Raw genomic sequence first — 57671 nt, 5'->3', positions numbered from 1 at the left:
TCACGGCGTGATCGAGGTCGATGACGTTCAGGACGCGCTCGAAGCGGCGCTCGCTGCCTCGGCGTACGATATCGACGGACGGCGCGTCGGTTTCATCAGCGTGTCGGGCGGCATGGGCAGCCTTGCCGCGGACCGCAGCGAGGCGGTTGGCCTGGAGATGGGCGCGTTTTCGGACGAAACCCGGCGCAAGCTCCGCGACGTGCTTCCCGACTTTGCGCCCGAGAACAACCCGCTGGACGTGACGGGTGCTGTTACGTCGAGCCCCGGAATGATGCAGGCGGCCCTCGAAATCGTCGCCGCGGATGAAGGGATCGACGTGATCGTCATGCTGATCACGGTCGTTTACGGGTCTGAACGGATCGCCGACGAGGTTGTCGCGGCGAGTGCAACCATTGGCAAGCCGATCATGGCCGTGGTTTGCGGCGGAGAATGCGTCGCGGAATCCGCCACGCGATTCCGCGCGGGCAATATCCCGGTCTTCGAACAGCTTCACGGCGCCTTGCAGGCGATTTCCCGTGTCGGCAGCGCCAGGGCGAGTGCGTCCGGCGAGACCGGACAGGCACCGGAACTCGATGCCGAGACACGGGAAGCGATCGACAGCGCGGTTCGCACGGGCAGCGCGTCGCTTCTCACCGAACACCAGTCCAAGGCCATTCTGCGCCTCGCCGGCGTACCTGTTTGCGACGAGGCGATCGTACAGACGGCCGAAGAGGCCGGCGCCAACGCACGGGCTTTCGGTTTTCCCGTCGTTCTCAAGGGCGTAACCACGCAGATCGCCCACAAGATGAAGGCCGGTCTGGTCAAGCTGAATGTCTGCGACGAGGCCGGCGCGGCGCGCGCCTTCGATGAAATCCATGCCGCTGCGAAGAAGGCAGGCGGTGAACTGGAAGGGGTCTCCGTCCAGCCGATGGTGGCGCCCGGCGTCGAATTGCTGATCGGCGGAATGCGCGATCCGCAAGCCGGGCCCTTGATCGCGTTCGGCCTTGGCGGTGTCTACACGGAGGCTCTGCGCCAGGTGACGTTCCGTCCGGCACCGGTCGGTCGCGCCGAAGCGATGGACATGATCGCCGAAATTCCGTCGGCGCGCGGATTGCTGGGCGAGGACAATGAGCGTCTCGCGCCGCTGGCCGATGCGATTGTCGGTGCGTCCCTGCTGATGGCCGGCGCCGACAACGTCGCGGAACTCGATATCAATCCGTTCATCTACTACCCGGGCGAGGGGCGCGGCATCGCCGTCGACGGCCTCATTCGCCGGGACGACGAATAGGTACCACCGGAGGGAGGGTCGCCATGGAAGACGCCATATTTTTCGAGGATATCGAGGAAGGCTCGGTATTCTACTCGCGAGGCCGTACGGTCACGGAAGCTGACAATGTGATTTTCACCGGCCTCTCCGGCAATTACCACAGCATCCATACGGACGAGGAGTTCGCGAAGAAAACCCAGTTCGGCCAGCGCGTCGTCCATGGTGTACTCGGCCTTTCGATCGCGACCGGCATGCAAAACCAGACGGCGCAGGGAACTTGGAAGAACGCGATCTTCATGGAACTGGTCAACTGGAAGTTCCTGAAGCCGATCTTCATCGGCGACACGATCAAGCTTGAAACGCGCATCGCCAGCAAGCGCCAGACCAGCAAGCCGCAATGGGGAATCGTCCAGACCGAGAGAACGCTGATCAACCAGCGCGACGAGCGGGTCCAGACAGGCTTCTCCAACGTGATGGTCTGGACCCGCAATGGCGGCGATCCGTCCTGACCTCAACCCGATAATACCCTTCATAGACAAGCAACGCCCGGAGTAACGCATCATGGCCGTCGATAAGGAAACCCTCGATCAACTGCTCGCCGTCGTCAGGCGGTTCGTGGACGAGCGCCTGATCCCCGCCGAACGCAAGGTCGAGGAACTCAACGACATTCCAGAAGACATCCTTTCGGAGATGAAGGAACTCGGCCTGTTCGGGCTGACGATCCCGGAGACCTATGGCGGCATGGGGCTCGGCATGGAAGACGAGGCGCGGGTGATCTATGAGATCGGGCGCGCGCATGGGTCCTATCGCTCGGCCTTCGCGACGACGATCGGCATCGGTTCGCAGGGCATCGTCATCGACGGCACCGACGCGCAGAAGGATCGTTACCTGCCGCTGATGGCGACTGGTGAGATGATCGGTTCGTTCGCGCTTACCGAGCCGGGCTCCGGGTCCGATGCGGCGGCCCTGCGTACCAACGCCGTCAAGGATGGCGATCACTATGTGCTCAACGGTTCCAAGCGCTTCATTACGAATGCGCCGCGCGCCGGCGTCTTTACCGTGATGGCGCGTACCGATCCGGACAACAAGGGCGCGGGCGGCATCACCGCTTTCGCTGTCGATGCGGATCTGGAAGGGCTGAGCGTCGGCAAGCCCGACAGCAAGCTCGGGCATCACGGAACGCTGACGGCGGATGTCAATTTCGACAATGTCAGGGTGCCGGCCGAAGCGATTATCGGTGGAGTGCCGGGCATGGGGTTCAAAACGGCCATGAAGGTGCTCGACCGCGGGCGCCTTCACATCGCGGCTGCCGCCTGCGGTGCGGCAGATCGCTTGATCGAGGAATGCCTTCGCTACGCGATGGAGCGCGAACAGTTCGGCAAGCCTATCGCAGAGTTCCAGCTTGTGCAGGCGATGCTCGCCGATTCGCGCACCGAGGCCTATGCCGCCTGGTGCATGGTGCTCGACGCGGCGAAGCGGCGTGATGCCGGCGAACGCGTGACCGTGGAATCCTCATGCGCGAAGTATTTCGCCACGGAAATGGTCGGGCGTGTGGCCGACCGCGCGGTGCAGATTTTCGGCGGCGCCGGCTATATCGTGGACTACCCGATCGAACGCTTCTATCGAGATGTCCGCCTGTACCGGATCTACGAGGGTACATCGCAGATCCAGCAGCTCATCATTGCCCGCGACATGATCAAGAACGCCAGCTGACGGCGCCAAGCTGCCTGATTGGAAAATCAATGCCCTTCGGTTCGGCCGGAGGGCATCGTCTTTCCACGGACTAATTGTCGCGATTCCATAGTCATGAAGTCCTACAGCTTGCCATAATGCTCTCCTGCGGCGAATGTGCTACGCTAAAAATATGACAATATAGACTGCGTACCGTAAAACCGCATGCCAAAACCCATATCGGAAGTCCGTAAGCCGGAGATCGTCGAGGCGGCTTTCAACGCGATCCTGAAAAACGGCCTGCCGCATATTTCCTACGATTTGATCGCGCAGGAAGCCGACATGTCGCGCCAGCTGATCCGGCATTACTTCCCGGATCCGATCGAGCTCATGGTCGCGGTTTGCGATCGGCTTGCGGCGGCTTATCGCGATTGCCTGATGCGCGGCATCCTGAACGCCCAGACGCCGCAACGGCTGAAGACCTTCCTCGATTTCTATTTCGACTTCCTGTCGGACCGCGATCTGGAGAAGCCGCGCGACGACAGTGTCTACGATGCGATGTTCTCGCTTGCCGCGGCTCACCCGAAGATCAGGGAGAACCTGCATGCGCAGTACAATCTGCTGCAATACACGATCGCGCACGAGGTTCAGGTCAGCTATCCGCAGCTCAACCAGAAGGCCTGCCTGGAACTCGGCTATCTGTTCGTCTCGCTGATGTACGGCCACTGGAAGATGGTTGCGACGCTCGGTTTCTCCACGTCGAACAACAAGGTCACCCGCGCGGCGGTCGATCGGCTCATCGAGTCCTACGTCGCCCGCTACGACGATCCCGATCTCGAGCCCGTCGATGAGAGCGAGATCGGCACGGACGACGCGGGGAAGTGATTTTCCTGCTGCCGTGATCGGACAACACATACACACCCGGTTCCCTACTTTGCGGGCATGGCGTTACGCATTGCCGTGCAATACCGACGACGGCCAAACGCGCTGATTGCCTTTCCTAAGCTCGCCTCTAGAGTTGGCGCGTGGAGGAGGGCCCATGAAAAGCATTCTGTCTGTTTTCGAAATCGTGACCGGATCCGTGGAAACCGTTCTCGAATTCGATGGTCACATCGAGGCTCCGAACTGGAGCCGGGACGGCAGCGCATTGATCGTGAATGGTTCAGGCCGGCTTTTCGAGGTGGATCTCGCCGCTCCGGCTCTTCGGGAAATCGATACGGGATTTGCCGTTCGCCTCAACAACGATCACGGGCTGTCGCCCGACGGAAGCACGCTTGCGATCAGCGATTCGTCCGAATTCGGTGAAAGCTGCATCTACACGGTGCCGGCTGGCGGCGGTGTGCTATTGCGGGTGACCGAGCGCGTACCGTCCTACTGGCACGGCTGGTCTCCCGACGGGGAGAGGCTCGCCTATGTCGCCCGGCGCGGTGAGACGTTCCAAGTCTATACCTGCCCGGTCGGTGGCGGTGAGGAATTCCAGGTGACGCGGGGTTTCGATCATTGCGACGGACCGGACTATGCGCCGGATGGCGAGTGGATTTGGTTCAATGGCGAAAGGGACGGTTCCGTTCAACTCTGGCGGGTCCGGCCCGACGGCAGCGATCCGCAGATGATGACGGATGACGAGCGGGTCAACTGGTTCCCGCACCCGTCACCCGACGGGAAAAGCATCGTCTATCTCGCCTATGAGGGCGGTACACGGGGCCACCCCGCCGGTCGCGATGTCCAGTTGCGGCTAATGCCTTCCGAGGGTGGTACACCCGCAATCCTGCTCGATCTCCATGGCGGGCAGGGAACCATCAATGTCCCGTCCTGGGCGCCGGATTCACGCCGCTTCGCCTTCATGCGCTACGTGCCCTGAGCCCCCGGCGCGCCATTTTCGGAAAGGGCGATACCCTTGGTGCGCAATATTTTATATTTGAAACTTTTAGGATTGAAATTAAACTTCCCTTGGTTATTCTGATGGTGCGCAACCGGTTTGGACCGGACGCGAAAAAGGGAGGCGCGGACGTGAGGATCGTTTGTCTTGGAGGCGGACCTGCGGGTCTGTATTTCGCGATCTCTATGAAGCTGCGCGATCCGTCGCACGAAGTGACGGTGGTGGAGCGCAACAAGGCGGACGACACCTTTGGCTGGGGCGTCGTGCTTTCCGACGACGCTCTGGATAACCTCGCCGAAAACGATCCGGACAGTGCCGCGAAAATCCGCGCCAACTTCGCCTATTGGGATGACATAGCGGTCATCCATCGTGGCACGCGTACGGTTTCCGGCGGCCATGGCTTTGCCGGAATCGGTCGGATGAAGCTGCTGTTGATCCTGCAGGCGCGGGCGCGCGAACTTGGCGTCGATCTGCAATTCCAGAGCGAATTCAAAACAGCGGAAGACTACCGCCGCGAGTATGACCTCGTGGTCGCGGCGGACGGGATCAATTCACTCGTGCGCCGCGAATATGCGGAGATCTTCCGGCCAGACATCGATATCCGGTTGTGCAAGTTCATCTGGCTCGGAACGCACCAGAAATTCGACGACGCATTCACCTTCATCTTCGAGGAAACCGAGCATGGCTGGATGTGGATCCATGCCTATCAGTTCGACGCCGACACGGCGACGGTGATCGTCGAGTGCACGCAGCAAACCTGGGACAAATGGGGCTTCGAGCACATGTCGAAGGAGGAGGCGGTCGCCACGTGCGAGCGCATCTTCGAGAAGCATCTGGGCGGACACCGCCTCATGTCCAACGCCAGCCATCTGCGCGGCTCGGCGGTATGGATGAATTTCCCGCGGGTGATCTGCGAGAAATGGCACCACGAAAATGTGGTGCTGATGGGCGACGCCGCGGCCACCGGGCATTTCTCGATCGGCTCGGGTTCGCGGCTCGCTTTCGATAGCGCCATCGCCCTGGCGGAATATCTTCATTCCGAGGCGACGATGGAAAAGGCGTTCGAGCGGTACCAGGAGGAGCGACGTACGGAAGTGCTCCGGCTCCAGTCCGCGGCGCGGAACAGCCTTGAATGGTTCGAGGAAGTTGAGCGTTATCTCGACCTCGATCCGGTCCAGTTCAATTACTCCCTTTTGACGCGTTCCCAGCGGATCAGCCACGAGAATCTGCGGCTGCGCGATGCGAACTGGCTCGAAAGCGCGGAGCGTTGGTTCCAGGTCCAGGCGGGCATGCCGGAGGACGCGCCGGTCCGGCGGCCGATGTTCGCGCCGTTCGCGCTGCGGTCCCTCGAACTGAAGAACCGCGTCGTGGTCTCGCCGATGGCTCAGTACAAGGCCGTCGACGGATGTCCTACGGATTGGCATCTCGTACACTATGGCGAGCGTGCGAAGGGCGGAGCCGGGCTGGTGGTGACGGAAATGACCTGCGTGTCACCGGAAGGACGCATCACGCCGGGGTGCACGGGCCTGTACGCGCCGGAGCATGAAGACGCCTGGAAGCGGATCGTCGATTTCGTCCATCGCGAAACCGAGGCGAAGATCTGCGTGCAACTCGGCCATTCGGGGGCGAAGGGATCGACCCAGCTTGGCTGGCAGGACGCCGATGCGCCCCTCGAGACCGGGAACTGGCCGGTCATGGCCGCGTCGGATGTCTCGTGGTCGCCGCATAATGCGGTGCCGCGGCCGATGAGCCGCGCTGACATGGACATGGTGCGCACGCAATTTGTCGCTTCCGCCGAGATGGCCGAGCGTGCCGGCTTCGACATGCTCGAACTGCATATGGCGCATGGCTATCTTCTGTCGTCCTTCATCACGCCGCTGACCAATCTGCGAACCGACGAATATGGAGGTTCACTGGAGAACCGGATGCGGTTTCCGCTGGAAATCTTCCATGCGGTGCGGGCGGCTTGGCCGTCGGAGAAACCGGTCTCGGTCCGGATTTCGGCCAATGACTGGGTTGGCGACGAGGGTGTCACGCCCGCCGAAGCGGTGGCCATTGCAGCCATGCTCAAGGAGGCCGGCGTCGACATTTGCGACGTGTCGGCCGGGCAGACATCCGTCCGTGCCAGGCCGGTTTATGGCCGCATGTTCCAGACGCCGTTCTCGGACCAGATCCGCAACGAGGCGGATATGGCAACGATGGCGGTCGGCAACATCTACGAGCCGGACCATGTCAATTCGATCCTGATGGCAGGCCGGGCGGACCTCGTCTGCCTCGCGCGGCCGCATCTCGCCGATCCATACTGGACACTGCATGCCGCCAGCGCGCTTGGCGATCGCGAGGAACGCTGGCCCGATCCTTATCTGCCGGGCCGCGACCAGATGTGGCGGCTGGCCGAGCGGGCCGAAACGATGACGGGAAAGGTGTGAGCATGGAGGATTTGTTCGGCCGGCATGCAATCGTCACCGGCGCCGGCAGCGGCGTGGGCGAGGCGATCGCGCTCGAACTGGCCGCAAAGGGTGCCCGCGTCACCGTCATGGGTAGGCGTCTCGAACCACTGGAGGCCGTTGCCGCGAAGAGCGATCGTATCGTCGCCGTATCGGCGGATGTGACGGACGGCGATGGCATGATGCGGTCCGTCGAAGCGGCATGCGCAAAGAATGGCGCGGTCGATATCGTGGTGGCCAATGCCGGGGTTGCCGAAAGCGCGCCGCTGAAGACGCTGACCGAGGACAAGTTCCGCGATATCATCGATGTCAATTTGACTGGTGTTTTCAATACCTTCCGCGCCGGATTTGAGTATTTGAATCAGGGTCCGAACGGTCGCCTGATTGCTATCGCGTCCATCGCGGGACTGCGCGGTTATCCCTATATCTCGGCCTACTGCGCTTCGAAGCACGGCGTCATCGGGCTGGTCAAATCGCTTGCCGTCGAACTCGCGACGACAGGCGTGACAGTGAATGCGATCTGTCCCGGCTACACCGATACGCCGATGCTGACGCGCACTATCGACACGATCATGGACAAGACCGGACGGAGCCGCGATCAGGCGGAAGAGTCCCTTCTCAAAATGAACCCGCAGCGCCGTTTTATCCAGCCGTCGGAAATCGCGGCGACGACGCTCTGGATGTGTGGACCGGGCGGCGCGTCCGTTACCGGGCAGGCCATCGCATTGTCAGGAGGCGAGACATGAACACGGTAAAACCGCTTGTCGGGCAGTCCGGAATGGACAGTGAAGCCGACGCCTCGAAGGATCGCCTGAGACTCTGGCTAAGAATCCTGAAGGTGTCGAAATTCATCGAGAGCGAGTTGCGCGAAAAGCTGCGGTCCGAGTTCGATACGACGCTGCCGCGGTTCGACGTGCTGGCGGCGTTGTACCGGAACGAGGAGGGGCTCAAGATGAGCGACCTTTCGACCGAATTGCGCGTTTCGAACGGCAATGTAACGGGTATCGTCGACCGCCTCGTGGCCGATGGCGAGGTCGTGCGGGTACCTGTCGACAATGACCGCCGCGCCATCACGGTGCGGCTGACACCGGTCGGGCGAACGCGTTTCGAGACCATGGCCGGCGATCACGAAGGCTGGATCGATGGAATGCTATCCGGCCTCAGCGGCGCGGATTCGCGCATGCTGACCGCGGCCCTCGATGGCATCGCGCCTTCGGGCAGAGCCGTGCGCCGACGTGGGGAGTGATCCGATGCAAGCTGCCACTCCCGAGCATTTCATGTTGACCATGGACAATGGCGTCGCGTCGGTTTCGCTGAATCGGCCGGAGCGCAAGAATCCACTGACATTCGAATCCTATGCCGAACTGCGTGACTGGTTTCTGGCGCTGCGCGGCGACGACACGGTCAAGGCGGTCATTTTCGGGCCGAATGGCGGGAATTTCTGCTCGGGCGGCGATGTTTTCGAGATCATCGGGCCGCTGCTCGATCGCGACATGAAAGGCCTGCTCGAGTTCACCCGCATGACCGGCGATCTCGTGCGCGCGATGGTCGAATGCGGAAAGCCGATTATCTCCGCGGTTGACGGTATCTGTGTCGGTGCAGGCGCGATCATCGCCATGGCGAGCGATCTGCGCCTTGCCACGCCGGACGCGAAAACGGCGTTCCTGTTCAACCGGGTCGGGCTAGCCGGGTGCGACATGGGCGCCTGCGCCGTGCTGCCGCGTATCGTCGGGCAGGGGCGCGCCGCTGAGTTGCTGTACACCGGACGCACCATGAGCGCAGAGGAGGGCGAGCGCTGGGGCTTCTATTCGCGGCTCGTCGAGGCCGGGTCCCTGATGGACGAGGCGAAGTCGCTCGCGGCGCGCATCGCAGACGGACCGAATTTCGCAAACATGATGACCAAGACGATGCTCGCCCAGGAATGGAACATGAGCATCGCCCAGGCCATCGAAGCCGAGGCGCAGGCGCAGGCGATATGCATGCAGACCGCCGATTTCCGACGCGCCTATGAGGCTTTCGCCGCGAAGCGGAAACCCGTTTTCGAGGGCGATTGATGAGCGACCGGAGCTATCTCGATTGGCCGTTTTTCGAGCCGCACCACCGCGACTTGGCTGTGCGCGTGGACGAATGGGCTTGCGAGATGCTCGCAGCGGCGGATGACGAGGACACCGACTGTACCTGCCGCGCGCTCGTCGGCGCGCTCGGCGGAGCCGGCTGGCTCAAACTCACGGCTGTCGCACCGGACGAGCATGATGCCGTTCTCGATGTGCGCAGTCTTTGCATCATGCGAGAGACATTGGCGCGTCATAGCGGACTGGCCGATTTCGCGTTCGCGATGCAGGGGCTCGGAACCGGTGCGATATCCCTGTTCGGCACGGAGGCCCAGAAGCACGAATGGCTTGCGCGCACGCGCGCAGGCAAGGCAATTGCCGCTTTTGCGCTGACCGAACCGAAATCCGGCTCCGATGTCGCCAATATTGAAGTGGCCGCGCGCCGGGACGGCGATTTCTATGTCCTGGATGGCGAGAAGACCTGGATATCCAATGGCGGGATCGCCGATGTCTACACAGTCTTCGCGCGGACCGGCGAAGCTCCAGGCGCAAAAGGGCTGTCGGCTTTCATCGTTCCGGCCGAAACGCCGGGGCTGGAAATCGCCGAAAGGCTTGAGACGGTCGCGCCGCATCCCCTGGCGCGGCTCGCCTTCGACGAATGCAGGGTTCCCGCTTCCGCGATGATCGGCAAGCCGGGCGAAGGTTTCAGGATCGCCATGTCCGTGCTGGACGTGTTCCGCCCGACAGTCGCCGCCGCTGCGCTTGGCTTCGCGCGTCGCGCATTGGACGAGACGGTTTCGCGCGTACAGGCGCGTCGATTGTTCGATGCGCCCTTGTTCGACCTCCAGATGGTTCAGGGCCATGTCGCCGACATGGCGCTCGATATCGATGCGGCCGCGCTTCTTGTCTATCGGGCGGCTTGGCTGAAGGACAGCGGCGCCGCGCGCATCAGCCGCGAGGCGGCAATGGCCAAGCTTTTTTCCACCGATCGCGCGCAGCAGGTCATCGACAAGGCCGTGCAATTGCATGGCGGCGATGGGGTTCGGCGCGGGCATGTCATGGAAAGCCTGTACAGGGAAATCCGTGCTTTGCGGATCTATGAAGGCGCGTCCGATGTCCAGAAGGTCATCATCGCGCGGCAGACGCTCGCAAACGCGGCGCAGGGAGGTTGAGATGCTTGGACCCAGCGGACATGCCGACAGCTTTACCCGGGACAACCTGCCTCCGCCGGATCAGTGGCCGGAGTTCCTGCTGGACGGGTTTGATTATCCGGAATGGATGAATGCCGGCTACGAACTCACGGACGGCATGGTGGCGCGCGGTTTCGGGGATCATACCGCGCTGATCGGGAATGGACGTCAGCGCACCTACAAGGAACTGACCGACTGGACCAACCGTATCGCTCATGTGCTGGTCGAGGATTATGGCATCCAGCCCGGCAACCGCATCCTGGTGCGGTCGGCCAACAATCCGGCCATGGTCGCCGCGTGGCTTGCCGCCACGAAGGCCGGTGCCGTGGTCGTCAACACGATGCCGATGCTGCGCGCGGGCGAACTCTCGAAAATCGTCGACAAGGCGCAAATATCGCTGGCGCTGTGCGACACGCGGCTGATGGACGAACTGGTCGCCTGTGCGAAGACCAGCGACTATCTAGACAAGGTGGTCGGCTTCGACGGCACGGCCAATCATGACGCGGAACTCGACCGTCTAGCGCTGCGGAAATCCGTTCTCTTCGAGAGCGTGAAGACCGGACGTGACGATGTCGCCCTGCTGGGCTTTACCTCGGGCACGACCGGCGAGCCCAAGGCGACGATGCATTTCCACCGTGATCTCCTGATTATCGCCGACGGATATGCCAGGGAGGTGCTTGGCGTCACGCCGGACGATGTATTCGTCGGCTCCCCGCCGCTCGCCTTCACATTCGGCCTTGGCGGGCTCGCGGTGTTTCCACTGCGTTTCGGGGCTGCGGCGACGCTCCTCGAAAGCGCCACGCCGCCCAACATGGTCGAAATCATCCAGACCTATGGCGCAACCGTGTGCTTCACCGCACCCACCGCATACCGTGCCATGCTGACGGCGATGGAGGAGGGGGCGGATCTTTCCTCCCTGCGCGCCGCCGTTTCGGCGGGCGAAACGCTACCGGGTCCGGTCTATGAGCAATGGATGGAGAAGACCGGCAAGCCGATGCTCGACGGCATCGGCGCGACCGAAATGCTGCATATCTTCATCTCGAACCGTTTCGGCGATTCCCGCCCTGCCTGTACGGGAAAGCCGGTGGGTGGATACGAGGCGAAGATCGTTGATGAAGCCATGAACGAAGCGCCGCGCGGCACAGTCGGAAAGCTCGCCGTGAAAGGCCCGACCGGGTGCCGGTATCTCGCCGATAAGCGTCAATCCGACTATGTCCGCGACGGCTGGAACCTGACGGGCGACTCGTTCTGGCAGGACGAGGAAGGGTATTTCCACTTCGCCGCGCGCAATGACGACATGATCGTCTCGGCCGGGTACAACATTGCCGGCCCCGAAGTCGAGGCCGCCTTGCTTGCCCATCCCGACGTCGTCGAATGCGCGGTTGTCGGTGTGCCGGACGAGGATCGCGGCCAGATTGTCGAAGCACATGTGGTGATCGTCGATGGCGTGGCGCGCGATGCGGCGACGGTGCTGCGGCTTCAGCAACACGTCAAGGATACGATCGCGCCTTATAAATATCCGCGATCGGTGGTGTTCACCGATGCCCTGCCGAAAACCCAGACTGGCAAGATCCAGCGTTTCCGCCTGCGCGCTGACGCCTGACCCTTATATTATCTGATTGGAAAGCGAACATGATCGAGACCGTCAATCCTCCCGAGTGGGTTCAGCCGAAGGGCTATGCCAATGGCATGCTCGTGGACGGATCGCGCCTTTATGTCGGTGGGCAGATCGGCTGGAATGGCGACCAGGTCTTCGAAACGCATGATTTCGTCGGGCAGACCGAGCAGGCTCTGGCCAATATCGCGGCGGTAGTGCGCCGGGCAGGCGGTGAGGTCGCCGACATCGTCCGTTTGACCTGGTACGTGACTGACAAGAAGGAATATGTCGCGCGCCAACGCGAAGTCGGCGAGGCGTACCGGCGCGTGATGGGACGGCATTTTCCGGCCATGACGTTGATCGTTGTGGCCGCTCTTCTGGAGGATGAGGCTTTGGTGGAAATCGAGGCAACGGCCGAAATCGGCAAATCCGGAGCGGCGTCATGACGGACTTCGCTGCGACGCGTGATTTCTTCGATCTGCCGGACGGTGTCATCTACCTCGACGGCAATTCGCTGGGGCCCTTGCCCCAAAACGCGGTCTCGCGCGCAAATCGCACGATGACCGATGAATGGGGCGGCATGCTGATTGGCGGCTGGAACAAGGCGCGCTGGATGGAAATGCCCATCCGGCTCGGTGATCGGATCGGCCGGCTGGTTGGTGCGCAACCGGGCAGCGTCGTTATCGGCGATACGCTGTCCATCAAGGTCTACCAGGCGCTCGCCGCAGCGCTCGAACTGCGGCCTGAACGGAAGGTCGTCCTTTCCGACAGCGGGAATTTCCCGACCGATCTCTATATGGCGGATGGCCTCCTGCGCTCTCTAGGCAAGGGGCATGAATTGCGGATCGTCGCGCCGGAAGAGGTTTCTGGCGCGATCGACGAGACGATCGCCGCGGTCATGCTGACCCATGTCGATTACGGGACCGGCCGCATGCATGACATGGCCGGCATCACGCGAATGACACATGAGGCGGGCGCGATTTCGATCTGGGATCTGGCCCATTCGGCGGGCGCCGTGCCGGTCGATCTTGCCGGTTGCGGCGTCGATATGGCGACCGGGTGCACCTACAAATATCTCAATGGCGGGCCCGGCGCGCCGGCGTTTATCTACGTGAATCCGGACCTGCAAGATATTGTAAGACCGGCTCTTTCAGGTTGGCTGGGTCATGATGCGCCATTTGCCTTCGATCTCGATTATCGCCCGGCGCCGGGCATTGCGCGCATGCGGGTCGGGACGCCGCCCGTGATCCAGATGGCGGTGCTCGATGCGGCGCTCGATGTCTGGGACGAGATAGACATGGACGATATTCGCGCGCGGTCGATCGAACTTAGCGAACTCTTCATAAGCCGGGTTGAATCCGGGACGACGCAGGTTTCACTCGCCAGTCCGCGCGACCCGGCGGAGCGCGGATCCCAGGTCTCTTTCCGATTTCGCGAAGGATACGCGGCGATGCAGGCTTTGATCGCGCGTGGCGTGATCGGGGATTTTCGGGCGCCGGACCGGATGCGTTTCGGCTTCTGTCCGCTCTACAACACCGAAGACGAGGTGCGACGCGCCGCGGCGACGTTGTGCGAGATCGTGGAGAGAGGCGAGTGGGACAGGCCGGAATTCCTGAAGCGGGAGGCGGTCACATGACGACCGGCAACGATTACGATCCGTCCCGCGAAGGCGCGACAATGCAGTTCGACGGGCGCATGTCCTATGGCGATTACCTTCATCTCGACGCTATTCTCGGCGCGCAAGAGCCCCTGAGCGACGCGCATGACGAGATGCTGTTCATCGTCCAGCACCAAACCTCCGAACTCTGGATGCGGCTGGCGATCCATGAACTCATTGCTGCTCGCAAAGCGATATCCGAGGACCGGTTGCAGCCGGCGATGAAGATGCTGGCGCGCGTTTCCCGGATCTTCGAGCAGTTGAACTCCGCCTGGGACGTGCTGCGCACGATGACGCCTAGCGACTATACGCGCTTTCGCGATGCGCTGGATAAGTCCTCGGGCTTCCAGTCGTGGCAGTACCGGCTGATCGAATATGTCCTGGGCAATCGCAATCACGCCATGCTGCGCCCGCATGCGCATCGCGCGGATATCGTGTCGCTGCTCGAGGAAGAACTGACGCGGCCGAGCCTCTATGACGAGGTCCTGCGGCTTGCCGCCCGCAAGGGCGTCGAGATACCGACCGGTGTATTGGACCGAGATGTCTCGCGGACTCACGCGGCCGACGATGGCGTCATGGATGCATGGCGGGTCGTCTACGAAGCGCCAGAGACGCATTGGGAGCTCTATGAGCTCGCCGAGAAGCTGGTGGATTTCGAGGACTATTTCCGACGCTGGCGTTTCAATCACGTGACCACGGTCGAACGGGTGATCGGCTTCAAGCGCGGTACCGGCGGAACCGGAGGCGTGAGCTATCTCAAGCGGATGCTGGAGGTCGAGCTGTTCCCCGAGCTCTGGCATGTGCGCACGGTGCTCTGACGACATTCACGCATGGAACGCGCCCTGCGCTTCGACGCGCATGCGGAATTCGCGCGGCGACATGCCGGTGGCCTGGCTGAAGACCCGGCTGAAATAGGCCGGATCGTTGTATCCGAGCGCATAGGCGATCTTCGAGACGGGCAGGTTGGTGTAGACCAGGTTGCGCCGCGCTTCGCGGATCATGCGTTCTTCGATCAATCTCGTGGCTGGCTGGCCAATCGCGGCGCGCGTCATGCGGCTCAGATGTGTCGGCGTGATCGAGAGAGCCTTCGCATAGTCGGTCACCGACCAATGGTCTATCAGGTGCTCTTCGAGAAGTGCCTCGAAGCGCCGGAAGATCGTGTTGTCCGTCGTTTTCGGTCTGGCGGGTTCGTCGGTGGAAAGTCTGCGGGCGACCTCGCCGAGCAGAACGCCGGACAACGAGCGCAGAATTTGCGCACGGGCAAAGCGCCGCCCGGCATGCTCGTCGAATATCTGCCGCATGATCACGGATGCCATGGGTCCCGCCGACAATACGGCCGGACGCGCGAGAACGGGGCGCAGTCCCTCCGATGGATCGAGAACTTCGTCGATGACTTCGGCAGCGAGCGTGACCACCCAGCCTTGTGTGTCCGGAACGAAGGTGAAGGCATGCACCGATCCCATCGGCACATTGATCAGCGTTTGCGGTGCGAGCGCCAATCCGTGACCTTCCATCGTGGCGCGCCCACCACCGCTCTCGATCAACAGGACTTGGTGCAATCTTGCGTGCCGGTGCGGTGTAAGCTCCCAGCCATGCAGCTTGGAGCGCACTTCAATCGTCTCGCAATGAACGACGTCGGGCAGGTCGCCGGCTTCGCCGAACAGGTTGCAGCTCAGGACGGGCAGGGCAGTCTGTGCGGTATCCATGTTCGATTTGTACAAGTATTCTGGACTGCCGTCCATTCCGGTCAATGTGTTCGGTGATATTTTCGTCCATGTGGAGGATTTTTCATGAAAACACAGGTTTGTATTATCGGTGGTGGCCCGTCGGGGTTGATGCTCTCGCAGCTTCTTCATCTTCGGGGAATCGATACGGTCGTGCTGGAAAAGCACAGCCGTGAATATGTGCTGAGCCGTATCCGTGCCGGTGTTCTGGAACATGGCTTTGCCGAGTTGATGCGTGAAGCGCAATGTGGCGAGCGCATGGACAACGAAGGCGAAACGCATGAAGGCTTCTACATCTCGCATGATGGCAAGCTGGACCGCGTCGACCTGCACAAATATTCCGGCGGTTCGTCGGTTGTCGTCTATGGCCAGACGGAACTGACGCGCGATCTTTACGATGCGCGCGACAAGATGGACGGAATCGTCATCCACAATGCGGAGGACGTGAAGCCGCACGACCTGAAGTCCGACACTCCCTATGTCACCTACCGCAAGGGAGACGAGATCGTTCGCATCGACTGCGATTTCGTCATTGGCGCGGATGGCTTCCACGGCGTCAGCCGCAAATCGATCCCGAGCGACGTTCTGACCGAGTATGAGAAGGTTTATCCGTTTGGCTGGCTCGGCGTGCTTTCGCGCACGACGCCCGTCTCCCCGGAACTGATCTATGCCCGGCACGAGCGTGGTTTTGCGCTGTGTTCCCTTCGGTCGCGGGTACTGAGCCGCTACTATATCCAGGTGCCGCTGTCTGACAGCGTGGAGGATTGGTCAGACGACGATTTCTGGGCCGAGTTGAAGCGGCGGCTGCCCGAGGATGTCGCCGGTCGCATGGAGACCGGACCTTCGATCGAAAAGTCCATCGCGCCGCTACGGTCGTTCGTTGCCGAGCCGATGCGATATGGAAACCTGTTCCTCGCGGGCGATGCGGCGCATATCGTGCCGCCGACCGGCGCGCGCGGGCTGAACAGCGCGGCTTCGGATATCTACTATCTCTATCACGCGATGGTCGATCACTATAAGAACGGCGACGATTCCGGGCTCGATGCCTATTCCGCAAAGGCCTTGGCTCGCGTCTGGAAAGCGCAGCGTTTTTCCTGGTGGATGACCACGCTTCTTCACACCTTCCCGGACAGTATTCCCTACGATCAGAAGCTGCAGCAGACGGATCTCGAGTATCTGTTCTCGTCCGAGGCGGCGCTTGGCTCGCTCGCCGAGAACTACGTAGGACTGCCTTTCTAAGTTACCCCGAGACAACGGAAAAGCCCGGACAACCAATGACGGTTGTCCGGGCTTTTTTTTGTCGCCGGTTCCTCACTTCATCAGGGATGGCAGGTAGAGCACGATCTGCGGCAGCGCGATCACGATCGCGACGACCAGCAGATCGACCAGCAGGAACGGAATCACGCCTTTGAATATCTGCACGACCGTGGCGTATTGGCTCGCCACGTTTCGTATGACGAAGACGTTGAGCCCGACCGGCGGCGTGATCATGCCGATCTCAAGCAGTTTCACACACAGGACGCCGAACCAGACCAGGTCTATGCCCTGTGTCTTGAAGATCGGCAGCAGGACCGGAAGCGTCACGAGCATCGCGCCGAACGGCTCCATGAACATGCCGAGCACGAGATAAAGCATGACCACGATGAACATCAGCTCGACATAACCGAGGTCGGCGCCGTTCACCGTCGCCGAGATGAATCCGGTCAGTCCGGTCAGCCCGAGGAAGCGCGTGAACATGGACGCGCCCACGCCGATGATGAACAGCGACGACGAGGTCATCAGCGTTTCGATCATCGAGGTCTTGAAGACGTCCCAGGTCAGCCGGCGGGTTGCCACCGAGATGAGGATCGAGCCGATGGCGCCGACCGCGCCTGCTTCGGTCGCGGTGAAGACGCCGGAGAACAGGCCGCCGAAGACGATTACCATGAGGAGCAGCACGGGCCAGATGTTCAGGATCGCGCTCTTGGTGTCGATCCCCTCGGCATCAAGCGGTTTCGGCGGGGCAATGTCCGGCCGCAACCAGCATGTCAGCAGAACGACGATCGAATAGGCGATCGCGGTCAGGAGTCCGATAGTGATGCCGCCGAGGAAAACCTGTGTCACCGACGTTTCGGCGAAGACGCCGTAGACGATCATCAGGATCGAAGGCGGGATCAGCGCCCCGATCGTTCCGCCCGCCGCGATCGAGCCTGCGGCGAAGCTCGGCGCATAGCCCGATTTCACCATTTCGGGGATCGCGATCCGCCCCATCGCGGCAGCTGTCGCCAGCGACGAGCCGCAGACGGCCGCAAAGCCGGAGCAGGCGAAAATCGATGATATGGCGAGGGCGCCCGGTATGCGGCGCAGAACGGCTTTCGCCGCGTCGAACAGGCCGCCGGTCAGGCCGGTGTGGAACGCGATGAAGCCCATCAGCAGGAACATCGGCACGGCCGACAACGTCCAGTTGGCCACGAAGGAAAACGGCGTCGACGACAGGATGCCGATCGCCGGCGCCCAGCCAATCAACCAGGCGATGCCGGCGACGGGGACGGCGATGAGCGCCAGCGCGACCGGGACACGCAGCGCCAACAGAACGAAAAGCAGGAATACACCCGCAAAGCCGGTGGCGACGCTCATTGCTCGACCTCACGTGTTGGCTGGAACATGCGGATCGCCGTTGTCAGGGCGGCGAGGAAGAAGCCGAGCGGCAGAAGGAAATAGGCCGGCCAGGTGGCGACCGGAATGTTCTGGGCCATCACGAAGACGCCGGTATCGAAATTCTTGAGTGCGGTGAGCCAGGTAAACCACGCCAGCGCCCCGTAGATCACTGTGGAAATCAGCGCCACGAGCCGGTCGGACCAGGAAAGCGCACGAGGTCCCAGAAAAGGTTCGATCACCTCGACCTGCACCATGCCGCCGCCGCGTTCCACCCAGGCGAGCGGGATGAAGGCGAGGGAGATCATGTAGTAATGGGTCACGATCTCATATGTTGCAGGAATAGGCGTGTTGGTCAGGTTGCGCATCGCGACATCCGTGACGACATGCAACATCAGCGCGATGACGGCGAGCGCGCCGATCAGCGCAAGCAGCGCCAAGAGACCGTCCTGCACGCGGGAAAGCAGGCGCATGGGTTTCCTCGAAAGAACCGGTTTCAGTGCAACTGTGCCGCCGGGAGCCTGAGCTCCCGGCGATCTGTCGTGCCTTACTGGCCGTAAGTGGCGTAATCGACCTTGGACCAGACCTCGTCATAGACGCGCTTGGACATGGCGACCGGGTCGTTGTTTTCCTCTTCCGCGATGGCCGTCCACTTCTCGACGAGCGCGAGGAACTGCTGGATCTGATCCGGCGCATCCTCGATGCCGAACTGCTCCTGCGAGTAGGTTCCGGCAGTCTCGATGTCATCCTGGATGAACTGCTCGATCTCTTCGACGAACTCGGGATCGGCCTCGATGAACTCGACGCCGGCTTCCCGCGATGCGGCTTCGGCCTCGCCAGGCATCGTGGATCCCCAGCGGTTGGTGAAGTCCGCATTGGCGCGGTTCGCCGCCCGCACCATGGCCGCGCGATCCTCTGTCGAAAGCTCGTCCCAGGTTGCCTTGGAGACGGTGAAGTTCGACGTCGAGAAGTAGAGGCCGAGCGGCGCGTAAGTGACATATTTGGCCACTTCGACGAGGCGGAAGGACAGCATGTCGGCGATGGATGCCATCGTGCCGTCGATCGTGCCGGAGTTCATCGCCTCGAACTGGTCAAAGACGGACATCTGAACCGGCGTCGCACCGAAATGCTCCGCGAAACGCGCCCAGGGCGCGCCGCCGGACCGAAGGCGAAGGCCTTTGAGATCATCGGCGTTGTGGATAGGCTTGGTGGTCAGGAATTCGTAGACGTCCGAAGCGCCCGAGCCGAGAAAGACGAAGTTCAGGCTCTTCATCTCTTCCTGGCAGGGGGTGCAGTTGACCACGAATTCGGTGAGGGCCGCGCCCATCGCCTGCGAGTTTGTGCCGGTCAGCGACAATTGGCCCGTGACCGACATCATCGGCAGGTCGGCCGGGAAGTAGAGCGGCAACAGGTTGCCGACTTCCGCGATCTGCGACTGCAGGGCGTCCTTCATCTGGCCAAGATTGACCACTTCCGGTCCGAGCATGGTCGCGGTGAGGCGGCCGTCGGATTCCTCCGGAAGGTATTTCGCGAAATTGGTGTACATGACACCGTTCGCCGGATGCGGCGGCGGAGCGGCCGGCGCGATACGCAGTTCGCGTGCGTCCGCCATACTGGTGCCGCCGAGCGCGATGGCCGAAGCGGCCAGGAATGCTGCGAGCAGTTTCTTCATCGATTCCTCCCTTGATGCGTGGAAACTCAGAGCGCGAGCAATCTCCTCGCGTTCTCTTTCAGAATCAGGGGACGCACCTCATCCCTGATCCCGATCTTCTCGAAATCGCTGAGCCAGCGATCTGGCGTGATAGCAGGCCAGTCCGAACCGAAGAGCATCTTCTTCTTCAGGATCGTATTGGCATAGTGAACGAAAATCGGCGGAAAGTATTTCGGCGACCAGCCGGACATGTCGAAATAGACATTCGGCTTATGCTGGGCGACGGCGAGCCCTTCCTCTGTCCATGGAAAGGACGGGTGAGCCAGAATGATCGGAGTGTCCGGGAAATCCACCGCGACGTCGTCGATATACATCGGGTTGGAGAATTTCAGCCGCATTCCCATGCCACCGCGCATGCCGGAACCGACACCTGTCTGGCCGGTGTGGAACAGCATGATCGCGCCTTCCTCGGCGATGGCCTCGTAAAGCGGATAGGCCCAGCGCTCATTGGGATAGAAGCCCTGCATGGTCGGATGGAATTTGAAGCCGCGCACGCCAAAGTCGCGCACGAGTCGCCGCGCTTCCCGCGCGCCGGCTTTTCCCTTGGCCGGATCGATCGATGCGAAGGGGATCATGATATCCGAATTCTCGGCGGCGATGCCCGCGACTTCCTCGTTCGAATAGCGGCGGAACCCGGTCTCGCGCTCGGCGTCCACGGGAAAGATCACGCAGCCAATATTGCGTTCGCGATAATATGCGGCGGTGTCCTGCACGCTCGGCAGCATGCCATCGCGGCCGGCCGGGTTCTTGAAGTAGGAGGCCATGCCGGACTGGAACTCATCGTAGCCATCGTCACGCGGGCCGCAGCACGGCTCCTCGGCATGTGTGTGGATGTCGAATGCCTTGAGTGCGTCGAAATTCACGCCGTTTCCTCCCCGTCGAAATCGACATATTTGCGTAGAAGCCGTTTGAGCGAGCGTAGTTCGTCCGGCGTCAGGGCTTTGTTCAGTCTCGTCTCGTGCCGGGCGAAGGACAAACGATGCTCTTCGACGAACTGACGGCCCGTCTGCGTCAGGGTCAACTCGACCGACCTGCGGTCGTGATCGGGTATTGTCCGGTCCACGAGCCCACGATCCTCGAGGGCGCGGATCAGCTTGGTCATGTGTGCCGGCTTGATCCGCAGCTTCTGGGCGACCATGCCCTGCCGGATGCCCGGATTGCGGCCGATCAGGAGGACTGTGGAATATTCTCCGGGCCGCAATCCGTGTGCGCCGAGGTCCTCGAAGAAGGTCTCGTATGTCTTGACCTGCGCGAGGCGGGTGAGGAAGCCGATCGAGTCACCAAGATCCTGCATGTCGACCTCGTCTTCGCTCATCTGCTGGTTCAAGGCCAAGGGCGCCATGTCACTGGCTTCCCGGGATATTCAGCCGCTTGGCGCGTTTCTCGAGGAAGGCACGCAACCGCTCCTCGGCTTCCGGACTGGTCGCCGTAAAGGATGCCATTAGCGACTCGACGAACAAGCCGTCCTCTTTGGCCATGTCCTGGATACGGGGCAGGGCGTGAATGACGGCGAAATTGGACAGCTCCGCGTTTCCGGCGGCCGAATGCGCCAGTTCGAGCGCCTTGGCTTTGGCGTCACCGCGCCCGACGCGATACTGGACAAGGTTCCAGCGTTCGGCCTCCTCTGCGCTTGCAACCCGGCCGGTCAGCATCATGTCGGTCATGCGGGCGGCGCCCATCAGGCGCGCGGCTCGAACCGAACCGCCGCCACCGACAAAGATGCCTCGCTGGCCTTCGGGAAGGGCGAAGAATGCGCTTTCGTCGGCGACGCGGATATGGGTCGATGAGGCGAGCTCCAGGCCGCCGCCGACCACAGCGCCATGCAGCGCCGCGACCCACGGAATGGCGCCATGCTCGATCATGCCGAAGACCGCGTGCCAGCGGCGTGAGCCGCGCACACCTTCCACCGGAGATTTCTTGACGTGTTCGGCGAGGTCCAGCCCGGCGCAGAAATGATCGCCATGGCCGTAAATGACGCCGGCTTTGGCTTCATCTTCTGCCCGCATGACGACATCGGCGATAGCTTCGACAAAGGAGTCGCTGATCGCATTGCGCTTGTTGGGCCTGTTCAGGCCGATAAGCGCGACATCGCCGTCGAGCTCGTAGGTGACGAAACCGTCTTGAACCGCCTTTTCCATTAGTCCTCCCGCCACGGCCATTCGGCCTTATTGGTTATATGTGCACTTGAAATTGTTTACTAGGATAATGTTTTGAAATATACGAACACCGACCATTGCGTCAATGGCCGTCCGCGGTCAAGCTGAATTCATGGGCATTTTGGGAGGAACTAATGTCCGCTGCTCCATTGCGAGAGATCGCTGTCTGGTCCCCGGAAATCGTTACCGAGAAACGCGACGATGGTACCTGGATCGTCAGCCGAAAGGATGAGCTCGGGCAATATCCGGATCGGGTAACGGAACGTCTTGTCTACTGGGCGGAGACCGCGCCTGACCGCGTCTGGATGGCCGAGCGCGACGGGGCCGGGGACTGGCGCAAGGTCACCTATGGCGAGGCGCTGAAAAAGGTGCGGGCGATTTCCGCATTCCTTCTCGAAAACAAGCTTTCCGCCGAAAAGCCGTTGCTGATCCTGTCTCACAACTCGATCGAGCACGCGCTGATGGCGCTTGGCGCGCAGCATGTGGGCATTCCCTCTGCTGCCGTCTCGACGGCCTACTCCCTCATCTCGGAAGACTGCGCCAAGCTGCGCGACATCGCCGGCCAGCTGACGCCGGGAATGGTCTTCGCGCAGGACGGATCGGCCTATCATCGCGCCATCGACATGGTGTTCGGGCCGGAAGTCGAGGCGGTCGTCGTAACCGAGCCGATCGGCGGACGCGACTGCTTCCTTTTCGATGATGTTCTGGAGACAGTGCCGGGACCGGAAGTGGATCAGGCCCACGCCACGGTCGGGCCGGATACGGTCGCGAAATTTCTCTTCACCTCAGGCACGACCGGTTCGCCCAAGGCGGTCATCACCACCCATCGTATGCTGTGCTCGAACATTGCGATGGTGACCGACTGCTACGCCTTTATGCAAGAAGAGCCGCCGGTGGTCGTCGACTGGGCGCCGTGGAGCCATGTCGCCAGCGGCAACAAGGTCTTCAACCTGATGATCTTCACTGGCGGGACGTTCTATATCGATCACGGCAAGCCCTCGCGCGAAGGCATGAAAATCACGATCCGCAATCTGCGGGAAGTCTCGCCGACGTGGTATTTCAATGTGCCGGCCGGATACGAACTGCTCGTCAATGCGATGGAGAAGGACGATGTCCTTCGCGAGAGTTTCTTCAAGAAGCTGCGCATGATGATGTATGCCGCTGCCGCGATGGGACAGCACACGTGGGATCGCCTGAACGATCTTGCGGCTCAGACGACCGGCCATCGCGTATTCCTGGGCACCGGACTCGGCGCGACGGAGACGGCGCCCTTTGCGCTGATGTGCATGGAAGAGCAGGAAATCGCCGGTAATGTCGGCGTTCCGTCGCAGGGTGTCGTCCTGAAACTGCTTCCGCATGACGACAAGCTCGAGGTTCGCATCAAGGGGCCGAATGTGACGCCCGGCTACTGGCGCAACCCGAAACTGACCGCCGAGGCTTTCGACGAAGAGGGCTTCTACCAGCTTGGAGATGCCCTGCGCTTCGCCGTCCCGGGCGATGCATCGAAGGGCTTCTACTTCGACGGCCGGATTACCGAGAATTTCAAACTGCGAACGGGCACGTGGGTTGCCGTTGGGGCCTTGCGCGCCAAGCTGGTGGACCAGTTCGGCGGGCTTGTTCGCGATGTCGTGCTTGTTGGTGAGAACCGTGACGAACTCGGCGCGATCCTGATTCCCTTCATGCCGAAACTTCGGGCCTTGGTGCCGGGTGGCGATGAAATGACCGACACCAGGGTCCTCGCGCACGAGAACGTGCATAAGCGCATGGAGGAACTGCTCGATGCGCACGCGGCAAAATCCACCGGTTCGGCGACGCGTGTCGTGCGCGCGATATTCCTCGAAGATGAACTGTCTTTCGACGCCGGCGAGGTGACCGACAAGGGATCGCTCAACCAGCGCGCGGTTCTGCGCAATCGCGACGACCTGGCCGAAGCGCTTTACAACAATCACGACAGGCGGGTCATGCTGATCCGTAAACTCAGGGAGGCGGTATGAAGCTGGAAGGTGCAGGGGCAATCGTAACGGGTGGGGCGTCCGGTCTGGGACGCGCCGTGGCAGGAATGCTCGCCGAGTCTGGCGCCAAGGTGGTGGTGTTCGACCGCAATGCCGACGCCGCTTCGAAAGCAGCCGCCGAAATTGGCGGTATTGCCGTCGCCGGTGACGTTACGAGCGAGCAGGACGCCGACAGGGCGGTCGATGCCGCCGTGGAGACCGCCGGCGATATTCGGATTCTCGTGAACTGTGCCGGGATCGGAACCGCCGGGCGTGTCGTCGGGCGCGAAGGGCCGCAACCGCTCGGCGAGTTCGAGAACGTCATCCGGGTCAACCTGATCGGCACGTTCAACATGCTTCGCGTCGCGGCTGCCCGCATGTCCGTGCAGGAGCCGCTGGACGACAATGAGCGTGGCATCATCGTCAACACCGCCTCTGTGGCGGCATTCGACGGCCAGATCGGGCAGGCGGCCTACTCGGCGTCGAAGGGTGGTATCGTTTCGATGGCGCTGCCCATCGCGCGCGAGCTTGCCCGCTTCGGGGTCCGCGTCAACACGATCGCGCCGGGTATCTTCCTGACACCGCTTCTGCAGGGCATGCCCGAAGAGATCCAGCAGAGCCTCGGCGCATCGATTCCCTATCCGTCGCGCCTCGGAAAGCCGGAGGAATTTGCCAGTCTCGTCCGGTTTGCAATCGAGAACCCTTATCTGAATGGCGAGGTTATTCGTCTCGACGGAGCGATCCGTATGGCCCCGAAATAGCGGCGCCAGAGGTAACAGCGAAATGGGACAGGTGCGGGTGGCGCGTCATCGCCGATTAGCTTAACACGTTCAGGAAAATGCACCGGCCGGTGCAGGTTCATGGATGGGAGGCATGGGCATTCGTTTCTTCTCCGACCGGGATCGCCCGGTCCATATGGGTCCGTATCCGCTTGAGCGCCTCGCCCGGACGGACCGGGGGCCCGATGCTGCTTCCATCCCCGCGATGACGCGGCTTTCCTTCGAGAGACCGGACAAGCCGGAAAGTCTCGTCAACGCCATGGGCGAATACCAGGCCATGATGGACGCCATTCGCGACGGTCTGGTCAACAAGGCGCGGGCGGAGATCCCGGCGGATCCCGTCGAGCGGGCCAATCATCTGAAAGGTTTCGGCTATTTCTCGGATGCGTCGATGATCGGCGCTTGCGCGCTGTCGCGTTCCGACCTGCTGGAAGAACCGATCCGCAATCCGGCCATAGACCGGCTGAAGCACGATCTGAGAACGCGGCAGACCAAGACGCTCGCCTCCGGCATCGACATGATCATGGCCGATCTGAAGGAATCGATGGAGGCGCCGCCCACGACGATCAACGGGCACAGCCATGCCATCGTATTCCTCTATGAATATCCGCGCGATCCGAAGCCGGACGAGCCGGGCGCGGACTGGATCATGGATGCGCAGGCGGAGCGCGCCTGCCTGAGGGCGTCGGAAACGGCGGTCGTTATCGCCAACTATATCCGTCTGCTAGGTTTCGACGCAAAGGCGCATACGGGCACATCCTCGGATGTCGATCTCAACAAGCTGGCCGTGGCGGCTGGGCTCGCAAGTGTCGAACACGGAGAACTGGCGAATCCTTATGTGGGCAGCCGCTTCGGCGTCGCTGCCATTACCACGGAAATGGAAATCGCCGCTGATCTGCCACTCGCGCCATTGGCCGAACAGCCCTGGTTTCGCACCAAGGGGCCGGCATGGTGGACGGGCAAGGGCTTCGCCAAGAACGCACTGAACCGCGAGCCATTCGCCGACCGGCGCTTCGTCGACGGTTTGCATCCCTTCGAGAAGCTGAAGCGGGTCGACGAACCGACGACCTATATCGACGAGGACCGCGTGGCGCGGGTGCCGAAACGCACCGACATGTTCGCGCGCGCCCAGTTCGGAGACATGGGCAAGGCCTGCCAGGACGGGGCGAAGGGCGGCCATTATGCGCGCAAGGCCGCGCCCTCGATGGGCCAGCGCCGGGTGCTGGGCGCATTCGTGCTGCTGCAGGACGGCGAGCCGGCGGCGGAGATCGCCGCATCGACGCATGACGCACGGCGCAATGCCGAGAACATCAAGGCGGCGACCTACTTCCTCGGCGTCGATGCGGTCGGCCTTTCGCGCTGCCCGGACTGGACCTGGTATTCGCATGACGCGACCGGCGCGGAACTGACACCGCCGCACGACCAGGCGGTCTCGATGATCATCGATCAGGGTTACGAGACCATGGAGGGCGCGTCGGGCGACGACTGGATCTCGGTGGCGCAGTCGATGCGCGCCTATCTGCGTTTCTCGCTGCTCGGCGGGGTGATCGCCAAGCAGATCCGCAATCTCGGTTATTCGGCCAAGGCGCATACCGTGATGGACGGCGAGGTGCTGCAACCGCCGCTGCTCCTGCTGTCTGGCCTTGGCGAAGTCAGCCGGATCGGCGAGGTGATCCTCAATCCCTATCTTGGGCCGCGGCTGAAGTCAGGCGTCGTCACCACGACCATGCCGGTAGCGCATGACAAGCCGATCGACTTCGGCCTGCAGACTTTTTGCGAGAGCTGCAACAAATGCGCCCGCGAATGCCCGTCCGGCGCGATCACGGCGGGGCCGAAGCTGATGTTCAACGGCTACGAGATCTGGAAGTCGGACAGCCAGAAATGCGCGACGTACCGTATCACGACCGAGGGCGGCGCGATGTGCGGGCGCTGCATGAAGACCTGCCCGTGGAACCTCGAAGGCCTGTTCGCCGAAGCGCCGTTCCGCTGGATGGCGTCGAATATTCCGTCAGCCGCGCCTTACTTGGCGAAGCTCGACGATGCGGTGGGCAATGGCGGGCTGAACGACGTCAAGAAATGGTGGTGGGACATCGAGCTGGAGGATGACGGTGCGTACCGACCGACGAGACACCCTATAAATCGCAGAGACTTGCAGCGCGATCTTGACCTGAAATACGAGGATCAGACGCTCGCCGTCTATCCCGCCGACCTCGCGCCGCATCCCTGGCCCTATCCGTTCCCGATGGATCGGGAAAAGGGCATCGAGGCCTATCAGGCGATGATCACCGCGGAGGAATATCGCGCGCGGTTGGCCAGAGGCGACGAAAGCCATGTCCATCGCTACACGGCGGCCGGAGAGAGCCCGGTGCTGCGGGTTGTCTTGTCCAAGGCCGAAAAGATGAGCGGCGACGTGACGAAGTACGAGTTCCGTTCGCTCGACGGCTCAGACTTGCCGGCATGGGAGGCGGGCGCGCATCTCGACATCGTCGTCGCGCCGGAATTCCTGCGGCAATATTCGATGTCGGGCGATCCGGCGGACCGGTCGAAATACCAGATCGGCGTGCTGCGCGAGGACGAGGGGCGCGGCGGCTCGAAACTAATGCACCGGATCTTCTCGGAGGGTCGCAAGATCTTCATCTCGCGACCGATCAACCATTTCCCGCTCGACGAGACGGCAAAGCGCACCTTCCTAATGGGGGGCGGTATCGGTATTACGCCGATGATAGCGATGGCGCACCGGCTGCACGCGATCGGCGCGGATTTCGCCATGCATTACTCGATCAAATCGCGCGAGCTGGCGGGCTATCTGGACGATCTGGCTCACGTGCCCTGGCACGACAAGGTCTATGTCCATGTGACCGCCGAGGGGACACGCGCCAATCTCGATCACGTGCTCGCGGGCTATGAGGACGGCTGGCATGTCTATACATGCGGGCCGGACCGCTACATGCAGGGCGTCGTCGAGGCGGCGGAGCGACAGGGCTTCCCGGAGGAGGCGCGGCATCTCGAGTATTTCTCGGTGCCGGAGCTGCCGGAATGGGAGAACCATCCCTTCACTCTGAAACTGGCGCAGTCAGGCCGCCAGTTTCTTGTGCCGGAAGACAAGACCGCGACGGACGTGCTGGCCGAGAACGGCATCCACATCGACGTGAAATGCTCCGACGGCATTTGCGGCGTCTGCAAATGCGGGCTCGTTGCCGGCGATGTGGAGCATCGCGACTTCGTCTTGTCGAAGAAACAGCGCGAGAGCGCCATCATCCTTTGCCAGTCGCGCGCGGCGGAAGACGGCGGTACAATCGAGATCGATCTTTAAGTAGCAGTTTCAAACCAGAGACGGGACATCATGCATATTGCCTTCATCGGATTCGGCGAGGCGGCACGGGCCTTCACGGCCAGCTTGAAGGAGTGCGGCGTCGAGACCTTTTCCGCCTATGACATCAAGCAGGGCACGCCGGCCGGTGCCGACGTGGAAACGGCAGCGGCAGATCTTGGCGTGACGCTTGCGGACGGACCGGTCGCGGCGATTGCCGGCGCGGACTGGATCATCGCCGCGGTGACGGCGGCGTCGAGCCTCGAGGCCGCGCAGTCTGTCGAGGGCGGGCTGACGGACGAGCAAATCTATCTCGACATCAACTCGGTCTCCGCGAAGCGCAAGCAGGATACGGCGGCGCTGGTGCGGGGCAAGGGCGCGCGCTACGTCGACATGGCGGTGATGGCGCCAGTGCATCCGCGCGGCCACAAGACGCCGGTTCTGATTGCCGGCGACCAGCAAGACGATATTACCCACGCGCTGACGGATTTTGCGTTCGCATGGCGCAGCGTCGGCGCGGAGGAGGGGGCGGCCACCTCGATCAAGATGATCCGCTCGCTTTTCGTGAAGGGGCTGGAAGCGATCACCGTGCAGGCGATCTCTGCAGCGAGAGAGGCGGGCTGTTACGACGAGGTCTACAAGTCGCTGTCGGGCTCCTACGACATGCTCGGCTGGCCGGATTTCGGAGAGTACGAGTTCGAGCGGATCATGCGGCACGGCGTACGGCGCGCGGCCGAGATGCGCGAGTCGGCCAATTCGATGCGCGAGCTGGGTTTCGCCAATGGCGGCGCGCTGGCCGATGCGATCGCGGCGCTGCATGACGAGATCGGCGAGCTCGGATGCATAGTGCCGGAGGGCGGTGGGCTGGCGGATATCGCCGACACGGTTCTCAAGGCCCGCAAGAAGGGCGCCTGACGGGCGGCGCGCAGTGACGCGGGATCGCGGTCTCTACGCAAAACTTATCGGGCGAGCCGTCGTCGAATTGGCCGGGATCGCGGGATCGCGCTAAGAGTTGAAGGCTGTTCGCAGAGCGAGCGGAGGAGCACGCGCGTCCCGACGCGGCGTGGCAGTGAAAACAGCGTCAGATATGATTGGCGGGACATGACCGAACCTTGTTACGACGTCGCCCATCTCGGGCATGTGGAAGTGTTCACGGACAAGTTCGAGGAGAGCCTCGATTTCTTCACACGCGTCTATGGTTTGAAGGAAAGCGGTCGCGATGGGACGTCTGCCTATCTGCGCGCCTGGGACGATTATGAATTCCATTCGATGAAGCTGACCAAGTCGGACACGACGGGTATCGGCCATGTCGCTTACCGCGTCTCGTCGCCGGAAGCGCTTGAACGCCGAATCGCGGCGATAGAGGCAAGCCCCTACAAGACGATTGGCTGGGTCGATGGCGATCTCGGCCATGGCGGCAAGGCCTACCGGTTCGAGGACCCGTTCGGCCATGTGTTCGAACTCTATTGGGACACGAAGAAATATGTCGCGCCACCGGAGGATGCCTCGGCTTTGAAGAACCTGTCGAGCCGCTTCCATGCGCAGGGCGTCAGCCCGCGCCGCATCGACCATGTGAACCTGCTTGGCGAGGATGCACGTGCATTCGCAGAGTTCATGAAGACCTGCCTCGGCAGCCGGATGACCGAATATATCCAGCTCGACAATGGCCGGCTCGGCGGTGTCTGGTTCTCCTGCAACAACAAGACCTACGACACCGTTTGCTCTGAAGAGCGCGGCGGCGGCACCGGGCGCCTGCACCATGTCACCTATGCGACCGACCAGCGCGAGGATATTTTGCGCGCTGCCGACATCTTCCTTGAAAACGGCGTGCATATCGAGACCGGTCCGCACAAACATGCGATCCAGGGGTCGTTCTTCCTCTATGTCTGGGAGCCGGCGGGCAACCGCATCGAACTGGCCAATGCCGGCGCGCGGCTTATCCTCGATCCCGAATGGGAACCGGTCTGCTGGACAGAGACCGACCGAAAGAAGGGTCAGGCCTGGGGCCTCAAGACCATCGAGACATTCCACACCCACGGAACGCCACCCGTTCCGGGCAAAACTTAAGAAACGGGAGCCCAAAATGGCAAACAAGACAGCATTGGTGATCAGCGCGCATTCCGCCGACTTCGTCTGGCGCTGCGGCGGCGCGATCGCACTCCACCAGAAACGCGGCTACGACGTCACCGTCGTCTGCCTGTCCTATGGCGAGCGCGGCGAAAGCGCCAAGCTCTGGAAAAAGGAAGGCATGACGCTCGAGACAGTCAAGACCGAGCGCCGCAAGGAAGCCGAGAATGCCGCCAAGGCGCTCGACGTCCACGACATCCAGTTCTTCGATGTCGGCGATTATCCGCTGGATCTCGGCCGCGAGACGCAGGACCGCATGGTCGATGTCATCCGCGCCGTGCAGCCGGCCTTCATGATGAGCCATTCCAAGTGGGATCCGTACAATACGGACCACATGTACACGACCGACTTCGCACTGACCTGCCGCATGATCGCGCAGGCCTGGGGCCACAATCCGGGCCAGAAGGTGCTTGGCGCGCCGCAGCTTTATCTGTTCGAGCCACACCAGACCGAGCAGATGGAATGGAAGCCCGACGTCTTCCTCGACATCACCGAGGTCTGGGACAAGAAGTGGGCCGCGATCCAGTGCATGCAGGGTCAGGAGCATCTGTGGCATTTCTACGAGAATGTCGCCGAGAACCGCGCCAACCATTTCAAGCGCAATTCCGGCGGGCAGGCCGGCGGACGCGACTGCAAATACGCCGAAGGCTTCCAGTCGATCTTCCCGCGCACCGTGGACGAACTCTGATGGCGGGCTCGACAGTTGGAGAGGGCGTCGTCGTCCAGAACATCGAACGCGCCGACCAGGCGGTGATCGACGGTCTCGGCGAATGTGGCGTGGCGACGGTCCACGAGGCGCAGGGGCGCAAGGGCCTGCTCGCCGCCTATATGCGGCCGATCTATTCCGGCGCGCGTCTCGCAGCCTCGGCGGTGACGATTTCCGCCCCGCCATGCGACAACTGGATGATCCATGTCGCCATCGAGCAGATCAAGGCGGGCGACATCCTCGTCCTCGCGCCGACATCGCCGTCGGATGCCGGATATTTCGGCGACCTGCTGGCGACTTCGGCGAAAGTGCGTGGCTGCAAGGGCCTGATCATCGATGCCGGCGTGCGTGACACGCGCGACCTGACCGAGATGGAATTCCCGGTCTGGTCGAAGGCGGTTTTCGCACAAGGCACGATCAAGGAGACGTTGGGCTCGGTCAACGTGCCGGTGGTCTGCGCGGGCGAACTGGTCAATCCGGGCGACGTGATCGTCGCCGACGATGACGGCGTCTGCGTGGTGCGCCGAGAGGAAGCCGCCGACGTCCTGAAGAAGGCGCAGGCGCGCGAGGCGAACGAGGCCGAGAAGCGTGCGCGTTTCGAGGCCGGAGAGCTGGGGCTCGACATCTACAAGATGCGCGAGCGCCTCAAGGAAAAAGGCCTGAAATATGTCTGACGGTGTGCGCTGCATGTGGATGCGGGGAGGAACCTCGAAGGGAGGATACTTCCTCGCCGAGAATCTGCCCGCCGACACGGCGGCGCGCGACGCCTTTCTGCTGCGGGTGATGGGTTCGCCCGATCCGCGGCAGATCGACGGCATGGGCGGGTCCGACCCGCTGACATCGAAGATCGCGGTGGTGAACAAGTCCGAGCGGGAAGGGGTAGATGTCGACTATCTGTTCCTGCAGGTCTTCGTCGACCAGCCGATCGTCACGGATTCGCAGAACTGCGGCAACATCCTCGCCGGTGTCGGCCCCTTCGCCATCGAGCGCGGTCTGGTCGAGGCCAAGGACGGCACGACCGATGTGCGCATCTTCATGGTCAACACCGACCAGCTTGCCATCGCCACGGTGTCGACGCCGGGCGGCAAGGTGAATTACGAGGGCGACGCCAGCATCGACGGCGTGCCCGGGACATCCGCGCCGCAGCCGATCATCTTCGAGGATACGGCGGGCTCGACCTGCGGCGCGCTGCTGCCGACGGGCAATGAGAGCGACACGGTCGAGGGTGTCGAGGTGACGATGATCGACAATGGCATGCCCTGCGTGGTTATGTCGGCGGAAGACATGGGCATCACCGGCGACGAGACGCCGGAAGAACTCGAGGCCAACGACGAATTGCGCGCCAAGCTCGAGGCGATCCGGCTGAAATGCGGCCCGCTGATGAATCTCGGCGACGTCAAGGAAAAGTCGGTGCCGAAGATGACGATGGTCAGCCGGGCCAAGAATGGCGGTTGCGTCTCGACGCGCACCTTCATCCCGCATCGCTGCCACAAGGCGATCGGCGTGCTCGGCGCCGTCAGCGTCGGGACGGCCTGCATGATGAAATCGGGGCCGGCGGCGAAGATCGCGAAGATTCCCGACGGCAATCCGAAGACGCTTTCGGTGGAACACCCGACCGGCGAGTTCTCGGTGGTCGCGACGCTGGACGACAAGGGCGAATTGGTTTCGGCGGGCGTGTTGCGCACGGCACGCAAATTGATGGACGGGGTCGTCTTTTAGCCGAGGCGGCCGGCTTCATCCGACACATATTTGCCTCTTGTCCCGACCGTCGAACCGGATAGTCTCCGGTTCGACAGATACGAGGTCGTGTGATGTGGTTTTCCCGTTTTCTCGCAGAGCTGCTCGAAACGCTCAATCCGGCGCTGGCCGCAATAATCGTCCTGGCGTGCGGCTATGGCGGATATCGATGGGCCGATGGAGTTGGTGAGAACCTGACCTTCGGCGCGGGCCTCGGTATCATTGTCGGCCTCGTTGTCGCGGCGCTGGTCTGCGGGCTGATCGCCAATCTTTCGCTGATCGAGCAGCATCTGGCATTGATCGCCGACGATATCGAGGAGATGCGGGCGAGGGATGCCGGGGAACTGGACGAAGAGAAATGAAAAAAGGCGACCCAAGGGCCGCCTTTTTCGAACTTCGATGAAAGTCCCGATCAGGTGAGCGGAACGATCTGGATTTCGACGCGGCGGTTCTGCGCGCGGCCGGTTTCCGAAGAGTTGTCTGCGACCGGCCGGCTTTCGCCGTAACCCGTTGCGATCATGCGCTGCTGGCTGACGCCGCGTGTGGCCAGGTAATTGGCGACCGAATTCGCACGACGCTGCGACAGTGCCTGGTTGTAGTCGTCCGATCCGGTGGAATCGGTGTGACCGAACACGTTGATCAGCGTCTGATTGTACTTCTTGAGGACAAGCGCGACCGAATCGAGCGTCGCGTAGAAAGCCGGAACCACCTGATCCTGGTCGGTCGCGAACGTGATGTTCGACGGCATGTTCAGGATGATGTTGTTGCCGACGCGCGTCACAGAGACGCCCGTGGAGGCGAGCTGCGCGCGCAGTTCGGCTTCCTGACGGTCCATGAAGTTGCCGACCGCGCCGCCCGCGAGCGCGCCGATACCGGCGCCGATCAGCGCGTTGCGGCGGTCGTCGCCGCCCGCGGCCAGGCCTGCGAGTGCGCCGACACCGGCACCGATCGCGGCTCCGCCCGCCGTGTTGGAAACTTTCTGCTGACCCGTGAACGGATCAACTGTCGTACAGGCCGTGGTGAAAGCGAGGATCCCCGCCAGTGCCGCCATCGCCGCCTTGTTCATCATGAATACCTTTCCATCGGAAAATCGTGTTTGTTTTGCCCCTCAGGCGTCCGGCGCGACCTTTGTGGCACAAATCAGGCCAAATTGGGTCGGCTTGCTCAGCTTTCGACCATAGCGTGCCGGGCGACGTAAAGCGACAGGACGGCCGCATTCGACACGTTGAGCGATTTGATCGCTCCCGGCATGTCGAGGCGGGCGAGGGCGTCTACCGTTTCGCGCGTCTTCTGGCGCAGCCCCTTTCCCTCTGCGCCGAGCACGAGGGCAATCTTTGCGCCGGATACGGTCTGTTCGAGAATGTCCGGACCTTCCGAATCGAGTCCGACAGTCTGGAACCCGGATCGCGACAAGGTCTCCAGCGCCTCTGCGAGGTTGCGGACCTCGATATGGTCGATGTGCTCCAAAGCGCCCGACGCCGCCTTGGCGAGTACGCCCGATTCGACCGGACTATGGCGCGCGGTCGTGACAAGCGCGCCGGCTCCGAAGGCCACTGCCGAGCGCAGGATTGCGCCGACGTTGTGCGGATCGGTCACCTGGTCGAGCACGAGAACGAGGTCGGTGTCGCCCAGAGCGGTCAACGGTTTCGGTTTCAGGGGCAGGGTTTCGAGTGCGATGCCCTGGTGCACGGCTCCGTCACCGGTCAGGCGGTCGATTGCCTTCGGTTCCACGATTTCGACCGGACATCTTGCGAGCGTGTCGTCGGCGAGTTCGAGGCGGGCGAGGGCGTTTCGCGTCGCGAGCAGTTGCAACGGTTTTCGCGCTGGATTGAGAATCGCCGCTCTGACGGTGTGGAGACCGTAGAGTACGACATTGTCGGAGGAGGGGAGCGGATTGGCTTCGCGGTGGGCGCGGCGCAACCGGGCATAGTGCCCGTCCTTGCCGCCGCCGCTGGTTTTTTTGTCATTCATGCGACCCGCCTTAGCGGATTTGCTGTCGCAAATCGATTGCCTATCTCAAACAGCGACATCTGGGCACTAAAAACCGGCGCGGCGTGTTGACAGTCAAAACCGGTCCCGCCATAAGGCGCCTCGCGGTCTCGCGACCGTTGTGCTCCGGCGCCAGTTCTGGAGGAGTGCGTGAGTGGTTAAAACGGACGGACTGTAAATCCGTTGCCTATGGCTACGTTGGTTCGAATCCAACCTCCTCCACCACTGGCCCGGCACAACCAACCCGCGGGCGGGTATAGCTCAATGGTAGAGCAGCAGCCTTCCAAGCTGAATATGCGGGTTCGATTCCCGCTACCCGCTCCAGGCAAGTCCCCGAAAACTCCTCCTACGCGATCCGTTCCATCGTCTTGACGCCGGCTATTCCGCCAATGACGATCGCGGCGAAGGTAATCGCCGAGCCGATCGCCAGCGTCGAGAAACCGGTCAGTGCCTGGCCGACGGTGCAGCCGAGCGCAAGAACGCCGCCGATTCCCATCAGGGCGGCGCCCAACATGTTGCGCACCGAATCCGCAGGGTCGGCAAAACTCGTCAGGCCGAGGCGACCCGATACGGTCGCGCCGAGAAACCCGCCCATCAACGCGCCGGCGGTCGTCACGATACCGAATCCGGGCGGTCCGAGCGCGGTGTAGCGCATGAGATAGTCGATGCTGTCGCCGGCGGGCCGCACATAGGATAGCGAGATCAGCTGCACCGGAATGTCGGCGAATTCGTCGGCTGCGAGACCGGTGAGAAACCAGCCGGCGACGATGCACAGGCCGATGCCGAATCCGGCGACGAGATCGCGGCCCGAAGACCTGAAGTCCCTGTCCATGAAGCAATAGATCAGGAATGCGCCCGCGATGACGATGACGCTTGCGAGTTTCGCGGTTTCCAACGATATGCCCGACATGACCGAGACCGCTTCTCCGATGCGCTGGGTTTCCATGCCGGACTGCGCGAGATCGACGGTGGCGGGATCGAACAGCGCGACGCGCAGCGGACCGATGATGCCGCCGATCGTCATGAAGGCGAAGATGCCGGTAATCATCAGCACGACGATCGACCGCAGGTCGCCGCCGCCGGCCCGGACGAGGTTTCGGCTGATGCAGCCGCCGGCAAACACCATGCCGAATCCGAACAGGAGCCCGCCGACGACATTCGCCAGCCAGGCGAGATTTGTCGTCTGATACATCGAATCGGCAGTATCGGCGACGCCCAGTGCCTCGATTCCCGCGACCCCGAGGATTGCGACGGCGCAAGCCAGCAGCCAGGCGCGGAACCGGTTGTAACTGCCGAAGGACAGGATGTCCGAGATGGAACCCATCGTGCAGAAATTGGTCACATAGACGAGGTAACCGAACACGATGCCGATGAGCAGCCCGCCCCATCCGACATAGAATGCCGCGGATTCCACCACGGCTTCCCGCCAGGTCTCGATCATTGCCTTCCTCCCGTATGCGGATCCGGACAGTTTCACCCGTCGGGTTGGCGCAAAGAGTGTTTTCCCTGCCAGGATTGAACCATTTCAATCCGTGCTGTCGAACGCGGGCGCCGCCTGACCGCAAATTGCAGTTGTCAAATCGGCGCGAAGCCGGATATCAGTATCGTCGCGGCGGGTGTAGCTCAATGGCAGAGCAGAAGCTTCCCAAGCTTACGACGAGGGTTCGATTCCCTTCACCCGCTCCAGTCCTTGCGGATGATTGCCGTCGCCGCCACGCCATCCGGCGATTTGGCCTTGCGAATAACGGTTTTAAGCCTTATGTCCCCCGCCCAAACATGGGCTCCCATGTTAAGCCACCCAGTTATACAGGAAAAGGTACATGGCGAAGGGTAAGTTTGAGCGCACGAAGCCTCACGTGAACATCGGCACGATTGGTCACGTTGACCACGGCAAGACGTCTTTGACGGCAGCGATCACGAAGTATTTCGGTGACTTCAAGGCGTATGACCAGATCGACGCTGCGCCGGAAGAGAAGGCGCGCGGCATCACGATCTCGACGGCGCATGTCGAGTACGAGACGGATGCACGCCACTACGCCCACGTCGACTGCCCGGGCCACGCCGACTATGTGAAGAACATGATCACGGGCGCCGCGCAGATGGACGGCGCGATCCTGGTGTGCTCGGCCGCCGACGGCCCGATGCCGCAGACGCGCGAGCACATCCTGCTGGCCCGCCAGGTCGGTGTTCCGGCTGTCGTGGTGTTCCTCAACAAGGTCGACCAGGTCGATGACGAGGAGCTGCTCGAGCTCGTCGAGATGGAAGTGCGTGAGCTGCTTTCGTCCTACGAGTTCCCGGGCGACGACATTCCGGTGATCAAGGGTTCGGCGCTTGCCGCTCTTGAAGACAGCGACAAGAAGATCGGCGAAGACGCGATCCGCGAGCTGATGGCCGCCGTCGACGAATACATCCCGACGCCCGAGCGTCCGGTCGACCAGCCGTTCCTGATGCCGATCGAGGACGTGTTCTCGATCTCGGGCCGCGGCACGGTTGTGACGGGTCGCGTCGAGCGCGGCGTGATCAATGTCGGTGAGGAAGTCGAGATCGTCGGCATCCGCGACACGAAGAAGACGACGGTGACCGGCGTCGAGATGTTCCGCAAGCTTCTGGACCAGGGCCAGGCCGGCGACAACATCGGCGCGCTGATCCGCGGTATCGACCGTGAAGGCGTTGAGCGCGGCCAGGTGCTGTGCAAGCCGGGTTCGGTGACGCCGCACACGAAGTTCGTCGCGGAAGCCTACATCCTGACGAAGGAAGAGGGTGGCCGTCATACGCCGTTCTTCAACAAGTACCGTCCGCAGTTCTACTTCCGCACGACGGACGTGACGGGTGAGGTTACGCTTCCGGAAGGCACCGAGATGGTGATGCCGGGCGACAATGCCGAGATGAATGTCGAGCTGATCGTGCCGATCGCGATGGAAGACCGCCTGCGCTTCGCTATCCGCGAAGGCGGCCGCACCGTCGGCGCCGGCATCGTCGCGAAGATCATCGAGTAATCGATCTCGTTGATCGCATGATTTGAAGGCGGGCTTCGGCCCGCCTTTTTTTGTTTGGCCCGGGAACTCCTGGCTCACGCTGGCGAGGCCTTGTGTTCGGTGGTAGGCAACTTCGGGAACCTGAGGCGAGGGAGGAAGCCGCCATGAAAGTTTGGCTGCATCACGTCAATTACGTGACGGACGACGTCGACCGGCTGCGCCGCTTCTATGCGGATGTCATGGGGTTGGGTGAGCAGGCGGACGATCTTCCGGTGCGTGAAATGCAGCGCGGTTACAGTGGCGACGTCGCGTTTCTCGGTGACGGCGACATGCAGATGCATCTGGCCCAGAAGGATCTCGGTCTCGGGTTCCGGACCGGTAACGTGGTCAACCCGGTGGAGCGCGGCCATCTGGCGTTTCGTACCGACGATATCGCGGCCTTCAAGAAGCACCTGGAAGCGCAGGGGATTCCCTACAGCGACTATGCCGGTGTCGCCACCGCGAGCTGGCACCAGATCTTCTTTCTCGATCCGGAAGGCAACGTGGTCGAGGTCCATCAGGTGATGGAGACGGAATAATCCGACTGCTCTTTCACGGGCAGGCAAGCTCCCGTGAAGAAATCAGTCGTCCTTTGTCCCGAATGGCTGGACAAGGCGGTTGGGCCGTAATATGAGACCCGCCGTCCTGTACATCAGGACGTCGGACTAGGGGTATAGCTCAGTTGGTAGAGCGACGGTCTCCAAAACCGTAGGTCGCGGGTTCAAATCCTGCTGCCCCTGCCAGTCCCACTTCAAGCCTAAAAATTCGGCAGGTTTTTCCGGATGCCTCCGCAGGCTCGCGGATTCGCGTGCGTTTTCAATATGGCGCGCGACTTGCTTGGCTATGTCGGTCCGTTTTTGGATCGGGCGAGGCTGGTCGGAGCGAGGCGATGGATCACGGGGAAGGGGCGGTATTTCTGGAAGACGCGCTTGTCTTCCTGTTTGCTGCCGGCATCATCGTTCCCCTGTTCCGCAGGCTGCATCTGCCGATCATCGTCGGTTTCGTGCTGGCCGGTGCGGCGCTCGGACCGCACGGCTTCGGGGCGTTCGCCGACAACTGGCCGCTGCTCGGACACTTCACGATCACCGAACCGGAAGCGACGGAGCAGTTCGCCGAACTCGGCGTCCTGTTCCTGCTCTTCATGCTCGGGCTGGAGTTTTCCTTCGAGAAATTGTGGGGTCTGCGTCATCTCGTTTTCGGCGCGGGCAGCTTGCAGGTCGGGCTGAGCGCGGTTCCGCTCACGCTGCTGGCCTACTTCGCCGGGGCTGGCGGCGCCGGAGCGCTGACGGCGGGTCTCGCGCTCGCCCTGTCCTCGACGGCGATTGTATCGCAGCTTCTCATCGATCAGCATCGAATTGCCGCGCCGGTCGGCCGGGCGACGATCGGCGTTCTTCTGTTCCAGGATCTTCTCGTCGCGCCGATCCTGATCTTCGTCGGCTTTGCGGGCGGTGATTCCGGCGGCAGCGTCACCACTGTCATCCTGACCGCACTGATCCAGGGCACGGTCGCGATATTGTCGATCTATCTGATCGGTCGCTTCCTATTGCGACGGATTTTCCATGGCGCCGCAGCGGCCGGCGGACGCGATCTCCTGATGGCGCTGACCCTTCTGACCGTGATTGGCGCGGCCGCGATTACCGCTGGCGCCGGCCTGTCGCTGGCGCTCGGCGCCTTTCTTGCTGGTCTGATGGTCGGCGAGACGGAGTTCAAGCATCAGATCGAGGTCGATCTGGAGCCATTCAAGGGGCTTTTCCTCGGCCTCTTTTTCATGACGGTTGGCATGGGGCTCAACCCGTCCATCATCCTCGCAAACCTCCCTGTCGTCATCGGCGGAATCGTCATTCTTCTCGCGGTCAAGAGCGCGGCGGCGGCGCTTGCGATTCAGGTCGTCACGAAAAACCGCGCAAAGGCATATGAGGTGGCCGGGCTGCTCGCGCCGGCCGGCGAGTTCGCATTCGTCGTGCTCGGTGTGGCAACCGCGACGCGCGTGGTCGATCCCGCGCATGGTGTCGTGATCGCGGCGATTGCGGGTCTATCGATGGTGCTGACGCCCCTGACCGGGCGTCTCGGCGAGGTGTTGGGTCAGAGGGCGGCAAAGCCGCTGCCAGACGCACCGACCGTATCGGACTATTCAGACCTCGAAGGCCACGTCATCGTGGCGGGTTTTGGCCGGGTCGGTCATGCGATCGCCCGCATTCTCGACAGCGAGGATGTCGATTTTGTTGCGCTCGACAGTCACGCGACGCTTGTCTCGGAGCGCAGGCGTGACGGGCGCAAGGTTTATTACGGTGATGCGGCGCGGGCGGAGATCCTGGAGCGCGCCGGTGCGCGTGGCGCGGCGATGCTTGTCGTCACCGTGGACGATCGCGCAAGCGCCAGCGCGATGGTGCGGGAATTTCGCAAGCTCACGCCGGGTACGCCGATTTTCGCGCGCGCCCGCGACCGGGCGCATGCGCAGGAACTCATGCAGGCGGGCGCGGATTTCGTCATACCGGAAGCTGTCGAGGCCGGCTTGCAGCTTGCGGGACGGGCCCTCGAAGAGTTCGGTTACGATGGCGACAGCGTACGCACGCGACTTGCGCTTGAGCGCGACAGTGAATACATGCGTGCAACGGATGACTGATATTTCGTGGATTGCGTCCCGTGATTTCTTGTCACTGGGGGGATTTTCTCAGGAGGACCCCTTGATTTTGACGGGAATCGGCTGTAGGTGGCGCAGTGCGCTGGTATTGTCCCGGGCGGACGGGTGCGCACTCATGGAAAGTTGACGATGGTGCGAGAGGCGTGTTTCGCTTCGAGCGCCCTTTTTTGCCTCTCGTCAGTCGCCGTGAAACAAACGAACGCCGCGCGGTCTCTTGCCGCGCACTGGAATGGACGCCATGGCAATGACCAACCCTTTCACCTTTCTGCAGCAAGTTCGCTCAGAAACGGCTAAAGTCACGTGGCCCTCGCGCCGCGAAACGATGATCTCGACGATCATGGTGCTGGCGATGGTCATGCTTGCCTCAATTTTCTTTTTCACCGTCGACCAGATTTATGGATGGGGTTTCGACTTCGTCTTCGGGTCGGTGGGCTAATCAGTTTTACGGACCAAACGTTACATGCCTGCTCGCTGGTATATTGTTCACGCATATTCGAACTTCGAAAAGAAGGTCGCTGAATCCATTGAGGAAGCGGCCAAGGCGAAGGGGCTTTGGGATCGTTTCGAGCAAATACTCGTGCCGACCGAGAAGGTGATCGAGGTTCGTCGCGGACGCAAGGTGGATGCCGAGCGCAAGTTCTTCCCGGGCTACGTGATGGTGCGGGCCAACCTGACCGACGATGTGTTCCACCTGATCAAGAACACGCCGAAAGTGACCGGCTTCCTCGGTTCTGACAACAAGCCGGTTCCGATCACGGACCGCGAAGCCGACCAGATTCTCGGCCAGATCCAGGAAGGCGTCGAGCGGCCGAAGCCCTCCGTCTCCTTCGAGGTCGGCGAGCAGGTTCGCGTTTCCGACGGTCCGTTCGCGTCGTTCAACGGCACTGTGCAGGAAGTCGACGAGGAGCGCTCGCGCCTCAAGGTCGAAGTTTCGATTTTCGGTCGGGCAACCCCGGTCGAGCTGGAATTCGGTCAGGTCGAAAAGGGCTGATCGAGGCGGCGCAAGCCGCATGAGCGGTGGGAGAAAGGGCATCTTAGCCGGATGCCGGATCGCACCACCAACTCTTTGAACCGCCGGTTCGCCGGCACGATGAAACAAGAGAGTAGACAATGGCTAAGAAGATTGCAGGCCAGCTGAAGCTCCAGGTCCCGGCAGGGTCGGCCACGCCGTCGCCGCCGATCGGTCCTGCGCTCGGTCAGCGCGGCATCAACATCATGGAATTCTGCAAGGCGTTCAATGCCGCCACGCAGGAAATGGAAAAGGGATCCCCGATCCCGACGACGATTACCTATTACCAGGACAAGTCGTTCACCTTCAAAACCAAGACGCCGCCGGCATCCTACCTTCTCAAGAAGGCAGCGAAGCTGAAGTCCGGCTCCAAGGAGCCCGGCAAGTCGGTTTGCGGCAAGATCGGCCGCGACAAGGTTCGCGAGATCGCCGAAATGAAGATGAAGGACATGAACGCTGCCGATGTCGATGCGGCTGTGCGCATGATCGAAGGCTCCGCCCGCGCGATGGGCCTGGAAGTGGAGGGCTGAGTCGATGGCTAAGATTGGCAAGCGCACCCAGCAGGTTCGCGACGGTATCGATCGCAACAAGCTTTATGACCTGAGCGAGGCTGTCGGCCTCGTCAAGGATCGCGCCAAGGCGAAATTCGACGAGACCGTCGAAGTGGCCATGAATCTAGGCGTTGACCCCCGCCATGCGGACCAGATGGTTCGCGGTGTGGTCAACCTGCCGAATGGCACCGGTCGTTCGGTCCGTGTCGCGGTTTTCGCGCGTGGCGACAAGGCTGAAGAAGCCAAGGCTGCCGGCGCGGATATCGTTGGCGCAGAGGATCTCGTTGAGATCGTCCAGGGCGGCACGATCGATTTCGATCGCTGCATCGCCACGCCGGACATGATGCCGCTGGTCGGTCGTCTGGGCAAAGTGCTCGGCCCGCGCGGCATGATGCCGAACCCGAAGGTCGGTACCGTGACCCCTGATGTCACGTCAGCGGTCCAGGCTTCCAAGGGTGGTGCTGTCGAGTTCCGTGTCGAGAAGGCGGGCATCGTGCATGCCGGCGTCGGCAAGGCTTCCTTCGACGCCAAGGCGCTCGAGGAAAACATCCGCGCCTTCACCGATGCGGTCAACAAGGCCAAGCCGTCGGGCGCCAAGGGCACCTATCTGAAGCGCGTCGCCGTTTCCTCGACGATGGGCCCCGGTGTGAAGGTCGATCCGTCGACGTTGTCCGTCGAAGCGTGATCTGAAGTTTCGGGACATCGCTTCACGCGATTGTCCCGCAAAGATTTCCCGCCCGGTTCGCCGGTCGGGAAAGCCGGGCCACAAGCCCGGTCCCTGTCCGAGATTGCAGGTGGCTCGCCTTAATTCCCACGAGCCTGCATGAGACGCGAAGGGCCCAAAGGATTTTTGGCCGAAAGGCCGCGGTTCGCGGGTTCGAACGTATTGCCTTGTGCCGTGATCGCAAGACCGGCGTAAGGGGGCAGGATCCTCGAACGTCGTCGGGTGGTCCCAAAAGGTCTCCTGGCGGCAAAGGCAACAGCGGGCAATATCTCCGGATATCGTCTGCAAATTGGAGAGACGCAGTGGATAGAGCGGAAAAACGCGAATTCGTCACGCAGCTGAATACCGTCTTCAATGAAGCCGGCTCGGTTGTCGTGGCCCACTACACGGGTCTTACCGTTGCGCAGATGGGCGAACTTCGCTCCAAGATGCGTGAAGCGGGCGGAACCGTGAAAGTCGCGAAGAACCGTCTTGCCAAAATCGCTCTCAAGGGCACGGAAGCCGAAGGAATGTCCGACCTGTTCACAGGTCAGACGGTCATCGCTTATGCGAGTGATCCGGTCACGGCTCCCAAAATCGCGAGTGAATTCGCCAAGTCGAACGACAAGCTCGTTCTGCTCGGCGGTACGCTCGGAGCGACTGTTCTGGATGCTAACGGTGTGAAGGCTCTTGCCGACCTGCCGTCGCTGGATGAACTGCGCGCCAAGATTGTCGGCATGATCTCCACGCCGGCGACGCGCATCGCTCAGGTTGTCAACGCACCGGCAGGTAATCTTGCTCGCGTTTTCAACGCATATGCCCAGAAGGACGAGGCGGCATAGGCTGTCTTCATCACTCAACCCAATCTTAGTTCGAACCTGATCAAACCAAGGAAAACGTAAAATGGCTGATCTCGCAAAAATCGTCGAAGACCTGTCGAGCCTGACCGTGCTCGAGGCTGCTGAGCTGTCGAAGATGCTCGAAGAAAAGTGGGGCGTTTCCGCCGCTGCTCCGGTCGCGGTTGCTGCCGCTGCCGGTGGTGCCGGTGAAGCTGCCGCTGCTGAGGAAAAGACCGAATTCGACGTCATCCTCGAAGAAGCCGGCGCTCAGAAGATCAACGTGATCAAGGAAGTCCGCGGCATCACCGGTCTCGGCCTCAAGGAAGCCAAGGACCTGGTCGAAGGCGCTCCGAAGGCCGTGAAGGAAGCGATCTCCAAGGGCGAAGCCGAAGAGATCGTCAAGAAGCTGACGGAAGCCGGCGCGAAAGCGTCGATGAAGTAAGTATCGACTGCGGCGGGCGGACAAGCTCCGTCCGCCGCATCGTTGTTGCGTGAACCCTTTTCCCGAGGCCGCCGCGAGCGGTTTCCGGAAACGGGTTTTTACCGTTTCAAGAGCTGGAAGGCCGGGCGCATGGGTCTTCGCTCTTTCTACAAGGTCCTCCGCGACGGCGGAGCTTTATTCGGCAGGCCCGGCAGGGCAGACAATGAGGAGCGGCAATGGCTCAGTCCAGTACCTTCAACGGACGCAGACGAGTAAGAAAGTTTTTCGGACACATCCCGGATGTTGCCGAAATGCCGAACCTGATCGAGGTTCAGAAAGCATCCTACGACCAGTTTCTGATGGTCGATGAACCGGCCGGTGGCCGGGCCGACGAAGGCCTGCAGGCCGCCTTCAAGTCGGTTTTCCCGATTTCGGACTTTTCCGGCGCCTCCATGCTGGAATTCGTTCGCTATGAATTCGAAGCGCCGAAGTTCGACGTGGAAGAATGCCGCCAGCGCGACCTGACCTATTCGGCGCCGCTCAAGGTGACGCTGCGCCTGATCGTGTTCGATATCGACGAAGACACCGATGCGAAGTCGATCAAGGACATCAAGGAGCAGGATGTCTACATGGGCGATATGCCGCTCATGACCGACAACGGCACCTTCATCGTCAATGGCACCGAGCGCGTGATCGTTTCGCAGATGCACCGGTCACCGGGCGTCTTCTTCGATCATGACAAGGGCAAGACGCATGCCTCCGGCAAGCTTCTCTTCGCCGCCCGCGTGATCCCTTATCGTGGTTCCTGGCTCGACATCGAATTCGACGCCAAGGACCTCGTTTACGCGCGTATCGACCGCCGCCGCAAGATTCCGGTCACATCGCTGCTGATGGCGCTTGGCCTGGATGCCGAGGAAATTCTGGACACCTATTACAACGCCGTCGAATACAAGCGCGATGGCGAGGGCTGGCGCGTGCCGTTTTCCGCGGACCGCATGAAAGGCATGAAGGTCACCCGTGACCTGATCGACGCCGACAGCGGCGAAGTCGTGCTCGAGTCCGGCAAGAAGCTCACCGCCCGTCAGGCCCGTCAGATTGCAGAAAAGGGCGTGACCGCTCTTCGCGCAACCGACGAAGAGATGTACGGCATGTATCTTGCCGAGGATGTCGTCAATTTCGAAACCGGCGAGATCTATCTGGAAGCCGGCGACGAGATCGATGAAAAGACCATCCAGGTTCTGCTGGAGTCGGGTCACGAGTCGTTCAGTATCCTCGACATCGACCACGTGAATGTCGGCGCCTATATCCGCAACACGCTGGCCGCCGACAAGAACGAGAGCCAGCAGGATGCGCTGTTCGACATCTATCGCGTAATGCGTCCGGGCGAGCCGCCGACGATGGAAACGGCGGAAGCCATGTTCCAGTCGCTGTTCTTCGATTCCGAGCGCTACGACCTTTCCTCGGTTGGCCGCGTGAAGATGAACATGCGTCTTGGGCTCGACGTCGAGGACACCGTGCGCGTTCTGCGCAAGGAAGACATCATGGAGGTCCTGCGCACGTTGCTCGATCTGCGTGACGGCAAGGGCGAAATCGACGACATCGACAACCTCGGCAACCGCCGGGTGCGTTCGGTCGGCGAGCTGATGGAAAACCAGTACCGCGTCGGCCTGCTTCGCATGGAGCGGGCGATCAAGGAACGTATGTCCTCGATCGAGATCGACACGGTCATGCCGCAGGACCTGATCAACGCGAAGCCGGCGGCCGCCGCCGTTCGCGAGTTCTTCGGTTCCTCGCAGCTTTCGCAGTTCATGGACCAGACCAACCCGTTGTCCGAGATCACCCACAAGCGTCGCTTGTCGGCGCTTGGACCGGGCGGTCTGACGCGTGAGCGTGCGGGCTTCGAGGTTCGCGACGTCCACCCGACCCACTACGGCCGTATCTGCCCGATTGAAACGCCGGAAGGCCCGAACATCGGTCTGATCAACTCGCTGGCGACGTTCGCGCGCGTCAACAAGTACGGCTTCATCGAAAGCCCGTATCGCCGCATCGTCGACGGCAAGGTGACCGACGAGGTCGTCTATCTGTCGGCCATGGAAGAAGCGAAGCACCACGTCGCTCAGGCCAATGCCGAGATCGGCGATGACGGCGCTTTCGTTTCCGAGTTCGTCATCTGCCGTCATGCCGGCGACGTCATGCTCACACCGCGCGAGCAGGTCGATCTGATGGACGTGTCGCCGAAGCAGCTCGTTTCGGTTGCCGCAGCGCTCATTCCGTTCCTGGAAAACGATGACGCCAACCGCGCCCTGATGGGCTCGAACATGCAGCGTCAGGCCGTGCCGCTGGTGCGCGCCGAGGCGCCGTTTGTCGGGACCGGCATGGAGCCGATCGTGGCCCGCGACTCCGGCGCCGCCATCGGCGCGCGCCGCGCCGGCATCGTCGACCAGGTCGATGCGATGCGTATCGTCATCCGCGCCACGGAAGATCTCGATGCCTCCAAATCGGGTGTCGACATCTACCGTCTGCAGAAGTTCCAGCGCTCCAACCAGTCGACCTGCATCAACCAGCGTCCGCTGGTGCGTGTTGGCGACGTGATCGGCAAGGGCGATATCATCGCCGACGGTCCGTCGACCGATCTGGGCGATCTGGCGCTCGGCCGGAACGTGCTCGTCGCGTTCATGCCCTGGAACGGCTACAACTACGAGGACTCGATCCTTCTCTCCGAGAAGATCGTCCGTGACGACGTGTTCACCTCCATCCACCTCGAGGAATTCGAGGTGAGCGCGCGTGACACGAAGCTCGGACCGGAAGAGATCACGCGCGACATTCCAAACGTTTCGGAAGAAGCGCTGAAGAACCTCGATGAAGCCGGTATCGTCTACATCGGTGCCGAAGTCGGCCCGGGAGACATTCTGGTCGGCAAGATCACGCCGAAGGGCGAAAGCCCGATGACGCCGGAGGAGAAGCTCCTGCGCGCCATCTTCGGCGAAAAGGCATCGGATGTGCGTGACACCTCCATGCGTATGCCGCCCGGCGCTTTCGGCACGGTCGTCGAAGTGCGTGTCTTCAATCGTCACGGCGTCGAAAAAGACGAGCGTGCGATGGCGATCGAGCGCGAGGAAATCGAGCGTCTGGCGAAGGACCGCGACGACGAACAGGCGATCCTCGATCGCAACACGTTCGGCCGTCTCGCGGAAATGCTGGAAGGCCAGGAGACCATCGCCGGTCCGAAGGGCTTCAAGAAAGGCGCTACGCTGAATGCCGAGGTTCTGGACAACTATCCGCGTTCGCAGTGGTGGCAGTTCGCCGTCACGGACGAGAAGCGCCAGGACAATCTCGAGCAGCTTCGCAACCAGTACGACGATTCCAAGAAGCGTCTTGAACAGCGTTTCATGGACAAGGTCGAGAAGGTGCAGCGCGGCGACGAGATGCCGCCCGGCGTGATGAAGATGGTCAAGGTCTTCGTCGCGGTGAAGCGCAAGATCCAGCCGGGCGACAAGATGGCCGGCCGTCACGGCAACAAGGGTGTCGTGTCGCGGATCCTGCCGATCGAGGACATGCCGTTCCTGGAAGACGGGACGCATGCCGATATCGTGCTCAATCCGCTCGGCGTTCCGAGCCGCATGAATGTCGGTCAGATCCTTGAAACGCACCTTGGCTGGGCCTGTGCGGGCATGGGTCGCAAGATCGGCGAGATGATGGAAGCCTATCGCGAGAACGGCAATGTGACGCCGATCCGCGAGACGCTGACGGACCTGATCCCGGCGAACGACCGCAACGAACCGGTGGCCAAGCTCGACGACGACGGCGTTCTCGAGATCGCCAAACAGTTCGAGCGCGGCGTTTCCATCGCGACGCCTGTCTTCGACGGGGCGGTCGAAGCCGACATCAACAAGATGCTGGCCGATGCCGGGCTGAAGGAATCGGCACAGTCGACTCTCTATGACGGGCGTACCGGCGAGCCGTTCGACCGTCAGGTTACCGTCGGCTACATCTACATGCTGAAGCTGCACCATCTTGTCGATGACAAGATCCACGCACGCTCGATCGGCCCGTACTCTCTGGTCACCCAGCAGCCGCTGGGCGGCAAGGCGCAGTTCGGCGGTCAGCGCTTCGGCGAGATGGAGGTCTGGGCACTGGAAGCATACGGCGCAGCCTACACGCTGCAGGAGATGCTGACAGTGAAGTCGGACGACGTGGCCGGCCGCACGAAAGTCTACGAGGCGATCGTACGCGGAGACGACACGTTCGAGGCCGGTATCCCGGAGAGCTTCAACGTGCTCGTCAAGGAGATGCGGTCTCTCGGTCTCAACGTGGAACTGGATTCCACGCGTGTCGCCAACCAGGACGACGAGATGCAGGCGCTTCCGGACGCCGCGGAGTAATTGCAGGGCCGCCGGGCATGAAATGTCCGGCGGTCGCCATAGCGCGTGGGCCAGCGTCGATCATCGTTTGGCCGGTATTTGAGATTACACAGCGGACAAGCCAGTCCGCGCATAGGAACCGGGGTCGACCCCCAAGGAGAACGGCATGAACCAAGAGGTTGCAAATCTTTTCAATCCTCAGGCTCCCGTCCAGAATTTTGATGCCATCCGGATCTCGATAGCGAGCCCGGAGAAGATCCTTTCCTGGTCGTTCGGCGAGATCAAGAAGCCCGAAACGATCAACTACCGTACGTTCAAGCCGGAACGCGACGGTCTTTTCTGCGCGCGCATTTTCGGTCCGATCAAGGATTACGAGTGCCTGTGCGGCAAATACAAGCGGATGAAGTACAAGGGCATCATCTGCGAAAAATGCGGTGTCGAGGTCACGCTTTCGCGCGTGCGCCGCGAGCGCATGGGCCATATCGAGCTGGCCGCTCCGGTCGCCCACATCTGGTTCCTGAAGTCGCTCCCGTCGCGCATCGGCACGCTGCTCGACATGACGCTGAAGGATATCGAGCGCGTCCTCTATTTCGAGAACTACATCGTCACCGAACCGGGCCTGACCACGCTGAAGGAGTTCCAGCTCCTCTCCGAGGAAGAATACATGATGGCCGTCGACGAGTTCGGCGAGGACCAGTTCACGGCGATGATCGGTGCCGAGGCGATCCAGGAAATCCTGGGCGCCATGGATCTGCCGAAGATCGCCAACGAACTGCGCGAGGAACTGGAGACCACGACCTCCGACCTCAAGCAGAAGAAGCTCATGAAGCGTCTGAAGGTCGTCGAGAACTTCATCGACTCGCAGAACCGTCCCGAGTGGATGATCATGAAGGTCATCCCGGTGATCCCGCCGGACCTGCGTCCGCTGGTTCCGCTCGATGGCGGCCGGTTCGCGACGTCGGACCTGAACGACCTCTACCGTCGCGTGATCAACCGTAACAACCGCCTGAAGCGGCTTATGGAACTGCGCGCGCCGGGGATCATCATCCGCAACGAGAAGCGCATGCTGCAGGAGGCCGTCGATGCATTGTTCGACAACGGCCGCCGAGGCCGCGTCATCACGGGCGCCAACAAGCGTCCGCTGAAGTCGCTGTCCGACATGCTCAAGGGCAAGCAGGGCCGCTTCCGCCAGAACCTGCTCGGCAAGCGCGTCGACTATTCCGGTCGTTCGGTCATCGTGACCGGTCCGGAACTCAAGCTGCACCAGTGCGGCCTGCCGAAGAAGATGGCGCTCGAACTGTTCAAGCCGTTCATCTACGCGCGCCTCGACGCCAAGGGATATTCGTCCACGGTCAAGCAGGCGAAAAAGCTGGTCGAGAAGGAAAAGCCGGAAGTCTGGGATATCCTGGACGAGGTCATCCGCGAGCATCCGGTTCTTCTCAACCGCGCTCCGACGCTGCACCGTCTCGGCATCCAGGCTTTCGAGCCTGTGCTGATCGAAGGCAAGGCGATCCAGCTTCACCCGCTGGTCTGCACCGCGTTCAACGCCGACTTCGACGGCGACCAGATGGCCGTTCACGTTCCGCTGTCGCTTGAAGCACAGCTGGAAGCGCGCGTCCTGATGATGTCGACCAACAACATCCTGCATCCCGCGAACGGCCAACCGATCATCGTGCCGTCGCAGGACATGGTTCTCGGCCTCTATTACCTGTCGATCGTGGCGGAGAACGAGCCGGGGCAGGGGATGGTTTTCTCCGACATGGGCGAACTGCACCATGCGCTGGAGACGAAGGTCGTCACGCTGCACACCAAGATCAAGGGCCGCTTCAAGACGGTCGACGAGGACGGCAATCCGGTCTCGAAGATCTACGAAACGACTCCGGGCCGCATGATCATCGGCGAATTGCTGCCGCGTCAGGCCAAGGTGCCGTTCGAGACGTGCAACACGGAAATGACGAAGAAGAACATCTCCAAGATGCTCGACGTCGTTTACCGTCACTGCGGCCAGAAAGAGACCGTGATCTTCGCGGACCGCATCATGGCGCTCGGCTTCGGCCATGCCTGCCGCGCCGGCATCTCGTTCGGCAAGGACGACATGGTCATCCCGGAATCCAAGACCGGTATTGTCGCGGAAACCGACAAGATCGCGAAGGAATACGAGCAGCAGTACAATGACGGCCTGATCACCTTCGGTGAGAAATACAACAAGGTTGTCGATGCCTGGGCGCGTTGCGACGACAAGCTGACCGAAGAAATGATGGCCGGAATTCAGGCTGTCCAGTTCGAGGAAGACGGTCGTCAGAAGCAGATGAACTCCATCTACATGATGGCTCGGTCCGGTGCGCGTGGTTCGACCCGGCAGATGAAGCAGCTTGCCGGCATGCGCGGCCTTATGGCCAAGCCGGACGGCTCCATCATCGAGACGCCGATCATCTCGAACTTCAAGGAAGGCCTGTCGGTGAACGAGTACTTCAACTCCACCCACGGCGCCCGCAAGGGTCTCGCGGATACGGCGTTGAAGACTGCAAACTCCGGTTACCTGACCCGTCGCCTCGTCGACGTGGCGCAGGACTGCATCATCACGCAGCAGGATTGCGGCACCGACAAGGGGCTCACCATGTCCCCGATCGTCGATGCGGGTCAGATCGTTGCCTCGATCGGTCAGCGTATTCTTGGCCGTACCGTTCTGGAGGACATCGTCCACCCGGGTACGGAAGAGGTGATCGTTCCGGCTGGACGCATGGTCGAGGAGAAGGACGTCGACCTCATCGAGGAAGCCGGCATCCAGACCGTGAAGATCCGCTCGGCGCTGACCTGCGAACTGCAGTCCGGTGTCTGCGGCGTCTGCTACGGACGCGACCTGGCGCGCGGTACGCCCGTCAACATGGGTGAAGCGGTCGGCGTTATCGCGGCCCAGTCGATCGGCGAGCCGGGCACGCAGCTCACCATGCGTACCTTCCACATGGGCGGCACGGCGCAGGTTGTCGACCAGTCCTTCCTGGAAGCGTCCTATGAGGGCACGATCGAGATCCGCAACCGCAACGTTGTGCGCAACTCGGACGGCGCTAACATCGCGATGGGCCGTAACATGGCCATCATCATTCGAGACGAGAAGGGCGAGGAGCGTTCGACGCAGCGCGTGACTTACGGCTCGAAGATCATGGTCGACGACGGCGACAAGGTGAAGCGCGGTCAGCGTATGGCCGAGTGGGATCCCTATACCCGCCCGATCATGACGGAAGTCGAGGGTACGGTGCAGTTCGAGGACATGGTCGACGGTCTGTCGGTTCAGGAGTCCGCGGACGAATCCACCGGCATCACCAAGCGTATGGTCATCGACTGGCGTTCGACGCCGCGTGGCGCCGATCTCAAGCCGGCGATCACCGTGCTCGACAAGAACGGCAAGGTGGCGAAGCTCATGAGGGGCGGCGATGCGCGCTTCATGCTCTCGGTCGATGCGATTCTTTCCGTCGAACCGGGTTCGCAGGTGAAGCCGGGCGACGTGATCGCGCGTGTTCCGATGGAAAGCGCCAAGACCAAGGACATCACCGGTGGTCTGCCGCGTGTGGCCGAGCTGTTCGAGGCGCGTCGTCCGAAGGATCACGCCGTCATCGCGGAAATCGACGGCACGATCCGTTACGGTCGCGACTACAAGAACAAGCGTCGCATCATCATCGAGCCGCATGACGAAACGCAGGAGCCGGCGGAATACCTCATTCCGAAGGGGCGTCCGTTCCACCTGCAGGACGGCGACACGATCGAACAGGGCGAATATGTGCTCGACGGCAATCCGGCGCCGCACGATATCCTGGCGGTCAAGGGCGTGGAGGCGCTTGCCTCCTATCTTGTCGACGAAGTACAGGAAGTCTACCGGCTTCAGGGCGTGTTGATCAACGACAAGCACATCGAGGTGATCGTTCGCCAGATGCTGCAGAAGGTGGAGATCACGCATTCGGGTGACACCCAGTATATCGCGGGCGACAATGTCGACCGGATCGAACTGGAAGAGGTCAATGCGCGCCTGATCGAGGAAGGCAAGGAACCCGCAACCGGGGAACCGGTCCTGCTCGGCATCACCAAGGCGTCGTTGCAGACCCCGTCCTTCATCTCGGCGGCCTCCTTCCAGGAGACGACCAAGGTGCTGACCGAAGCGTCCGTCGCCGGCAAGATCGACACGCTTCAGGGTCTCAAGGAAAACGTCATCGTCGGCCGTCTGATCCCGGCCGGTACCGGCGGCACGATGAACCAGATCCGCCGCATTGCGACCGCACGCGACGATCTCATCCTCGATGAACGCCGCAAGGCTTCGAACGCGGCGAGCGCAGATGCGATGCTTCTGGACATGTCGCAGTCGGGCGAAGCAGCCGAATAGTACGGTCATTCGCAGAACCAAAAAAAAAACGCCGGGCCAAGCGCCCGGCGTTTTCATTTGTAGGGCAGGAAGGCCGGAAAGGTCAGTCGCCCGGTTTCCAATCCTTGAGCACGGAAAAGGGATCGTAGTCATCGTCGTCGATGGCGGAAGGCCGGCGCGTGTCCGTCTCTTCCTCGAGGCCTTCGTCGAATGTAACGATCGCGACCTCGCCCTCGAGTGCGCCTTGGAAGGCGGAGGCATGTGGCTCCTCGTCCGGCGGTTCCACGATACTGCCGATCTGGTCGAATTCCGCTTCCTCGTAGCCACGCTCGGCGAGCGCATTGAGCGCGGTGCGCACTGCCGAATCATCGTCAGGTGCGACGAGCAGAATATGGATCGGAATCTCGGTGCCGTCTTTTACCGGCCAGACGCGACCAATAATGATGAAGACGCCGCGTTCGACATCCGATTCGATATCCGTCATGAATTGGCTCCCGTTTCGCCGGTCGGTATGACTGCAATTGAACATGATTCCCGGTCGGATGCGACGGGAGAGGGGGCTTCACTCCCTATTTCGCGGAAAATTGCGAAAAGGTGTATGCTGACGCAACAAGATTTCGTCCGGTTCGGATGGTTCTCGGCGCATGACCCGCATGCGCAAAAAGTGCCCGATTTGTCTTGACGGGCCAGAGGCTTGAGTATAGAAGCCGGCCATCAAGCCGATGTGAGATTGAATTTTCGGTGGCGCCGAGCCCTGAAGCTTGTCTCAAACAAGGCTGACCAGCGTAGCTGAAACATTGCAAAATTCATGAAACGGCTTGCCGTTTCCTCTGGTTTTTTGGGGCAGGGCCTGCAGCGGCCGCATGCCCCGCTGTTGCATGTCGATGCGAAACAGATTTTGCGCGCACGCGCCCGTATGAACGAAGGATGGCTTGATGCCTACAGTTAACCAGTTGGTCCGTAAGCCTCGTCAGGCTCCGGTCAAACGCAACAAGGTGCCGGCCCTGCAGGCCAACCCGCAGAAACGCGGCGTTTGCACTCGTGTTTATACCACGACGCCGAAGAAGCCGAACTCGGCTCTCCGTAAGGTTGCCAAGGTTCGCCTCACAAACGGCTTCGAGGTAATCGGCTATATCCCGGGTGAAGGTCACAACCTTCAGGAGCACTCCGTGGTCATGATCCGCGGCGGCCGCGTGAAGGACCTTCCCGGTGTTCGCTACCACATCCTGCGCGGCGTGCTCGACACGCAGGGCGTCAAGAACCGCAAGCAGCGCCGTTCGAAATATGGCGCCAAGCGTCCGAAGTAATGAATTTTCGGCGCGCCGGGTTGGCCGCCGCCAGAAGTGAGAAGCAGATATGTCGCGTCGCCACAGAGCAGAAAAACGTGAGATCAACCCGGATCCGAAATTCGGGGATATGGTGATCACGAAGTTCATGAACGCCATCATGTTCGACGGAAAGAAGTCGGTCGCCGAGAGCATCGTCTACGGCGCGTTCGACGTCATCCAGGACAAGACCAAGCAGGAGCCGGTGGAGCTGTTCCATCAGGCTCTCGAAAACGTTGCCCCGCACGTCGAAGTGCGCTCGCGGCGCGTTGGTGGCGCCACCTACCAGGTGCCGGTCGATGTCCGTCCGGAGCGTCGTCAGGCTCTGGCCATTCGCTGGATGATCTCCGCTGCGCGCAAGCGCAACGAGACGACCATGATCGATCGCCTGTCGGGTGAGCTGATGGATGCTGCGAACAACCGGGGTTCCGCCGTCAAGAAGCGTGAAGACACGCACAAGATGGCTGACGCCAACCGCGCATTCTCGCACTACCGCTGGTAACAGAACGAACCTTTCTAGAGAGGCCTCCTCCCATGGCTCGCGACTACAAGCTGGAAGACTACCGCAACTTCGGCATCATGGCCCACATTGATGCCGGCAAGACGACGACGACCGAGCGTATCCTTTTCTACACCGGCAAGAGCCACAAGATCGGCGAAGTGCATGATGGCGCTGCGACGATGGACTGGATGGAGCAGGAGCAGGAGCGCGGCATCACGATCACCTCGGCTGCCACGACCACGTTCTGGGAAGGCCGCGACGGCAAGAAGCGCCGCTTCAACATCATCGACACGCCCGGTCACGTCGACTTCACCATTGAGGTTGAGCGTTCGCTGCGCGTGCTTGACGGCGCGATCGCGCTGCTTGACGCCAATGCGGGTGTCGAGCCGCAGACCGAGACTGTCTGGCGCCAGGCCAACAAGTATCACGTCCCGCGCATGATCTTCGTCAACAAGATGGATAAGATCGGCGCCGACTTCTTCCGTTGTGTGGAGATGATCGAAAGCCGCCTCGGCGCGAAGCCGCTGGTCATGCAGCTGCCGATTGGCGCTGAGAACGATTTCGCCGGCTGCGTCGACCTCATCGAGATGAAGGCCCTGGTCTGGAAGTCCGAGAACCTCGGCGCCGAATGGGACATCCTCGATATCCCTGCCGATCTTCAGGCGCAGGCCGAAGAGTGGCGCGAGAAGCTGATCGAAGCTGCTGTCGAACTCGACGAAGCCGCGATGGAAGCCTATCTCGAAGGCGAAATGCCGGACAACGAAACGCTGCGTAAGCTGGTTCGCAAGGGCACCTGCGACGTCGAGTTCTTCCCGGTCTATTGTGGCTCCGCCTTCAAGAACAAGGGCGTGCAGCCGCTGCTGGACGGTGTCGTGGACTTCCTGCCGGCTCCGGTGGACGTTCCGGCCATCCGCGGTATCGATCCGAAGACCGAAGAAGAGGTCAAGCGCCTGTCGTCCGATGACGAGCCGCTTTCGCTTCTCGCCTTCAAGATCATGAACGACCCGTTCGTCGGCTCGCTGACCTTCTGCCGCATCTATTCCGGCAAGCTGGAAACCGGCACCTCGCTGATGAACACGGTGAAGGAAAAGCGTGAGCGCATCGGCCGTATGCTGCAGATGCACTCCAACAGCCGTGAAGACATCAAGGAAGCCTTCGCCGGCGACATCGTCGCCATCGCGGGCCTCAAGGAAACGACGACGGGCGATACGCTTTGCGATCCGCTGAAGCCGGTCATCCTTGAGCGCATGGAATTCCCGGATCCGGTTATCTCCATTGCTGTCGAGCCGAAGTCGAAGGCCGACCAGGAAAAGATGGGCCTCGCCCTCAACCGCCTGGCCGCCGAAGACCCGTCCTTCCGCGTGCGTTCTGACGAAGAATCCGGTCAGACCATCATCTCGGGCATGGGCGAATTGCACCTCGACATTCTCGTCGATCGCATGAAGCGTGAGTTCAAGGTCGAAGCCAATATCGGTGCTCCGCAGGTTGCCTACCGTGAGACGATCACGCGGGCCGCGGATATCGACTACACGCACAAGAAGCAGTCCGGCGGTTCCGGTCAGTTCGCGCGCGTCAAGATCACGTTCGAGCCGAACCCCGAGGGCGAGGATTTCGTTTTCGAAAGCACCGTCGTCGGCGGCAACGTGCCGAAGGAATACATCCCGGGCGTCGAGAAGGGCATCCAGTCGGTCATGGACTCCGGTCCGCTCGCCGGCTTCCCGATGCTGGGCGTGAAAGCAACGCTCACCGATGGCGCCTACCACGACGTCGACTCCTCGGTTCTGGCATTCGAGATCGCGGCTCGCGCCGCTTTCCGCGAAGGTGCTCAGAAAGCTGGTGCGCAGCTGCTTGAGCCGGTGATGAAGGTGGAAGTGGTTACGCCGGAAGACTACATGGGCGACATCATCGGTGACCTGAACTCGCGTCGCGGTCAGATCGCCGGTACCGAAAGCCGCAACATCGATCAGGTGATCACGGCCATGGTGCCGCTCGCCAACATGTTCGGTTACGTGAACACGCTGCGCTCCATGAGCCAGGGTCGCGCCCAGTACACGATGATCTTCGATCACTATGAGGCGGTGCCGCAGGCGGTCGCTCAGGAGATCCAGAAGAAATACGCTTAAGGCGGGGATCGGCCGGCGTCCGCCAGGCGGGGCCGGCCAAGAACAACATCTTGTCCACGAGACAAAGAAGAACGGAGAATAAAGATGGCGAAGGGTAAGTTTGAGCGCACGAAGCCTCACGTGAACATCGGCACGATTGGTCACGTTGACCACGGCAAGACGTCTTTGACGGCAGCGATCACGAAGTATTTCGGTGACTTCAAGGCGTATGACCAGATCGACGCTGCGCCGGAAGAGAAGGCGCGCGGCATCACGATCTCGACGGCGCATGTCGAGTACGAGACGGATGCACGCCACTACGCCCACGTCGACTGCCCGGGCCACGCCGACTATGTGAAGAACATGATCACGGGCGCCGCGCAGATGGACGGCGCGATCCTGGTGTGCTCGGCCGCCGACGGCCCGATGCCGCAGACGCGCGAGCACATCCTGCTGGCCCGCCAGGTCGGTGTTCCGGCTGTCGTGGTGTTCCTCAACAAGGTCGACCAGGTCGATGACGAGGAGCTGCTCGAGCTCGTCGAGATGGAAGTGCGTGAGCTGCTTTCGTCCTACGAGTTCCCGGGCGACGACATTCCGGTGATCAAGGGTTCGGCGCTTGCCGCTCTTGAAGACAGCGACAAGAAGATCGGCGAAGACGCGATCCGCGAGCTGATGGCCGCCGTCGACGAATACATCCCGACGCCCGAGCGTCCGGTCGACCAGCCGTTCCTGATGCCGATCGAGGACGTGTTCTCGATCTCGGGCCGCGGCACGGTTGTGACGGGTCGCGTCGAGCGCGGCGTGATCAATGTCGGTGAGGAAGTCGAGATCGTCGGCATCCGCGACACGAAGAAGACGACGGTGACCGGCGTCGAGATGTTCCGCAAGCTTCTGGACCAGGGCCAGGCCGGCGACAACATCGGCGCGCTGATCCGCGGTATCGACCGTGAAGGCGTTGAGCGCGGCCAGGTGCTGTGCAAGCCGGGTTCGGTGACGCCGCACACGAAGTTCGTCGCGGAAGCCTACATCCTGACGAAGGAAGAGGGTGGCCGTCATACGCCGTTCTTCAACAAGTACCGTCCGCAGTTCTACTTCCGCACGACGGACGTGACGGGTGAGGTTACGCTTCCGGAAGGCACCGAGATGGTGATGCCGGGCGACAATGCCGAGATGAATGTCGAGCTGATCGTGCCGATCGCGATGGAAGACCGCCTGCGCTTCGCTATCCGCGAAGGCGGCCGCACCGTCGG

50 protein-coding genes and 4 tRNA genes (1 of these 54 only partly in view) are annotated in these 57671 nt (G+C 61.7%); 43 read left to right on the top strand and 11 right to left on the bottom strand.

Going from position 1 to position 57671, the window contains the following annotated elements; translation table 11 throughout:
• The 14 genes from LC343_RS14775 to kynA form a co-directional block, all read left to right on the top strand.
• A protein-coding gene (locus tag LC343_RS14775) for an acetate--CoA ligase family protein (protein ID WP_223478099.1) crosses the window boundary here: on the top strand, positions 1–1267 show its 3' portion. 857 nt of this gene lie to the left of the window's left edge; only the last 1267 of its 2124 coding nucleotides appear in the window; the start codon falls outside the window, past its left edge; it ends in the stop codon at positions 1265–1267.
• A gap of 23 nt (positions 1268–1290) precedes the next feature.
• A complete protein-coding gene (locus LC343_RS14770; protein WP_223477927.1) occupies positions 1291–1755 on the top strand; it encodes a MaoC/PaaZ C-terminal domain-containing protein in 465 nt (154 codons plus the stop codon).
• Between the two features lie 52 nt (positions 1756–1807).
• Positions 1808–2959, top strand: coding sequence for an acyl-CoA dehydrogenase family protein (locus tag LC343_RS14765; RefSeq protein WP_223477926.1), 1152 nt, complete (start codon positions 1808–1810; stop codon positions 2957–2959).
• A gap of 183 nt (positions 2960–3142) precedes the next feature.
• Positions 3143–3802, top strand: coding sequence for a TetR/AcrR family transcriptional regulator (locus LC343_RS14760; RefSeq protein ID WP_223477925.1), 660 nt, complete (start codon positions 3143–3145; stop codon positions 3800–3802).
• Positions 3803–3956: 154 nt separating this feature from the next.
• On the top strand, positions 3957–4778 hold the full coding sequence (locus LC343_RS14755) for a TolB family protein (RefSeq protein ID WP_223477924.1): 822 nt from the start codon (positions 3957–3959) through the stop codon (positions 4776–4778).
• Positions 4779–4927: 149 nt separating this feature from the next.
• Positions 4928–7225, top strand: coding sequence for a bifunctional salicylyl-CoA 5-hydroxylase/oxidoreductase (locus LC343_RS14750; RefSeq protein ID WP_223477923.1), 2298 nt, complete (start codon positions 4928–4930; stop codon positions 7223–7225).
• 2 nt (positions 7226–7227) lie between these two features.
• Positions 7228–7989 carry an SDR family NAD(P)-dependent oxidoreductase gene (locus LC343_RS14745; protein WP_223477922.1) on the top strand — a complete coding sequence of 254 codons (762 nt, stop codon included), beginning with the start codon at positions 7228–7230 and terminating at the stop codon, positions 7987–7989.
• On the top strand, positions 7986–8489 hold the full coding sequence (locus LC343_RS14740; RefSeq protein ID WP_223477921.1) for a MarR family winged helix-turn-helix transcriptional regulator: 504 nt from the start codon (positions 7986–7988) through the stop codon (positions 8487–8489). The genes LC343_RS14745 and LC343_RS14740 overlap by 4 nt, the downstream gene beginning before the upstream one ends.
• A 4-nt stretch (positions 8490–8493) precedes the next feature.
• The gene (locus LC343_RS14735) at positions 8494–9297 is read left to right on the top strand and encodes an enoyl-CoA hydratase family protein (RefSeq protein WP_223477920.1); all 804 of its coding nucleotides are present in this window, start codon (positions 8494–8496) and stop codon (positions 9295–9297) included.
• Positions 9297–10466, top strand: coding sequence for an acyl-CoA dehydrogenase family protein (locus LC343_RS14730; protein ID WP_223477919.1), 1170 nt, complete (start codon positions 9297–9299; stop codon positions 10464–10466). Before LC343_RS14735 ends, LC343_RS14730 begins: the two co-directional genes overlap by 1 nt.
• Before the next feature lies 1 nt (position 10467).
• Positions 10468–12087: an AMP-binding protein gene (locus tag LC343_RS14725; protein ID WP_223477918.1), complete on the top strand. Its 1620-nt coding sequence runs from the start codon at positions 10468–10470 to the stop codon at positions 12085–12087.
• Between the two features lie 29 nt (positions 12088–12116).
• A complete protein-coding gene (locus LC343_RS14720; RefSeq protein WP_223477917.1) occupies positions 12117–12527 on the top strand; it encodes a RidA family protein in 411 nt (136 codons plus the stop codon).
• A complete protein-coding gene (gene kynU, locus LC343_RS14715; RefSeq protein WP_223477916.1) occupies positions 12524–13717 on the top strand; it encodes a kynureninase in 1194 nt (397 codons plus the stop codon). Before LC343_RS14720 ends, kynU begins: the two co-directional genes overlap by 4 nt.
• Positions 13714–14556, top strand: coding sequence for a tryptophan 2,3-dioxygenase (gene kynA / locus LC343_RS14710; RefSeq protein ID WP_223477915.1), 843 nt, complete (start codon positions 13714–13716; stop codon positions 14554–14556). Before kynU ends, kynA begins: the two co-directional genes overlap by 4 nt.
• Before the next feature lie 6 nt (positions 14557–14562).
• On the opposite strand, the gene LC343_RS14705 is transcribed toward kynA, so the two are convergent.
• Positions 14563–15444: a helix-turn-helix domain-containing protein gene (locus LC343_RS14705; protein ID WP_223477914.1), complete on the bottom strand. Its 882-nt coding sequence runs from the start codon at positions 15442–15444 to the stop codon at positions 14563–14565.
• Between the two features lie 84 nt (positions 15445–15528).
• Between LC343_RS14705 and pobA the strand changes: the two genes are divergently transcribed.
• A complete protein-coding gene (pobA, locus tag LC343_RS14700) occupies positions 15529–16701 on the top strand; it encodes a 4-hydroxybenzoate 3-monooxygenase (RefSeq protein ID WP_223477913.1) in 1173 nt (390 codons plus the stop codon).
• 72 nt (positions 16702–16773) lie between these two features.
• Here pobA and LC343_RS14695 read toward each other — a convergent pair whose 3' ends face one another.
• From LC343_RS14695 to LC343_RS14670, 6 genes are all read right to left on the bottom strand, one after another.
• On the bottom strand, positions 16774–18078 hold the full coding sequence (locus tag LC343_RS14695; protein ID WP_223477912.1) for a TRAP transporter large permease: 1305 nt from the start codon (positions 18076–18078) through the stop codon (positions 16774–16776).
• Positions 18075–18569 carry a TRAP transporter small permease gene (locus LC343_RS14690; RefSeq protein WP_223477911.1) on the bottom strand — a complete coding sequence of 165 codons (495 nt, stop codon included), beginning with the start codon at positions 18567–18569 and terminating at the stop codon, positions 18075–18077. Before LC343_RS14690 ends, LC343_RS14695 begins: the two co-directional genes overlap by 4 nt.
• A 74-nt stretch (positions 18570–18643) precedes the next feature.
• Positions 18644–19768 carry a C4-dicarboxylate TRAP transporter substrate-binding protein gene (locus LC343_RS14685; RefSeq protein ID WP_223477910.1) on the bottom strand — a complete coding sequence of 375 codons (1125 nt, stop codon included), beginning with the start codon at positions 19766–19768 and terminating at the stop codon, positions 18644–18646.
• Between the two features lie 26 nt (positions 19769–19794).
• Entirely contained in the window at positions 19795–20670 is an 876-nt protein-coding gene (locus tag LC343_RS14680) for an amidohydrolase family protein (protein WP_223477909.1), read from the bottom strand.
• Entirely contained in the window at positions 20667–21149 is a 483-nt protein-coding gene (locus LC343_RS14675) for a MarR family winged helix-turn-helix transcriptional regulator (protein ID WP_223477908.1), read from the bottom strand. Before LC343_RS14675 ends, LC343_RS14680 begins: the two co-directional genes overlap by 4 nt.
• 1 nt (position 21150) lies before the next feature.
• Positions 21151–21945 carry a crotonase/enoyl-CoA hydratase family protein gene (locus LC343_RS14670; protein WP_223477907.1) on the bottom strand — a complete coding sequence of 265 codons (795 nt, stop codon included), beginning with the start codon at positions 21943–21945 and terminating at the stop codon, positions 21151–21153.
• Positions 21946–22097: 152 nt separating this feature from the next.
• Here LC343_RS14670 and LC343_RS14665 point away from each other — a divergent pair, with 152 nt between their 5' ends.
• From LC343_RS14665 to LC343_RS14625, 9 genes are all read left to right on the top strand, one after another.
• The gene (locus LC343_RS14665) at positions 22098–23957 is read left to right on the top strand and encodes a feruloyl-CoA synthase (RefSeq protein ID WP_223477906.1); all 1860 of its coding nucleotides are present in this window, start codon (positions 22098–22100) and stop codon (positions 23955–23957) included.
• Entirely contained in the window at positions 23954–24715 is a 762-nt protein-coding gene (locus tag LC343_RS14660) for a 3-hydroxyacyl-CoA dehydrogenase (RefSeq protein ID WP_223477905.1), read from the top strand. The genes LC343_RS14665 and LC343_RS14660 overlap by 4 nt, the downstream gene beginning before the upstream one ends.
• 112 nt (positions 24716–24827) lie before the next feature.
• Positions 24828–28046, top strand: coding sequence for a 2Fe-2S iron-sulfur cluster-binding protein (locus LC343_RS14655; RefSeq protein ID WP_223477904.1), 3219 nt, complete (start codon positions 24828–24830; stop codon positions 28044–28046).
• A gap of 30 nt (positions 28047–28076) precedes the next feature.
• Positions 28077–28958, top strand: coding sequence for an NAD(P)-dependent oxidoreductase (locus LC343_RS14650; protein WP_223477903.1), 882 nt, complete (start codon positions 28077–28079; stop codon positions 28956–28958).
• A gap of 186 nt (positions 28959–29144) precedes the next feature.
• Positions 29145–30110 (top strand): VOC family protein, encoded by a 966-nt coding sequence (locus tag LC343_RS14645; protein WP_223477902.1) that lies wholly within the window; start codon positions 29145–29147, stop codon positions 30108–30110.
• 16 nt (positions 30111–30126) lie between these two features.
• On the top strand, positions 30127–30858 hold the full coding sequence (locus LC343_RS14640) for a PIG-L deacetylase family protein (protein ID WP_223477901.1): 732 nt from the start codon (positions 30127–30129) through the stop codon (positions 30856–30858).
• Positions 30858–31550 (top strand): 4-carboxy-4-hydroxy-2-oxoadipate aldolase/oxaloacetate decarboxylase, encoded by a 693-nt coding sequence (locus LC343_RS14635; protein WP_223477900.1) that lies wholly within the window; start codon positions 30858–30860, stop codon positions 31548–31550. The genes LC343_RS14640 and LC343_RS14635 overlap by 1 nt, the downstream gene beginning before the upstream one ends.
• Positions 31543–32595 (top strand): 4-oxalomesaconate tautomerase, encoded by a 1053-nt coding sequence (locus LC343_RS14630; protein ID WP_223477899.1) that lies wholly within the window; start codon positions 31543–31545, stop codon positions 32593–32595. The genes LC343_RS14635 and LC343_RS14630 overlap by 8 nt, the downstream gene beginning before the upstream one ends.
• Positions 32596–32687: 92 nt before the next feature.
• Positions 32688–32975 (top strand): hypothetical protein, encoded by a 288-nt coding sequence (locus tag LC343_RS14625; protein WP_223477898.1) that lies wholly within the window; start codon positions 32688–32690, stop codon positions 32973–32975.
• A gap of 50 nt (positions 32976–33025) precedes the next feature.
• On the opposite strand, the gene LC343_RS14620 is transcribed toward LC343_RS14625, so the two are convergent.
• Complete coding sequence (locus tag LC343_RS14620; RefSeq protein ID WP_223477897.1) at positions 33026–33682, bottom strand: YiaD family glycine zipper/OmpA-like lipoprotein; 657 nt, start codon at positions 33680–33682, stop codon at positions 33026–33028.
• 95 nt (positions 33683–33777) lie between these two features.
• Complete coding sequence (locus tag LC343_RS14615; RefSeq protein ID WP_223477896.1) at positions 33778–34584, bottom strand: TrmH family RNA methyltransferase; 807 nt, start codon at positions 34582–34584, stop codon at positions 33778–33780.
• Between the two features lie 158 nt (positions 34585–34742).
• Between LC343_RS14615 and LC343_RS14610 the strand changes: the two genes are divergently transcribed.
• Positions 34743–34827: transfer RNA gene (locus tag LC343_RS14610), tRNA-Tyr, on the top strand.
• A gap of 25 nt (positions 34828–34852) precedes the next feature.
• A tRNA-Gly gene (locus LC343_RS14605) sits at positions 34853–34926 on the top strand.
• Between the two features lie 22 nt (positions 34927–34948).
• On the opposite strand, the gene LC343_RS14600 is transcribed toward LC343_RS14605, so the two are convergent.
• Positions 34949–36043 (bottom strand): YeeE/YedE family protein, encoded by a 1095-nt coding sequence (locus tag LC343_RS14600; protein ID WP_223477895.1) that lies wholly within the window; start codon positions 36041–36043, stop codon positions 34949–34951.
• A 171-nt stretch (positions 36044–36214) separates the two neighbouring features.
• Here LC343_RS14600 and LC343_RS14595 point away from each other — a divergent pair.
• The 13 genes from LC343_RS14595 (at position 36215) to rpoC (ending at position 52513) form a co-directional block, all read left to right on the top strand.
• Positions 36215–36288, top strand: a tRNA-Gly gene (locus LC343_RS14595).
• A 134-nt stretch (positions 36289–36422) separates the two neighbouring features.
• On the top strand, positions 36423–37598 hold the full coding sequence (gene tuf / locus LC343_RS14590; RefSeq protein ID WP_223477894.1) for an elongation factor Tu: 1176 nt from the start codon (positions 36423–36425) through the stop codon (positions 37596–37598).
• A 143-nt stretch (positions 37599–37741) separates the two neighbouring features.
• Positions 37742–38155 carry a VOC family protein gene (locus LC343_RS14585; RefSeq protein WP_223477893.1) on the top strand — a complete coding sequence of 138 codons (414 nt, stop codon included), beginning with the start codon at positions 37742–37744 and terminating at the stop codon, positions 38153–38155.
• A gap of 128 nt (positions 38156–38283) precedes the next feature.
• Positions 38284–38359: transfer RNA gene (locus LC343_RS14580), tRNA-Trp, on the top strand.
• A gap of 146 nt (positions 38360–38505) precedes the next feature.
• Positions 38506–40239 carry a cation:proton antiporter domain-containing protein gene (locus LC343_RS14575; protein WP_223477890.1) on the top strand — a complete coding sequence of 578 codons (1734 nt, stop codon included), beginning with the start codon at positions 38506–38508 and terminating at the stop codon, positions 40237–40239.
• A gap of 247 nt (positions 40240–40486) precedes the next feature.
• The gene (gene secE, locus LC343_RS14570) at positions 40487–40693 is read left to right on the top strand and encodes a preprotein translocase subunit SecE (RefSeq protein WP_425418333.1); all 207 of its coding nucleotides are present in this window, start codon (positions 40487–40489) and stop codon (positions 40691–40693) included.
• Between the two features lie 24 nt (positions 40694–40717).
• Positions 40718–41248 carry a transcription termination/antitermination protein NusG gene (gene nusG / locus LC343_RS14565; protein ID WP_223477883.1) on the top strand — a complete coding sequence of 177 codons (531 nt, stop codon included), beginning with the start codon at positions 40718–40720 and terminating at the stop codon, positions 41246–41248.
• Between the two features lie 119 nt (positions 41249–41367).
• Positions 41368–41796, top strand: a complete 429-nt coding sequence (gene rplK / locus LC343_RS14560) for a 50S ribosomal protein L11 (RefSeq protein WP_223477880.1) — start codon at positions 41368–41370, stop codon at positions 41794–41796.
• A 4-nt stretch (positions 41797–41800) separates the two neighbouring features.
• Entirely contained in the window at positions 41801–42502 is a 702-nt protein-coding gene (rplA, locus tag LC343_RS14555) for a 50S ribosomal protein L1 (protein ID WP_223477876.1), read from the top strand.
• Positions 42503–42843: 341 nt separating this feature from the next.
• Positions 42844–43362 (top strand): 50S ribosomal protein L10, encoded by a 519-nt coding sequence (rplJ, locus tag LC343_RS14550; RefSeq protein ID WP_223477875.1) that lies wholly within the window; start codon positions 42844–42846, stop codon positions 43360–43362.
• Positions 43363–43423: 61 nt separating this feature from the next.
• A complete protein-coding gene (gene rplL / locus LC343_RS14545) occupies positions 43424–43801 on the top strand; it encodes a 50S ribosomal protein L7/L12 (RefSeq protein ID WP_223477873.1) in 378 nt (125 codons plus the stop codon).
• Between the two features lie 215 nt (positions 43802–44016).
• Entirely contained in the window at positions 44017–48162 is a 4146-nt protein-coding gene (rpoB, locus tag LC343_RS14540; RefSeq protein ID WP_223477872.1) for a DNA-directed RNA polymerase subunit beta, read from the top strand.
• 145 nt (positions 48163–48307) lie between these two features.
• A complete protein-coding gene (gene rpoC, locus LC343_RS14535; RefSeq protein ID WP_223477870.1) occupies positions 48308–52513 on the top strand; it encodes a DNA-directed RNA polymerase subunit beta' in 4206 nt (1401 codons plus the stop codon).
• A gap of 82 nt (positions 52514–52595) precedes the next feature.
• Here the strand turns inward: rpoC and LC343_RS14530 are convergent, their stop codons facing one another.
• Positions 52596–52976, bottom strand: coding sequence for a hypothetical protein (locus LC343_RS14530; protein ID WP_428982559.1), 381 nt, complete (start codon positions 52974–52976; stop codon positions 52596–52598).
• A gap of 451 nt (positions 52977–53427) precedes the next feature.
• On the opposite strand from LC343_RS14530, the gene rpsL reads away from it, so the two are divergent.
• The 4 genes from rpsL to tuf (LC343_RS14510) form a co-directional block, all read left to right on the top strand.
• Positions 53428–53799: a 30S ribosomal protein S12 gene (gene rpsL, locus LC343_RS14525; RefSeq protein ID WP_223477869.1), complete on the top strand. Its 372-nt coding sequence runs from the start codon at positions 53428–53430 to the stop codon at positions 53797–53799.
• Between the two features lie 49 nt (positions 53800–53848).
• A complete protein-coding gene (rpsG, locus tag LC343_RS14520) occupies positions 53849–54319 on the top strand; it encodes a 30S ribosomal protein S7 (RefSeq protein WP_223477868.1) in 471 nt (156 codons plus the stop codon).
• A gap of 32 nt (positions 54320–54351) precedes the next feature.
• On the top strand, positions 54352–56442 hold the full coding sequence (gene fusA, locus LC343_RS14515; RefSeq protein WP_223477867.1) for an elongation factor G: 2091 nt from the start codon (positions 54352–54354) through the stop codon (positions 56440–56442).
• A gap of 84 nt (positions 56443–56526) precedes the next feature.
• Positions 56527–57671, top strand: a 1145-nt coding sequence (gene tuf, locus LC343_RS14510; RefSeq protein WP_223477866.1) for an elongation factor Tu, incomplete at its 3' end; no start/stop codon positions are given.

The organism is Oricola indica (assembly GCF_019966595.1).
Taxonomy (GTDB): domain Bacteria; phylum Pseudomonadota; class Alphaproteobacteria; order Rhizobiales; family Rhizobiaceae; genus Oricola; species Oricola indica.
This window is presented reverse-complemented; position numbering and strand designations above follow the sequence as displayed.

Coding starts and splice junctions, on each gene's coding strand:
- LC343_RS14655 (WP_223477904.1), top strand. CDS start 24,828: ATGGGCATTCGTTTCTTCTCCGACCGGGATCGCCCGGTCCATATGGGT.
- LC343_RS14755 (WP_223477924.1), top strand. CDS start 3,957: ATGAAAAGCATTCTGTCTGTTTTCGAAATCGTGACCGGATCCGTGGAA.
- LC343_RS14735 (WP_223477920.1), top strand. CDS start 8,494: ATGCAAGCTGCCACTCCCGAGCATTTCATGTTGACCATGGACAATGGC.
- LC343_RS14650 (WP_223477903.1), top strand. CDS start 28,077: ATGCATATTGCCTTCATCGGATTCGGCGAGGCGGCACGGGCCTTCACG.
- rpsG (WP_223477868.1), top strand. CDS start 53,849: ATGTCGCGTCGCCACAGAGCAGAAAAACGTGAGATCAACCCGGATCCG.
- LC343_RS14760 (WP_223477925.1), top strand. CDS start 3,143: ATGCCAAAACCCATATCGGAAGTCCGTAAGCCGGAGATCGTCGAGGCG.
- LC343_RS14600 (WP_223477895.1), bottom strand. CDS start 36,043: ATGATCGAGACCTGGCGGGAAGCCGTGGTGGAATCCGCGGCATTCTAT.
- kynA (WP_223477915.1), top strand. CDS start 13,714: ATGACGACCGGCAACGATTACGATCCGTCCCGCGAAGGCGCGACAATG.
- LC343_RS14630 (WP_223477899.1), top strand. CDS start 31,543: ATGTCTGACGGTGTGCGCTGCATGTGGATGCGGGGAGGAACCTCGAAG.
- LC343_RS14625 (WP_223477898.1), top strand. CDS start 32,688: ATGTGGTTTTCCCGTTTTCTCGCAGAGCTGCTCGAAACGCTCAATCCG.
- rplA (WP_223477876.1), top strand. CDS start 41,801: ATGGCTAAGATTGGCAAGCGCACCCAGCAGGTTCGCGACGGTATCGAT.
- LC343_RS14685 (WP_223477910.1), bottom strand. CDS start 19,768: ATGAAGAAACTGCTCGCAGCATTCCTGGCCGCTTCGGCCATCGCGCTC.
- LC343_RS14645 (WP_223477902.1), top strand. CDS start 29,145: ATGACCGAACCTTGTTACGACGTCGCCCATCTCGGGCATGTGGAAGTG.
- LC343_RS14770 (WP_223477927.1), top strand. CDS start 1,291: ATGGAAGACGCCATATTTTTCGAGGATATCGAGGAAGGCTCGGTATTC.
- LC343_RS14635 (WP_223477900.1), top strand. CDS start 30,858: ATGGCGGGCTCGACAGTTGGAGAGGGCGTCGTCGTCCAGAACATCGAA.
- LC343_RS14530 (WP_428982559.1), bottom strand. CDS start 52,976: ATGACGGATATCGAATCGGATGTCGAACGCGGCGTCTTCATCATTATT.
- nusG (WP_223477883.1), top strand. CDS start 40,718: ATGCCTGCTCGCTGGTATATTGTTCACGCATATTCGAACTTCGAAAAG.
- rpoB (WP_223477872.1), top strand. CDS start 44,017: ATGGCTCAGTCCAGTACCTTCAACGGACGCAGACGAGTAAGAAAGTTT.
- LC343_RS14585 (WP_223477893.1), top strand. CDS start 37,742: ATGAAAGTTTGGCTGCATCACGTCAATTACGTGACGGACGACGTCGAC.
- LC343_RS14640 (WP_223477901.1), top strand. CDS start 30,127: ATGGCAAACAAGACAGCATTGGTGATCAGCGCGCATTCCGCCGACTTC.
- LC343_RS14675 (WP_223477908.1), bottom strand. CDS start 21,149: ATGGCGCCCTTGGCCTTGAACCAGCAGATGAGCGAAGACGAGGTCGAC.
- pobA (WP_223477913.1), top strand. CDS start 15,529: ATGAAAACACAGGTTTGTATTATCGGTGGTGGCCCGTCGGGGTTGATG.
- LC343_RS14725 (WP_223477918.1), top strand. CDS start 10,468: ATGCTTGGACCCAGCGGACATGCCGACAGCTTTACCCGGGACAACCTG.
- secE (WP_425418333.1), top strand. CDS start 40,487: ATGGACGCCATGGCAATGACCAACCCTTTCACCTTTCTGCAGCAAGTT.
- kynU (WP_223477916.1), top strand. CDS start 12,524: ATGACGGACTTCGCTGCGACGCGTGATTTCTTCGATCTGCCGGACGGT.
- LC343_RS14745 (WP_223477922.1), top strand. CDS start 7,228: ATGGAGGATTTGTTCGGCCGGCATGCAATCGTCACCGGCGCCGGCAGC.
- LC343_RS14670 (WP_223477907.1), bottom strand. CDS start 21,945: ATGGAAAAGGCGGTTCAAGACGGTTTCGTCACCTACGAGCTCGACGGC.
- LC343_RS14690 (WP_223477911.1), bottom strand. CDS start 18,569: ATGCGCCTGCTTTCCCGCGTGCAGGACGGTCTCTTGGCGCTGCTTGCG.
- rpsL (WP_223477869.1), top strand. CDS start 53,428: ATGCCTACAGTTAACCAGTTGGTCCGTAAGCCTCGTCAGGCTCCGGTC.
- LC343_RS14740 (WP_223477921.1), top strand. CDS start 7,986: ATGAACACGGTAAAACCGCTTGTCGGGCAGTCCGGAATGGACAGTGAA.
- tuf (WP_223477894.1), top strand. CDS start 36,423: ATGGCGAAGGGTAAGTTTGAGCGCACGAAGCCTCACGTGAACATCGGC.
- LC343_RS14720 (WP_223477917.1), top strand. CDS start 12,117: ATGATCGAGACCGTCAATCCTCCCGAGTGGGTTCAGCCGAAGGGCTAT.
- LC343_RS14660 (WP_223477905.1), top strand. CDS start 23,954: ATGAAGCTGGAAGGTGCAGGGGCAATCGTAACGGGTGGGGCGTCCGGT.
- LC343_RS14575 (WP_223477890.1), top strand. CDS start 38,506: ATGGATCACGGGGAAGGGGCGGTATTTCTGGAAGACGCGCTTGTCTTC.
- fusA (WP_223477867.1), top strand. CDS start 54,352: ATGGCTCGCGACTACAAGCTGGAAGACTACCGCAACTTCGGCATCATG.
- LC343_RS14765 (WP_223477926.1), top strand. CDS start 1,808: ATGGCCGTCGATAAGGAAACCCTCGATCAACTGCTCGCCGTCGTCAGG.
- LC343_RS14730 (WP_223477919.1), top strand. CDS start 9,297: ATGAGCGACCGGAGCTATCTCGATTGGCCGTTTTTCGAGCCGCACCAC.
- LC343_RS14695 (WP_223477912.1), bottom strand. CDS start 18,078: ATGAGCGTCGCCACCGGCTTTGCGGGTGTATTCCTGCTTTTCGTTCTG.
- rplL (WP_223477873.1), top strand. CDS start 43,424: ATGGCTGATCTCGCAAAAATCGTCGAAGACCTGTCGAGCCTGACCGTG.
- LC343_RS14615 (WP_223477896.1), bottom strand. CDS start 34,584: ATGAATGACAAAAAAACCAGCGGCGGCGGCAAGGACGGGCACTATGCC.
- LC343_RS14620 (WP_223477897.1), bottom strand. CDS start 33,682: ATGATGAACAAGGCGGCGATGGCGGCACTGGCGGGGATCCTCGCTTTC.
- LC343_RS14705 (WP_223477914.1), bottom strand. CDS start 15,444: ATGGATACCGCACAGACTGCCCTGCCCGTCCTGAGCTGCAACCTGTTC.
- rplK (WP_223477880.1), top strand. CDS start 41,368: ATGGCTAAGAAGATTGCAGGCCAGCTGAAGCTCCAGGTCCCGGCAGGG.
- rpoC (WP_223477870.1), top strand. CDS start 48,308: ATGAACCAAGAGGTTGCAAATCTTTTCAATCCTCAGGCTCCCGTCCAG.
- LC343_RS14665 (WP_223477906.1), top strand. CDS start 22,098: ATGTCCGCTGCTCCATTGCGAGAGATCGCTGTCTGGTCCCCGGAAATC.